Below are 56,983 nucleotides of genomic sequence, written 5' to 3' on the forward strand. Positions count from 1 at the left end.
GCGGACCGCAAGACGGTGCGGTACCGGTCCTGTCGTCCGCCGGACACGGCGTTGCGCGAGCGTCTGCGGGAACTGGCGACCGAGCGGCGGCGGTTCGGTTACCGTCGCTTGTTTGTGCTGCTGAGGCGCGAGGGCGAGGCATCGGGCAAGAACCGCATCTACCGCCTGTATCGCGAGGAAGGGCTGACGGTGCGCAAGCGCCGGTCGCGCCGACGAGCGATCGGCACGCGGGCGCCGATCCTGATGGAGCACCGCGCCAACGCGCGCTGGTCGCTGGACTTCGTGCACGACCAGTTCACGGGCGGTCGTCGGTTCCGCATCCTGAATGTGGTCGACGACGTCACCCGCGAGTGCCTGGCGGCGATCCCGGACACCTCGATATCGGGGCGGCGGGTGGCGCGGGAACTGACGACGCTGATCGCGCGCCGAGGGCGGCCGGCGATGATCGTCAGCGACAACGGGACGGAGTTCACCTCGACCGCCATCCTGGCCTGGTCACAGGATCACGCCGTCGCTTGGCATTACATCGCGCCGGGCAAGCCGACGCAGAACGGCTTCGTCGAATCCTTCAACGGCCGGATGCGGGATGAACTGCTGAACGAGAGCCTGTTCTTCGACCTTGGCCACGCCCGCCAGAAGCTGGCGGCATGGACGGACGACTACAACCACAGCCGTCCGCACTCCTCGATCGGCTACCTCACCCCTGCGGCCTATGCCGCGAGCCTGACCGCAACAGGCCGACCCGCTGCGCGACTTGAAAGCTGCGCGGGACGGCCTGTTGCTCACACCGCGCTGAGAAGCGTAACAAACGCCAGGACTCAGGTCGCCGCTGGATGAAAACTCAGGGGCAGGTCACTCCCTCAATGGCGCGAGCCATCATGAAGAGGAGGAAGGGCAAAGTTCCAAACGGCAGAGGAAGAAGTCGAATCCTGTTGGCGCATCTCAAGCGAATCCTAAAGCTGGATCGTCTGCGGCTACGAGGTCCGAATGGCGCACGCGACGAGTTCCACCGCGCAACGACAGCTCAGAACCTTCGCAGGATGGCCAAGCTCATCCCGGTGCCAGGGCTGAAGGCAGCCTGACAGAAGCCGACGACCCGATTTCAATCCGTCCAGACATCACCGTCAATCGCCATCGCCCGACCGCGACTTCCTCAACGGTCTCGGCGCAAGGCAGACTGGCTGGAGCCGCCCAAGGTCAACGGGACCGACGAGCCTTCTTCTGCTTGCTTGGCTTGTCTTGCAGGTAAGGGGAGAGATCGACACCGGGGAAGGAGAGGTGGTCGATAACTGCAGATTCCTCGGGCTCGGGTTTGGGGCTTCCATAGTAGCCCTGAGCCCCTTGGATCTTATGTCCCATCAGTCTGTCTTTCGTTCTGTCCGGCACTGCTGCACGGGTGCAGGCCGCAGAAAAACAATGGCGGAAGCTGTAGAAGGTGTAATCCGGACCCCGGATCTTCAATTTGTGGATACCGCGGTTCAGACGCTTTCCAACAGCACCCGAGTAGTAGCCCCACTGGTCAGCCTCCAGGTTCTGAAACAGCCTTCCGCCTCCTTTGCGACGGAGTTCTACGAAGTCCAGAAATCCGATTCGGATAAGCTCGTCGTGGATTGGGACCAGCCTGCGAGCTGCTGCCGACTTCAGCTTGAGGCGCTTTGGTCGGAGTCGGCTCTCTGTTTCAGTCAGTAGGTCCAGGTGGAAGCGCTGGTTATGCAGACGCACGTGTTCAGCGGTGAGCTGGCAAAGTTCGTTCAGTCGCGCGCCCGTATAGAGGGCAAGGACTGGGAGCCAGTACATCTCAGATGCCGGAGAAAACCGGGCGAACAGCTGAAAGATAAGGTTGATCTGCTCAACATTGAAGGGGAGGCGTGACTCGTCGTCTCTCTCATAACGATTGGCTTCACGCGTCCGCCTGGAAACAATGCCTCTTGCAGGATTTATTTCTATCATGCCGCGATTCTTGAAGAACTCGAACATGGTCTTCACAGGGCTCAAGTAGGCGTCATCGACCGTCCCGGGTTTGATGACATTGACCGCTGGCGCGCCCTTCCGCTCGCGGCGTTCATTCTCTGCATCCGCAATTGCCACTGCGGACTTCAGGTCTGTCATGGCTCCGTGCTTTTGCAGAGCATGGGCTGGTGTCCGATCCAGGAGATCCCGAAACCCTTCAACATCGCCCGCGCTGTAGTCCCGCAACGGCTTGTCGCCCACCGTCAGGTAGAAGAGCTTCAACTTCGTCGGATAGACGGTGGCGTGCTTCGAGCCAGGGCCAAGATCGGCAGTTTTCCATTCCAAAAAGTCGTTGACCGCGTCTGACAGCAGCCGACCCGACCATCGTGTCCGATGAGCGTTCTGGATCTGCACAGATAGCCGCTGCTCAAGTTCGACCAGTGTCGCCGGGAAATCCGGGGCAGATGCCTCTTTTTGTCTGAGGAACTCCGGCAGCTTCTGAAGAATCGAGCTGACGATGCTCAGCTCTGCTGTTGCGGGACCGAGCTTCTCCCTGATGAGCCGACCCATGGCATCCACATCGCGCCCGTGGGCAATAAGGCCTTTCAGCTCTGCTGTCCTGACGCATATGTCGGCGATCTCACGCTCTTGTTCGATCACTTCCAGAGCTGTTTGCCGCATCTTACGGTTTAGAACACGCTCTGGATGTTCGGGATCCTCCAGCTGCGCTGCAGCCAGCATCTCCTCCCAGCTCTCCATCTCCACTGCCATCCGTCGCGCCTGAGCCGGATTACAAGTTCTAAGGGAGATGCGAACATCTCCACAACCTTTGCGGAAACGGAGGTTAACGGGGAGGGCGCGTCGAAACCAGAAGACCTCTCCACGCCGCCAGAAATAATCCGCTCCCATGCCTGCTCCTGTGACATCGAGCTGTGACAGCGAGGCGGAGAAAAACGCGATTTTCTGCGCTAACATCAATGACTTAGCGTGGCGGATGGGGTGGGATTCGAACCCACGGTACGGTCTCCCGTACGCCGGTTTTCAAGACCGGTGCCTTAAACCGCTCGGCCACCCATCCGGAGGCAGTCTTTTGGCGCGAAAGGGACGGGAAAAGCAAGGGCCGCGTTTCTGCAACAGCGACGCGGAATCAGCATTTCTGAACAGCTTCGATCGCCGTTAACCATTGCCTTTCAGCCTTCGGTAATCATCCGATTTCCACAGCGAGTCTCTAAAGGGTTTCCAAATCGCCAAAGTTAGGCCAATATCAGGCTAGCTTCTGCATTGGCGCGACGGGGACACACGATTTGACCGATCACCAATTCACGAGGAATCCGGGCCGTTTCGTAGGGCCCGTTGCACTTGCGACGTTGTGTAGTTTGGTTGCAGCCTGCGCTTCGCAGTCCGTGACTCAGAAGACGGCCCAACTCGATGACGGTCTGGGCGTTTCCGCCAGTCCCCGGGTGGTCGAATCCGGTCCAATCCCGAAGGGCGGCGGTCGTTACCAGCTTGGCGGGCCGTACAAGGTTGCCGGCCGCTGGTACAAGCCCAAGGAAGATCCGGACTTCGACAGATCCGGCCTCGCTTCCTGGTACGGATCCGATTTCCATGGTCGCCGCACGGCCAATGGCGAAGTATACGACGTCGGCAGCATCACGGCCGCCAGCCCGACCCTGCCGCTGCCGAGCTATGTGCGAGTTACGAACCTCCAGAACCATCGTTCGTTGCTGGTTCGCGTAAACGACCGCGGCCCGTATCACAGCAACCGGCTGATCGACGTGTCCGAGCGGGCGGCCGATCTGCTCGCTTTCAAGGGTGCCGGCACGGCTTCGGTCCGGGTCCAGTTCGTCAAGAAAGCGCCGCTTGAGGGAAACGACGAGAAGTTCCTGATGGCTTCGCTCCAGACCGATACCGGAACGCCCGCCAAGGCTCCGGCTGTGATGCTGGCCTCTGTCGAGCCGCATAAGCCGGTCCCGGCGGCACGTTCCGAATCTCGCCAGATGGTCGCACAGGCCGACATCGGGGCGGACGCGGACAGCTCTGCGGAGCAGCCGCTGGCCTACGCCTCCACGTCCCGGCTTCCTGCTTCCCGCCCGGTTCTCGTGAAGCCGCACGATTCAAGCTCCGCCCAGCGCGCGACCGTCGCCGTCGCCCATGGTTCCAGGCCGGGGAAATCGCCTGCTCCGGTGCGCCTTGCTTCACTGCAGGGCATGACCGGTTCCGCACCGGTCGAGCAGGCCACCTTCCAGCGGCCGCTCGATGTCTCGAAGTCCGAGGCGCCAGTCTCGAAGGTTGAGTCTCCGGTCCAGGCATCGGCGGGGGCGGAGCGGAACGAGACCGAGGCTAACGACCGCGTTGCCGCCGCTTTCGGCTCGTTCGACTGAACAGGCCCACGTGAGGCCTGCCTCGGCCTCGCAGCCACTTCTTGTTGAGGAGGTGGCACAAATCAGGCGTAACGGTTGATTCTGCGGATCGCGACGGGCAAGGTGACGACTGCTCACCATCCGGAGTCGGTCCTATGTTCCTGATCCGGCGGATCCTTGTTTCGGCCTCGCTCGCCATCCTGTCGCTGGCGACCCTCGACGGCGCAGCCCTTGCGCAGTCTTTCGACACCAAGGCGCCCTATGCCGTCCTGATGGACTACGGCAGCGGCACGATTCTCTTCGACAAGGCCGGCGAAGACCGCATGGCTCCCGCATCCATGGGCAAGCTGATGACGGCCGAGTACGTCTTTCATCAACTTCAGACGCATGCGCTGTCGATGGATGACGAGTTTACCATCTCCGAAAACGCCTGGCGGAAGGGGGGCGCTTCCACCGACGGCTCGACGATGTTCGCAAAGCTGAATTCGCGTGTGGCCGTTCATGATCTCCTGCGCGGGCTGCTGGTCCAGTCCGGCAACGATGCGGCGATCGCCTTCGCGGAAGGGATCGCGGGTTCCGAGATCGCCTTTGCCGACCGGCTGAACCAGCGGGCCAAGGAAATCGGGCTGTCGCATTCGCATTTCGCCAATGCGACGGGGCTGCCGGATTCGGATGAATACGTGACGGCGCACGACCTCGCGCTGCTGGCGCGCCACATCATCCAGACCTATCCCGACTATTATCCGATCTTCGCCGAGCCGCAGTTCACCTGGAACAAGATCACCCAGCGTAATCGCAATCCGCTTTTGTCATTGGGCGTGGGCGCCGACGGACTGAAGACCGGTGCCACCAAGGAGTCCGGCTACGGACTGGTTGGATCGGCTGTCGCCAACAGCCAGCGCCTTATTGTGGTGGTGAACGGGCTGAAGTCGATGAAGGAGCGCGAGGCGGAATCGCGCAACGTTCTGGAATGGGGTTTCCGTTCGTTCCGGCAGATTACCGCCTTCAAGGACGGCGAGACCGTGACCGACGCCAAGGTCTTCGGTGGCGTGACGGGCAGCGTGCCGCTGCAGGCCAAGGGCGCGGTGACGATGCTGATCCAGCGCTCGTCGCAGAGCAGCCTCAAGGCGCAGGCGATCTATCAGGGGCCGCTGAAGGCGCCGGTCGGTGCCGGAGCCAAGGTCGGTGTGCTTCGCGTGACCGACGGAGACAAGGTCATCCAGGAAACGCCGCTCTTTACGACCGAAGCTGTCGCGCAGGGCTCGTTGAAGGACCGGGCGATCAGCGCTCTGGACCAGTTGCTGCTCGGCTGGCTGTGACGTCCGAAGAAGGCCAGCGGGGCCGGTTCATCACGCTGGAAGGCGGGGAGGGCGCGGGAAAATCCACGCAGGCGCAGCTACTCCAGCAATGGCTTGGTTCGCGCGGGGTTCAGGTCGTGCGCACGCGCGAGCCGGGTGGGAGTCCCGATGCGGAGGCGATGCGGCGGCTGCTCCTGGGCGGTCGCGCCGCGCCGTTCGGTCCGGCTGCCGAAGCCCTGCTTTTCGCCGTGGCGCGCGCCGACCATGTGGCCGTGACAATCGCCCCGGCGCTGCGGGCTGGGCAGTGGGTCGTCTGCGACCGTTTCATGGACTCCACCCGCGCCTATCAGGGCAGTTCGCAGGTCTCCGGACAGGAACTCGACCGGCTGGAGCGGATCGCGGTCGGCGATCTCAGGCCGGATCTCACCCTGATTCTCGATCTCCCCGCCAGCGAGGGCCTTCGCCGCGCGGGCGAGCGGCGGCAGCCCGCAGACCGATTCGAGCGGGACAGTCTTACCGTGCACGAGGCACGCCGGGCCGCGTTCCTGGCAATCGCAGCCGCGGAACCGACCCGGTGCGCGGTGATCGACGCCAGTCTCACGCCTGAGGAGGTCGCGCGGGCGATCGTCAGCCAGGTCTCGAGCCGGCTCGGCGCCATGCTGCCGGAGCCCGCCTGAGCCATGGCGAGAGCTCCGAAACAGGCTGAGGACCGGCTGCTGGTCGATGCCATCGAGGGCGTACGGTTGCCGAGGGAGAATCCGCTCCTGTTCGGTCATGGCGCGATGGAGCAAGCGCTGCTGGATGCGTATCGCTCCGGGCGCATGCACCATGCCTGGTTGCTGGCCGGCGACCGGGGAATCGGCAAGGCCACGCTGGCCTTCCGCTTCGCCCGCTTCGCGCTTGCTCATCCCGATGCCCGGGATCCCGCTCTGGCCTCCCTGGGCGATCTCGCCGTTTCCGCCGATCACCCGGTGGCGCGACGCATCGCCAACGGCTCGCATCCGAACCTGCTGCATCTACAGCGCGACTGGGACGACCGCGGCAAGCGCTTCCGCACGGAATTGTCGGTCGATGTAGTCCGCCGCATCGTTCCGTTTCTGGGGACGACCGCAGGCGAGGGCGGTTGGCGCTTCGTGCTGGTGGACCCCGCCGACGACATGAACCGCAGCGCCGCGAACGCGCTTCTGAAGGCACTGGAGGAGCCGCCGCCGCGCACGATCTTCTTCCTGATGGCAGAGACGCCCGGACGGTTGCTGCCGACGATCCTGTCGCGCTGTCGCGTTCTTCGCATGCCATCTCTTGCGGATGGCGCCGTCGAGCGCGTGCTCCGGGACGTCGACCCCGCTTCTTTGCGCTCCGGGCAGGAGCATGAAGTCGCGCTGAAACTCGCGGAGGGAAGTCCGCGCCGCTACATCGAACTGGTGCGCGAGGATGGGCTCGCCCTGCAGCATCTCCTTTCGGAGACGCTGGCCAGCGGGCACCCCAGAATGATGCTGAAGCTCGCCGATCTCGTCGGCCAGACGGGCAGCGGGCTCCTGCCGCGCTTCATGGATCTGTATTCAGGCTATCTTCATCGCCGCATTCGCGGTGAGGCCGAGCCCGGCGCGTCTGTCGATCCGCCGATGCTGCCGATTGTCATCTGGGCGGAGCTATGGGAAAAGGCGGCCCGGTCCGCCGCTGAGGTGGACACCTACAATCTCGACGTCAGGCAGTTCGTCCTTGACGTGCTGGAGACGACGGCGGAGGCGATCCGCCGGCCCGTATCCCACGGCGTCGCCTAAACGGTTCAGGTATTTGCGATGAGCGACACGCCGACTTTCTACATCACGACCGCCATCGCTTATCCCAACGGCGTTCCCCATATCGGCCATGCCTACGAGATGATCGCGACGGACACGATCGCGCGCTTCCAGCGGCTCGACGGCTACGACGTGCGCTTTCTGACGGGCACGGACGAGCACGGCATCAAGATGCTGCAGACTGCTCGTGCGCAGGGCCTGACCGCGCGTGAGCTTGCGGACCGGAACTCGGAGCGTTTCCGTGAGATGGCGCAGGTGCTCGGCGCCTCCAACGACGACTTCATCCGCACCACCGACGAGCGCCACTACGCGGCCAGCCAGGCGATCTGGAAGCGGATGCAGGACGCCGGCGACATCTACAAGGGCGGTTATTCCGGCTGGTATTCGGTTCGGGACGAAGCCTATTACGGGGAGGACGAGACCGAGGTCCGTGCGGACGGTGTACGCTACGGACCTCAGGGAACCCCCGTCGAGTGGGTCGAGGAGGAGAGCTATTTCTTTCGGCTCTCGGACTTTGCCGAGCGACTGCTGAAGCACTACGAGGAGCATCCGGAGTTCATCGGCCCGCAGGAGCGCCGCAACGAGGTGATGAGCTTCGTCAAAGGCGGCCTCAGGGACCTTTCGATCTCGCGAACCACGTTCGACTGGGGCATCCCCGTTCCGGGCGACGAGAAGCATGTGATGTATGTGTGGGTGGATGCGCTCACGAACTACATTACCGCACTCGGCTATCCCGATGAATTATCTGATCTTTGGCGTTATTGGCCTGCCAATCTCCATGTGATCGGCAAGGATATCGTCCGCTTCCACGCGGTCTACTGGCCGGCCTTCCTGATGTCGGCCGGATTGCCGCTTCCGCAGCGTGTCTTCGCGCATGGATTCCTCTTCAATCGCGGGGAGAAGATGTCGAAGTCGGTCGGCAACGTGATCGACCCCTTCGCCATCACCGAGCATTACGGGCTGGACCCGGTCCGCTACTTCCTGCTGCGCGAAGTCGCCTTCGGGCAGGACGGCTCCTATAGCCACGAAGCGATCGCCAACCGCATCAATGCCGATCTCGCTAACGGGATCGGCAATCTCGCGCAGCGCTCGCTGTCGATGATCGCCAAGAACCTCGGCGGTATCGTGCCGGAGCCCGGCGCCTTCACGCCCGAGGACGAGGCGATGCTCGCGTCCACCGATGCGCTTCTCGAGATTGCCCGCGCAGAGATGAAGACGCAGGCGATCCACGCCATGCTGAACGCGATCTGGCAGGTCGTGGCCGAGGCCGACCGCTACTTCGCCGGACAGGCGCCCTGGGCTCTTCGCAAGACCGATCCGGCCCGCATGGCGACCGTCCTCTACGTGACAGCGGAGGTCGTCCGCCAGATCGGCATCCTGATCCAGCCGGTGATGCCGGGCTCCGCCGGCAAGTTGCTCGATCTGCTCGCCGTGCCGGAGGAGAAGCGCGGCTTTGCGGAACTCGGTGCCGCCGGCCGACTTTCGTCCGGAACCGTGCTCCCCGCGCCGCAGGGCGTCTTCCCGCGCTATGTCGAGCCTGAAACGGCGGAGAAGGAAGGCTGATGCTGGTCGACAGCCACTGCCATCTGGATTTCCCGGACTTCGCGACGGAGCTCGACGACGTCGTCCGTCGCGCCGGCTACGCGGGCGTCCGGCGACTGGTCACGATCTCCACGCGCGTTCGCGAGTTCGACAAGATCCGCGCGATCGCCGAGCGGTTTCCGAATGTCTGGTGCTCGGTCGGCACGCATCCTCAGAATGCCCATGAGGAACTCGACATAACCGTCGACGATCTCGTGCGTTTATCCGAACACCCGAAGGTCGTCGCGATCGGGGAGGCGGGGCTCGACTATCATTACGATACGTCGCCGCGAGAAGCTCAGGAGCAGGGCTTCCGGACCCATATCGCGGCTGCCCGCACCACCGGGTTGCCACTAGTGATCCATGCCCGCAGTGCCGACGAGGACATGATCTCGATCCTGCGCGAGGAGACGGCGGCCGGCGCATTCCCGGCCGTGCTGCACTGCTTCTCCTCCGGCCGCGCCCTGGCCGAAGCGGGAATCGCTCTCGGGCTCTATGTTTCGTTTTCCGGCATCCTGACGTTCCGCAACTCGCCCGAGATCCGGGCCATCGCCAAGGACATGCCGTCCGACCGCATCCTGGTCGAGACAGACGCGCCGTTCCTCGCGCCCGTGCCGCATCGTGGCAAGCGGAACGAGCCGGCCTTCACGCGGGAAACCGCGAAGGTGCTGGCGGAAACGCGGGGCGTCTCGCTGGAAGAGATCGCGAGCCAGACGACCGAGAACTTCCTGCGTCTCTTTTCCAAGGTCCCTGCGGAAGAAGCCTGAGCATGTCCCACAGCCTCAAGGTCACCGTTCTAGGTTGCGGCTCGTCTCCGGGCGTGCCGCGCATCGGTGGCGACTGGGGGGCGTGCGATCCGGAAAACCCGAAGAACCGCCGTCGGCGCTGCTCCATTCTCGTGCAGCGCGGGGAGGCGGGTGCCACGACCGACGTTCTGGTCGACACCAGCCCCGACCTGCGTGAGCAATCGATCAGCGCCAGCCTCGCGCGCATCGACGGGGTGCTCTACACGCACCCTCATGCCGACCATATCCACGGGATCGACGATCTCCGTGGCTTCGTTCTCAACATGCGCCAGCGTGTCGATATCCACGCCAACGATCTGACCATGGAACGGCTTGTCGAGGGGTTCGGCTATTGCTTCGAGACGCCGCCGGGAAGCGATTATCCGCCGATCCTGAACGCCCACCGCCTCGTTGCCGGTGAACCGGTCAGCGTGGTGGGGCCAGGGGGGTCGGTCACGGCGCTGCCGATCGAGCAGCAGCATGGCCGCATCAAGTCGCTGGCCTTTCGCTTTGGCCGCTTCGGCTATTCGTCCGACGTGAGCGATCTCGACGAGCGCGCGGCCGCGGAACTGCAGGGGCTCGACGTGTGGATCGTGGATGCGCTCCGCTACAAGCCGCATCCGAGCCACTTTTCCGTGGACGAGGCGCTGAGCTGGGCGGAGCGGCTGAAACCGAAACGCACGATCCTCACGCACATGCATGTGGATCTCGATTACGAGACGCTTCGCCGGAGCCTGCCGGAAGGCGTCGAGCCGGCCTATGACGGCATGAGTTTCGACGTGGAGGTGGACTGAGCGATGGCGAAATCGACGCGCGCGACGCTGGCACTCGACAAGGCGAAGATTGCGTACGAGACGCGCACCTACGAGTACGATCCGAACGTCGAGCGCATCGGGCTGCATGCGGCTGAAAGCATCGGCGCTTCCCCCGAAATCGTGTTGAAGACGCTGATGGCGCAGGTGGACGGCAGGACCGTTTGCGTCGTCGTTCCGTCCGACCGCGAGGTCAGCATGAGGAAGCTCGCGAGCGCCTTTGGCGGCAAGTCGGCGCAGATGATGAAGCCAGCCGATGCGGAGCGGAGCACCGGCTACCATGTCGGCGGGATCAGTCCGTTCGGACAGAAGCGGCAGGTCCCGACGGCCGTCGAGGCGGCGGCGCTCGAACACCCGCATGTCTTCATCAATGGCGGCCAGCGGGGCCTGCAGGTGCAGATCGACCCCGCGAGTGCGGTGGAAGCGCTCAAGGCGGTGGTCGCGGACCTCACCTGATCGCCGGTTCGACAGGAGCCGCTCTATACCGACGGATCTCCCGATCGCACCGCGTCGATCGGACCGGTGGACGGATCAGGCGATCTTCGGCTTGCGCCTGCGCGTGGCCGAAAGAACGAACGCCCCGGCGGCTACGCCGACCACGGCCCACTTCAACGGCAGCGCGTCGGCCGTCTCCTTGCGAATCGCGACGACAGCCACGGTGCCCGGACGCGTCTCATAGCCGATCTGCCCCCTGGATTTCGCCTCGGCGATCTGCTGCGGCGAGACCTCCCATTCCGCGCCTCGCGATTTGTCATAGGCCATGAAGGCGCCACCGACGATAACGGCTGCGACCAGGGCGATGGACAGGCGGGCGGCAAGTTTCATTACGGATACCTTAGACTCTGATGCCGAATGGATAGGGATTGCGAGCGCATCCGTCCACCCATGGAAAACCAACGGCTGGCCGATCATTCGAACCGGGAACCTTGATCCCGCCAGGCCGAAATGCCACGACGGCCCTGTAGCAGCGGCATCATCGGCTTCGACATCAAAGACGGATGAGGCGGTTTACCGGAGCAGATCGGGCGGCAAGCAACCGCTCTGATGAAATTGAAACGGGACGATACATGATACGGCAGTTCGCCTTGGGCCTCATGCTTCTTGGCACATCCACCTTCGTCGCCGGATGCGACGACCAGAACAAGAAAGAGCCTTCCCAGGCATCCGCGAAGATCACATCCAGCCAGGCCGAGATCGAGAAGTACAACGACTACATCGGCGTCGCCAACGATCTGACCCGGGGTTTCCGCGAGGCACTGGATAGCTATCGCGAGCGAATCGTGCCGAAACTCGCGACCGCGAAGCCGCTTAATGAATACTACGTCGAACAAGATAACCGGATCGACAGGCTCGCGAGCGAGCTGAAGGATGCCCTAGCGCTCGCCGCGCCGATTCCGGAGATCGATGCCGCAGCGCAATCTTTCAGGTCGGCGCTGGAACAGCTTTCGCCGATCAGCCACGAACTCTCCAATTACGCCGACTCGAAGGGGTATCTGGCGGACAAGGGCGACAAGGCACGGGCGAGAAACGCGGACTATCTTGCAGCCCTGACGGAGACAGCCCAGCAGGAAGCGGCGTTCATGGACGGGGTGGACAAGCGCGACCGGGTGCTGACGAAACGCCGCTTCGACGAGGCGCCAAAGGACACCGCCGCGTATTTCCGCGCGGGACTCATCTTCTACTCGAAGACTGCGATGGACGATGCGGCCAGGCTCTTCGGCGAGCCATCGTCGGAGGAACTCCGAAACACGTTCGAGACGGATATCAATCAGGTCAACGACGCAGCCAACAACTGGAATGCGAAGATGAAGGCCAGCGCCAACTGTAGCGGCATGATGAGCTCGATCAACTCGTTCCTGGCCCAAGGACGCACCGTGATAGAGAAGCTGCGCAATGGCAGCTACGAAGCGGAAGAGAAGCGCAAGAGCCCGCTGCCGGCGTCGCTTCGGCTGGGCACGCTGCAGGCCGGGGCGAAGGACCTCAATCAGCAGTTCAACAACATGATCAACAGCTTCAACAGGCCTTCCTGCTGAAATTCAGCGCGACGCCGACCGGAAGGCAGGCGTCGCGGAGCTAACGGAAAACGCCCCAAATGCCGGGCCGCAAGACAATCTGGTTCCATAATATATGTTATGCGAATGGCGGGTACCGGATAGGTCCCGAGGGATGCCCTCCCTCTCTCGGTTTGGAATTCCGGCTCGGCCATGGCAAGAGAGATCGACACCACGGAGCGCCAACGATGAATTCCAGCCGCGACATCAGCGATCTCATTGCGATCATGGCGAGGCTTCGGGATCCGCAATCCGGCTGCCCGTGGGACCTGAAGCAGGATTTCACATCCATCGCTCCCTATGCCATCGAGGAAGCGTATGAGGTCGTGGATGCGATCGAGCGGCAGGATTTCGACGACCTCTGCGACGAACTCGGCGATCTCCTGTTCCAGGTGGTCTTCCATGCGCGCATGGCAAGCGAGGCAGGACTTTTCGAGTTCGGCGATGTCGTCGAGGCGATCACTACCAAGATGATCCGCCGCCATCCTCACATCTTCGGTGGGCTGACGGCCGACGATGCGGACCACGTGAAGCGACGCTGGGACGAGATCAAGGCAACGGAGAAAGCCGACCGCGCTTCAAGGCGGCAGGATGCGTCGGGTGGAGCCCACCGCGAACCAGGTCTCCTTGATGATGTGCCGGTTGGCATGCCGGCGTTGACGCGGGCCGTGAAGTTGCAGAAGCGCGCCGGCAGCGTCGGCTTCGATTGGAACGATCCGCGCGCCGTTATCGCCAAGATCCGCGAGGAGCTGGACGAGTTCGAGGCCGAACTGCCGGAGAGCGGCAAGCCCTCGGTCGGGCAGCATGCGCGACAGCAGGATGAACTGGGCGATGTGCTTTTCGCCGTCGCGAACCTCGGCCGTCATCTGAAGATCGATCCGGAAGCCTCTCTAAGATCGACAAATTCCAAGTTTCTTCGCCGCTTCGGCTTCATCGAAACAGCGCTGCGGGAGCGAGGCCGCGCGCTTGGCGAGGCACCCTTGGACGAGATGGAAGCCCTCTGGATGGAGGCCAAGGCGGCAGAGGCGGGAAAGGCCTCCTAGCCGCTCGCCGCGTGGTGGCCTCAGGCCAACGCGGCGCCCTGCTGATCATCCGACAGGCCCGAGACCTCGGCGGAGGCTTGCGCCGCCCAGTGCAGGAAACTCTCGATCCGCTTTTCCGAAATCCGGACCTGGAACTCGGCGCTGCCATCATCCGGATCGTCGGTCCGGCCAAGCACTTCCGTGTGCTCGTAGAGCCATGAGCTTCCACCCATGCGGTTCGGTGCAAGGCGAACAGTCATGACGCGGCGGCCGCCGAACAGAATCTCGGTGATGCGGGAGAGCAGGGCGTCGATCCCCTCCCCGGTTACTGACGAAACCGCGACGGCCTTGACGCCGTCGCGCTCGGCGCGAAGTTCCACGGCGTGCAGCTGCTCGGGATCGAGCAGGTCCACCTTGTTCCAGACCTCCAGCATTTCCCGGTTTGCGCCGGGCATGATGCCGAGTTCCGCCAGCACATGCATGACATCGGCCGCCTGCGGCTCGCTTTCCGGCGTAGCGATATCGCGGACATGCAGGATGAGGTCGGCTTCCAGCACCTCTTCCAGCGTGGCGCGGAAGGCCGCAACCAGCGAGGTCGGCAGGTCGGAGATGAATCCCACGGTGTCGGAAAGGATGATCTCCTCGCCATGCGGCAGCTTCACGCGCCGAAGCGTCGGGTCCAGCGTTGCGAAAAGCATGTTCTTGGCGAGGATGCCGGCGCCGGTCAGGCGATTGAACAGTGTCGATTTGCCGGCATTGGTGTAGCCGACGAGCGCCACTGTCGGATGTTCGGAGCGCTTGCGCTGGGCGCGATGGACCGAACGCATGTTGCGCACGCCTTCAAGCAGCTTCTCGATCTGCTTGATGCGGCCCTGGATCTGCCGACGGTCCGCTTCGATCTGGGTCTCGCCGGGACCGCCCAGGAAGCCGAAGCCGCCGCGCTGGCGCTCAAGGTGAGTCCACGACCGCACCAGTCGGCTGCGCTGATAGTTCAGATGCGCGAGCTCAACCTGCAGGCGCCCTTCCCGGGTCTGCGCGCGGTCGCCGAAGATCTCGAGAATAAGGCTGGTGCGATCGACGACCTTGGCCGTCCACGCCTTTTCCAGGTTGCGCTGCTGCACGGGTGTAAGCGGATGATCAACCACGACGAGCGCCGCCTCGTGCGTCTTCACGAGCTCGGCGATTTCCTCGACCTTGCCGGTTCCGAGAAGTGTCGCCGGGAGCGCCTTGCGGACGGGGACGATCAGACGGTCCGCGATGACCAGCCCGATCGCCTCGGCGAGGCCCACAGCTTCCGTCAGTCGGTCGTCCCGGCCCCGGGAAAGGTCCGGCTCTCCGGCATTGTCGGTGTCGTTGCGGTTGGTGACCGGGAGTATCACGATCGCCACCGTCGGCTTCGCCGCGGTGGAGTGAGAGACCGCCCCGTTTGGGGAGCGGTCCATCTGAGCGTTCAGTTCAGTTTCGTCCGATTTCTGCAATCACTCACCCGAAACGTCTTGTTCGGGCTCGAACAGCTGCACCGGATGCGACGGCATCACTGTCGAGATGGCGTGCTTGTAGACGAGCTGGGAATGCCCGTCGCGGCGCAGAAGCAGACAGAAATTGTCGAACCAGGAAACAACGCCCTGGAGTTTCACGCCGTTGACGAGGAAAATCGTGAGGGGGATCTTCGCCTTGCGGACGTGGTTCAGGAACGTGTCCTGAAGATTGTGACTCTTTTCAGCCATTTTAGGATTTCGGCCCGGTCTTAGGTTATTATGAGGAAGCGACACTGCCCGTTTCCACCGGCGCTGTCACCCCCTTCGCACGTCTATGTGGTGTGCGAAAACGTTCAGTCCAGTTCAGCGACTTCGTGGAATGCGGCGCGGAGCCGCATCGCGATCGAGCCGGGTTTACCGTTCGCGACGGGCGAACCGTCGATCTCCACGATCGGCGTGATGATGGTCGTCGCGCCGGTGCTGAAGGCCTCCCGCGCCCGCTTGGCCTCATCGACGGTAAACTTGCGTTCCTCCACGCGAATGCCCTCGCGTTCCGCCACCCTGGTCGCGGTCATGCGGGTGATACCCGGCAGGATACCGGTGCCGTTCGGTCGCGTGACGAGCACGCCGTCCTGCGTCACGATCCAGGCCGTGGTGGAGGCCCCTTCCGTGACGAAACCGTCAGCGTCCACGAGCCACGCCTCTTTGGCGCCGGCTTCCCGGGCCTTGGTCTTGGCGATGGCGTTGGGCAGCAGACCGACGGTCTTGATGTCCACACGCTCCCAGCGATTGTCCGGCATGGTGATGACGGAGATGCCTTCCTCCGCCGTGTGCTCGTTCTTCTCGCGCGAGATGCTGCGCACCGTGGCGACCACCGCCGGACGGATATCGGCGGTCGGGAACGCATGATCGCGGCGCGCGACGCCGCGCGTAATCTGGAGGTAGACGAAGCCCTCGCGGACGCGGTTGCGCACGACCACTTCGTCCAGCACCATGCCGAGCGCCAGGCGCGACATGGGCGGCGTGATGGACAGCTCCCGCAGCGAACGCTCCAGCCGGTCCATATGCAGGCGCCGGTCGACCAGCCTGCCCTTCAGGATCTCGCACACCTCATAGACCCCGTCGGCGAACTGATAGCCGCGATCCTCGATGTGAACCTGGGCCTGGGCGTGCGGCACATAGCGGCCGTTCACGTAGGCAATGCGGGACATGACAGACCTTTCATCGCGCAATCACGCTGCTTTCCTGCGCCTCCGGCAGGGTGGATGCAACGCTCAAACAGAAGCGAGCGAGGCTCGGGGGCAGCCGGACGAGTCCGATCAGACGCCGAGGCTCTTGAGCTTGCGGTGCAAGGCGGAGCGCTCCATGCCGACGAACTCCGCCGTGCGCGAGATATTGCCGCTGAAGCGATTGATCTGCGCCTGCAGGTATTCGCGCTCGAACACCTCGCGCGCCTCGCGAAGCGGCAACGACATGATGTGCGTGGAGCCGTTGGTCGGGCTCGACGGCAGGATCTCACCGATCTCTGACGGCAGCATGTCGGCCGTGATCACCGCCTCGGGATCGCCGCGCGTCAGGATCATCAGCCGCTCGACATTGTTCCGGAGCTGCCGGAGGTTGCCCGGCCAGTCATGCGCCTGCAGCACGGCCATCGCGTCCTCGCCGATCTGGCGTACAGGCAGGCCGGTTGAGGAGGAAAGCTGGCCCATGAAGAGGGCGACGAGGTCAGGGATATCCTCCCGCCGCTCCGCCAGCGCCGGAACGCGCAGCGGCACGACGCTGAGGCGATGGAAAAGGTCCTCGCGGAACCGCCCTTCGGCGATCTCCGTCTCCATGTCGCGGGCCGTGGAGGACAGGATGCGCACATCCACCTTCACGCGGCCGGAGCCGCCGACACGCTCGAAAGTCTGGTCGAGCAGCACGCGCAGGATCTTGTTCTGCGTTTCGCGCGGCATGTCGGCGATCTCGTCGAGATAGAGCGTGCCGCCGTGCGCCTCTTCCAGCGCGCCGACCTTGCGGGCCGATCCGTTCACGGCTTCCGTGCCGAAGAGCTCGATCTCCATGCGCTCCGGCGTGATCGCCGCCGCGTTCAACACCACGAAGGGGCCGGATGCGCGGCTGGAAGCGGCATGGATGGTGCGGGCGACCTGCTCCTTGCCGGAGCCGGAGGCGCCGAAGATCATGATGCGGCTGTTTGTCGGCGCGGTGCGCTCGATCGTCTGCCGCAGCTGGCTCATGACGGTGGACGAGCCGACGAGCCCCTTGGTGTCGCCCGACCGCTGCTTGAGGTCGGCGATCTCGCGCTTCATCTTCGAGGCTTCGAGCGCGCGCTCGGCGACGAGGACCAGGCGGTCCGCCTTGAACGGCTTCTCGATGTAATCGTAGGCCCCGCGCTTGATGGCGGAGACGGCGGTCTCGACATTGCCATGGCCGGAGATCATCACGACCGGCATGTCCGGATGTTGCCGATGGATCTCGTCCAGCAGGGCAAGACCGTCCAGCCGGCTGCCCTGCAGCCAGATGTCGAGGAAAATGAGATTCGGCCGACGGTCGGCGATGACCTTCAGGGCGCTGTCGCTGTCCGATGCGGTTCGTGTCCCGTGACCTTCATCTTCCAGGATGCCGGCGACGATATCGCGGATATCCGCTTCGTCATCGACAACAAGGATATCGGTTGCCATTCCTAGATTTCCTCCGCGGTTCCGGAGCCTGTTCGGCTGGAACCAGCTTGCTCGATCGCGACGCCTTCAACCCCTTCGTGCTCGCCGCCGCTATGTGGAAATGTCAGTCGCACCATGGCACCGGTGCCACCATTGCTTACGGCCCGCGCATCCGTCAGCGCAATAGTGCCGCCCTGCTCTTCCATGATCTTCCGCACGATCGCGAGACCGAGACCGGTGCCTTTCTCGCGTGTCGTCATGTAGGGCTCCAGGAGCCTTTCCCGGTCCTCCACCGGCAGCCCCTTTCCGTCGTCCTCGACCTCGATCAGCGAACCCTCGTCGCTTTCCGAAACGTGGACGGAAATCACCCCGCCTCCGCCCGGCCGGTCGGCCGCCTCGATAGCCTCGGTCGCGTTCTTGACGATGTTCGTCAGCGCCTGCGTCATCAAGCGGCTGTCGATCAGCGCCAGCACCGGCTCCTCCGGCAGGTCAATGTCGAAACGGATGTTCGGGTTGCCGACTTCCTGCAGGAACACGGCTTCCTTCACGACTTCGCGCAGGTCGCGGCTTTCCATGATCGGCTTCGGCATCCGCGCGAAGGACGAGAACTCGTCCACCATGCGCCGGATATCGCCCACCTGCCGCACGATGGTGTCGGTGCACTGGTCGAAGACCCGTCGGTCGTCCTCCGCGATGCGCGGGCCGAACCGGCGGCGAAGGCGCTCGGCCGACAGCTGGATGGGGGTCAGCGGGTTCTTGATCTCGTGCGCGATGCGCCGCGCCACGTCGGCCCAGGCGGAACGGCGCTGCGCGGAAACAAGGTCGGTGATGTCATCGAGCGTGACCACCAGCCCGTCCATGCGGCCGCCCGATCGCTCCTGCGTCACCTGCACGTTGAAGGTGCGGTGGTCGCGCTCCTGCGCCACCTGGATCTGGCCGTGCGTCGTCCCCCTGCCGCGAGCTCGCGCCTCGTCCAGAATGGGTTCGAGTTCCGGGACCACATCGGCGAGCTTCGACTGGACGAGGGCATCTTCCTCCAGCTTCAGCGCATCCAGCGCCGAGCGATTGGCAAGCGTCACGACCATGTTGCTGTCGAGCCCGATCACACCGGCCGAAACGCCCGAAAGAACCGCCTCGGTGAAGCGGCGGCGCTCATCCATCTGCTGGTTTGCCGCGAGCAGGTCGTTGCGGTGCGACTTGAGCTCGCTGGTCATGGTGTTGAAGGTCGCGCCGAGCAGGCCGATGTCGCCGGCCGATGCCTTCACCGGCACATGCACGTCGAGATTGCCCTCCGAAATCTCGTCGGCCGCCGAGATCAGGCGGCGGATCGGCGCGACGAGGCTGTCGGCGAAGCTGATGCCGAGCCAGATCGCGGAAAGCAGCACGACCAGCGCCATGCCGACGAACAGGATCGCGAACGCGATCTGCACGCCGAAGCGGTTGGACTGGAGCTGCTGATATTCCGCGGCGTTCTCCTCCGTCAGGCGGAGATAACGCGTGACGCGGGCATCGATCGGACGCGCGAGATACAGATAGACGTCGTCGAACTTGGTGAGCTTGAGCACGCCGCCGATCAGGTTCGTGGTGCCCGGCGAGATCAGCGAGGGCTGGCCGTCCTCCGCCTCGGTGATCACGTTATCCGGCGGCGGCGGCACCTTGTAGTTGGTGCTCGTCTCGCCTTCCACGATGGTGCTTTTGTCGCGATGGATGAGCTGGATCGCGGACAGGCCGCGAAGCTGCGCCTGGTTGCTGAGATAAGCCGCCACGGCAAGCGAGTTGTTGTCGAGATTGGGCGTGACCCGGTTGAATTCGTTGGCAATGGCGAGGAGGTCGAGCGCGAGAACGCGGCTGTGCTCCTGCACATAGGCCTGCGACACCGTCCGGGACGTTTCGATGATCGCCTGCGTCCGCTCCGAGAACCAGCGGTCCAGCCCCTTGTCGAGTGTGATGGACGCGATCACCGCCATCAGGATCGCCGGCAGGGCCGCGATGATGGAAAACAGCGTCACGATACGGACATGGAGCCGGGCGGCCGCCCTGCCCCGGCGCCGCGCCAGCCAAAGCCCGACCGCCTCGTAGGCCACGACCGCGGTCAGCATCAGCACCACGGCGCCGTCGACCACAGCCGCCGTCTTGATGACGCTGGGCGACGGCTGGATGCGGGTTTCGCCGGTCAGCACCAGGAAGGACACGGTCGAGGTCGCCAGCGCCAGCAGCACCAGCAACAGGCCGACCTGACGCGACAGGCGGCGCCGGTCACGCGAGCCGGATGGCACCGTGCGCCCGAGCCGCTCGCCGGCTTCAGCGACCGTCATTGATCAAACCGCGAAGATGATTCATGCGTACAGGGTGCCTTGCGCGATGCGCCGATGCAACACTCGTGACTTAATTGCCACAATTAAGGCACGAATGAGGCTCCCGTGTGACCGTCAGATCCGGGCGTTCCTGCGCACCACCTGCACATCCAGATCCCGGATCTTCTTGCGAAGCGTGTTGCGGTTGACGCCCAGGAGTTCGGAAGCCTTGATCTGGTTGCCCCGCGTGGCCCCCAGCACCGCGCTGATCAGGGGCATCTCGATCTCGCGCAGGATGCGATGATAAAGTCCCGGCGGCGGAAGGCCTTCGCCGAAGCCGCTGAAATATCGGGTGAGGTAGCGTTCCACTGCGCCGCTCAGATCGTTCGGGTCGGGCACGTTGGAGGGAGCTTCCGCCTCCACGGTCGGCGCGAGCTCGCTTTCGATCAGGGCGGCCGAGATCCGCTCCTGCGGATAGAGCGCGGTGACGCGGCGGACGAGGTTCTCCAGTTCGCGCACGTTCCCGGGCCAGCGATAATGCTGCATCGCCTCGATGGCCCCAGGCTCGATCGTCTTGGCCGGCAGCCCTTCCTTTTCCGTGATCGCCAGAAAATGGCGCACGAGGTCAGGAATATCGTCGGCACGCTCGCGCAATGGCGGCAGCCGGATCGGCACCACGTTGAGGCGGAAGAACAGATCCTCGCGGAACAGCCCCTGCCGGATCAGCACGCGGAGGTCCTTGTTCGTCGCGGCGACGATCCTGACGTCGGTGCGGATCGGCGTGCGGCCGCCGACAGTCGTATATTCGCCCTGCTGCAGGACGCGAAGCAGGCGCGTCTGCGCGTCCATCGGCATGTCGCCGATCTCGTCGAGGAACAGCGTACCGCCTTCCGCCTGCTCGAAACGTCCGGCCGAGCGGGTTTGAGCGCCCGTGAAGGCGCCGCGTTCATGGCCGAAGAGTTCCGATTCGATCAGATCGCGCGGGATCGCCGCCATGTTCACCGCGACGAACGGACCCTTGCGGCGCTTGCCGTAATCGTGAAGCGCACGGGCGACGAGTTCCTTGCCCGTCCCGGATTCGCCGCTGATCATGACGGTGAGGTCCGTCTGCATCAGCCGGGCCAGCATCCGGTAGATGTCCTGCATGGCGGGCGAACGGCCGACGAGCGGGATCGCCTCACCGGTTTCGTCCTCGCGCCCCACGCGCTTCGGGCCACGCGGTTCCGCCCTCGCGCGCCCGACGACGGTGATCAGTTCCTTCAGGTCGAAGGGCTTGGGAAGATAGTCGTAGGCTCCCTTTTCGGAAGCCCGGATGGCGGTCATGAACGTGTTTTGCGCGCTCATCACGATGACCGGGAGGTCCGGACGCGTTCGCTTGATGCGGGGCAGCAGGTCGAAGACGTTCTCGTCCGGCATGACCACGTCCGTGATCACAACGTCGCCCTCTCCCTCCGCCACCCAGCGCCACAACGTGGCGGCGTTGGACGTCAGCCGGACGGAATAGCCCGCGCGTGACAGCGCCTGATTGAGAACCGTACGAATTGCCGCGTCGTCATCGGCGACCAGGATCGTTCCATTGCTCATCAAGAACTCACGTACTCGCGTTCTGCTCGCCCGTATGGGCCGGCATCAGGATGCGGAAGATGGTTCGTCCGGGCTGTGACTCGCACTCGATCACCCCGCCATGGTCGCCGATGATCTTGGCTACCAGAGCGAGCCCCAGACCCGACCCGTTCGTCTTGGACGTCACGAAGGGATCGAAGAGATACGGCATCATCTCCTCCGAGACCCCCGGCCCGTTGTCGATGATGGAGAACTCCAGCGGCAGGCTCACCTTCCGGCGCGTTCCCGCCATGGCAAGCCGGATGCCCGGGCGGAAGGCGGTGCGGAAGATGATCTCCGGATCTTCATGATTCGAAGTCGCTTCCGCCGCGTTCTTCACCAGGTTCAGGAACACCTGCACGAGTTGGTCCCGATTTGCGAAAGCCGGCGGCAGGGAGGGATCGTAATCCTCCACGAAGCGGACGTTCCGCGCAAAGCCGTTGCGGGCGATGGTCTTCACCCGCTCCAGCACGACGTGGATATTGACCGGCTCGCGCTCCACCGGACGCTCGTCGCCGAAGACTTCCATCCGGTCGACGAGACCGACGATCCGATCCGCCTCGTCGCAGATCAGCTGCGTCAGCGCCCGTCCGCTCTCGTCCGCATCGGTCTCTAGCAGTTGGGCCGCGCCCCGGATGCCCGAAAGCGGATTCTTGATCTCATGCGCCAGCATGGAGGCCAGCCCCGTCACCGTCCGGGCGGCGCCGCGATGCGTCAACTGTCGGTCGATCTTTTCCGTGACCGAGCGGGTCAGCAGCATGATCGCGACCGAGTCGGCGGGCTCCGCGACCGGCGACGCATAGACGTCGACGATCTTCTCCGCCCCGAGCCGCGGCGAACTGATGTCGATCCGGTATTCCGTCACGGCGGCCAGGCGCTCGCGGACCTGCTCCAGCAGACCGAAGAGCGGGCTGCCGAACGGGATGAAATAATCCAGCGTGTGCCGCGCCAGCATGGGAGCGCTGGACTGGAAGAAGATCTCCGCCGCCTGGTTGGCCCCCGCGATCCGATCCTCGCCGTCGACGACGATGACGGGATGCGGCAGCGCGTTGAGCACAGCGAGGGCCCCCGTATCGCCCAGCCTGGTTTCCGAAGCGATCATGCCGCGGCGCTTTCCGGAGCCGCGGAGAAGACCTCGCGCAGCGCCCGCTGCACGGCTTCGGCATCGCTGCTGGTCAGGATCATCGTTTTGAGCGCGCCCGACAGGGCCACTTCCGCCCGGTCCAGGTACCAGCCCAGATGCTTGCGCGCGATCCTCGTCCCCGCGAAGCGGCCGTAACAGGCCAGAATCATCTCGTAGTGCTCCAACATATGCTCCAGCAGAGCTTCTCCCCGCGGAGCCTCAGGCACCGCCCGGCCGGCCAGAACGGCCGCGGTCTGCCCCACGATCCATGGCTGCCCGTAGCTGCCTCGACCGATCATCACACCGTCGGCACCGGACCGTTCCAGCATGGCCGGAGCCGCAGACGGATCCGTGAGATCCCCATTGGCGACAACCGGGATGGAGACCGCGTCCTTGACGCGACGGATGGCTTCCCAGTCCGCCCGGCCGTTGTAGAACTGGCAGCGCGTGCGGCCGTGAACGGTGATCATCTGCGCGCCCAGATCTTCCGCCCGGCGAGCGAGTTCCGGGGCATTCAGGGATGTCTCGTCCCAGCCGAGCCGCATCTTCACCGTAACGGGAACCGACGCGGATTGAACAGTTGCATCAATGATATCGCAGGCGAGCTTCACATCGCGCATGAGGTGCGAACCGGCATAGCCGCTGGTCACCTTGCGCGCGGGGCAGCCCATGTTGATGTCGATGATCGCGGCCCCGACATGCTCCGCCACCTTGACGCCGACCCGCATCGCCTCGGGATCGCGACCGGAAAGCTGCACGACGTGCAGATCCAGCCCCTCGCCCTCCGACCGTAGCCGCGCTTCTTCGGAACCGATCGCCGCCGCTTCGCATGCCACCATCTCCGACACGACGACGCCCGCGCCGTAGCGAGCCGCCATGCGCCTGAACGGCAGATCCGAAACGCCTGACATCGGGGCGAGAAATGCCCGGTTCGGCAGCTTCACGCCGCCGATTGCAAGAACGTCGGACTGATGATCGCTGGAGTTGATCAAAACGTTGGCACGCCTTCTTCTGCACACATTCTAACCAGCGGCGTGACAGACGCAAGGGCAGACTAGGTCGATTTCGTATGCTAGGCACTGCGCGGAACGCGGGGTCCCATGCCTGAAAAAACATCTTCCCCTGAAATCGTCGCGCTGATTGTCGCCGCCGGGCGCGGGACGCGCTCCGGGCAGAGCCTGCCCAAGCAATATGTTCCAGTGGCCGGCAAGCCGCTGCTTCGTCGTACCATCGAAGCGCTGCAGGCGGAACAAAGGATTGGCACGATCGCCGTCGTCATCCATCCCGGCGACCGTTCGCTTTACGACGACGCCGTGGTCGGCCTCCGAGGGCTCCTCGATCCGGTTCCCGGCGGCGACACGCGGCAGGAATCCGTGCGGCTCGGACTTCAGGCGCTGAAGGCGGCCTCCCCGGACATCGTGCTCATTCACGACGCGGCGCGACCCTTCGTGGACGCGGCGACCACCGGCCGGGTGATCGACTCCTGCATCGCCGGCGAGGCCGCGATCGCGGCTTTGCCCGTCCACGAGACGCTCAAGCGTTCGGAAGACGGCGTCATCTCCGGCACCGTTTCCCGCGACGCGCTCTTCTCCGCCCAGACCCCTCAGGGCTTCCCCTTTGCCGCGATCCTCGACGCCCATGAGGAAGCCGCCCGGCGGGGCGAAACCTCCCTCACCGACGACGCGGCGGTCGCGGCCGTCGCAGGCCTTCCCGTCCGGATCGTTGCGGGCGATCCCGCAAACCTGAAACTGACAAGCGCCGCCGACTTCCGCGCGGCCGAGACAATGGTGGCCAGCCGCATGCAGATGGAAACCCGGACCGGTCAGGGCTTCGACGTCCACGCTTTCGCCCCCGGCGATTCCGTCATCATCTGCGGTGTCACAGTGCCCCATACCGCTCGTCTGGAGGGGCATTCCGACGCCGATGTCGGACTTCACGCCCTGACGGACGCCATCCTCGGAGCTCTTGCGGACGGCGATATCGGCCAGCACTTCCCGCCATCGGACCCGCAGTGGAAAGGCGCCTCCTCGGACCGCTTCCTGATCCACGCCGGCGATCTCGTTCGCAAGGCCGGCGGCCGCATCATCCATTGCGACGTGACGCTGATCTGCGAAGCGCCGAAGGTCGGGCCGCACTCCGTGAGGATGCGCGAGGCGGTCGCCGGCATGCTGGGGCTCGACGTCCGACGGGTCAGCGTCAAGGCGACAACCAGCGAGAAACTGGGCTTTACCGGCCGCCGCGAGGGTATCGCGTCCCTGGCAACGGCCACGATCGAGCTGCCCGCGCTCCCCTGAACCGGGGATGACCGCATCCCGCGATCACAGGAGATCATCATGACTCTGACCTATGAAGCACTGGTCGAACAGGCGACGGATCTCCTGGCGGAGTGCCGCCGCGCCGGCCTGATGATCGCCACGGCAGAATCCTGCACCGGCGGACTGATCGCTGCGGCGCTGACCGAGGTCGCGGGATCGTCGGACGTTTTCGAGCGCGGCTTTGTCACCTATTCCAACCGGGCCAAAGCGGAAGAGATCGCCGTTCCCGCAGACCTGATCTCGGCTTACGGCGCGGTCAGTGAACCGGTGGCGAGGGCCATGGCGACGGGCACCCTCCTCCACTCCGCCGCCGATCTTTCCGTGGCGGTGACCGGCATTGCCGGCCCGGGCGGTGGCAGCGCCGAAAAGCCGGTGGGCCTCGTGCATCTGGCCGCAGCCCGGCGCGGCGGCGCCGTCATTCACAGCGAACAGCGATTCGGGGACCGAGGGCGCGGCGCCGTGCGGCTGGCTACGGTCGCGGAAGCGTTCAGGCTTCTGCGCGGTCTTCTCTGACCGGGCTTACCGGCCGGCTCAGGACGTGCCGTAGACCTGGTCGGCCCGCGCTTCGAAAGCATGCGTGTAGGCACGGAACACGCGGTCGAACATGGTCCCCATCAGAAGCGCCAGCGCGCGGCTCTTGAACTCGTAGACGATGGAGAAGAGAACCTCCGAGGTGCCGTCTTCCCGGGGCACGAAATTCCAGACATTTTCCAGCGAGCGGAACGGCCCGTCCAGATAATCGGCCCTGATCGTCAGCGCCGACCGATCGACAGTGACCTTGCTGGTGAAGCTCTCGCGCACGAGCTTGTAACCGACCGCCATGTCGGCCACGAGGATCAGCTGGTCGCCGGTCTCCTTTCGGCCGCGCACTTCCAGCCGCTCGCAAAGCGGCAGGAACTCCGGATAGCGCTCGACGTCCGCCACAAGGTCGAACATCTGCTGGGCGGTGTGGCGCACCACCCGTTTCGTTTGGAACTCAGGCATGTGTTGGTTTCAGGCCGCCCGGCTTTCGCGAGCCGCCTTGAGCTTGGCGAAGTCCTCGCCCGCATGATGCGACGAGCGCGTCAGCGGACTGGCCGAAACCAGCAGGAAGCCCTTGGCATAGGCGATCGTCTCATAGGACTTGAACGCGTCAGGCGTGACGAACGACTTCACCGGATGGTGCTTGCGCGTCGGCTGCAGGTACTGCCCCATGGTGAGGAAATCCACCTCGGCGGTCCGCAGATCGTCCATGAGCTGCAGGATCTCGTTCCGCTCCTCGCCCAGTCCGACCATGATGCCGGACTTGGTGAACATGTTGGAATCGAGCTCCTTCACCCGCTGGAGGAGGCGAATGGAATGGAAGTAGCGCGCACCGGGCCGCACCGTCAGATAGAGCGACGGCACAGTCTCCAGATTATGATTGAAGACGTCAGGACGTGCCTCGACCACGATCTCAAGGGCGCCGGGCTTGCGCAGGAAATCGGGCGTCAGCACCTCGATCGTCGTCTTCGGCGAGAGCCGCCGGATGGAGCGGATCACGTTCGCGAAATGCGTGGCGCCCCCGTCGGCCAGATCATCGCGATCCACCGAGGTGATCACGACATGCTCCAGACCCATCTGCGCGACGGCCGTCCCGATATGCTCGGGCTCCGATTCGTCGACGGCGCCGGGCATGCCAGTGCGGACGTTGCAGAAGGCGCAGGCGCGGGTGCAGGTATCACCCAGGATCATGAAGGAGGCGTGCTTCTTCGACCAGCATTCGCCGATGTTCGGGCAGCCCGCCTCCTCGCAGACGGTCACCAGCTTGTTCTCGCGCACGATGCCCTGTGTCTCGCGCCACACCGGTGAACCGGGGGCACGGACGCGGATCCAGTCCGGTTTCTTCAGCACGGGAGTGTCCGGCCGATTCGCCTTTTCGGGATGGCGAGGCCTGGGCTGTTCGCCGGCCGGGGCATCGAGCGTGTTGATCAAGGTGACCAGGAGCCTGCTCCTTATGCGACCGTGCGGCCGCGAATGGCGCGATAGATCAGGATCAGGATGATCGCGCCGACGGTGGCCACCACGAGGCTTCCGAGGAAGCCGGCATAGTGGATATTCAGGAGGCCGGCGAGCCAGCCGCCGATCAACGCACCGATGATACCGATGACGATGTTGGCGAAGATGCCCATGTCGGAGCGGGTCACCTTCTCGGCAATCCAGCCGGCGATCGCGCCGATGATGATAGCCAGGAACCAACCCACGCCCGGCATCCAGAAAGCAGTCCGAATTCGCATTCTCGTCTCCCCAGTCACATGTCTTATACGTGGATGACCCGACCGTAGGCGTCAAGGACACTCTCGTGCATGGTTTCCGACAGTGTCGGATGCGGGAAGACCGTGTTGATGAGTTCTTCTTCGGTGGTCTCCAGGTTCATCGCCACGACGAAGCCCTGAATGAGTTCGGTGACTTCCGCGCCCACGAGATGGGCACCGATGAGCTGGCCGGTCTTCGCATCGAAGATGGTCTTGGCAAGGCCCTCGGGCTCGCCAAGCGCGATCGCCTTGCCGTTACCGATAAAGGGGAACCGGCCGACGCGAATCTCCAGACCGGCCTCCCTGGCCTTCTTTTCAGTCATGCCGACGGAGGCCACCTGCGGGTTGCAATAGGTGCAGCCGGGGATCTTCGCCTTGTCCATGGCATGCGGATGCAGGCCCTTGATCGCTTCGACGCAGATCACGCCCTCATGCTCGGCCTTGTGCGCCAGCATCGGAGGACCGGCGACGTCGCCGATGGCATAGACACCCTCGACGCTCGTGCGGCCGAACGGATCCGCGACGATGACGCCGCGCTCGATCTTCACGCCGATCTCTTCCAGGCCGAGACCATCGACATTGCCGACGACGCCGACCGCGGAGATGACGCGGTCCACCTTCATCTGCTCGACCTTGCCACCCTTGAGCTCGACCGTCGCCGTGACATCGTCGGCGCCCTTGTCGAGCTTGGTGACCTTCGCCTCGGTGTGGATCTTGATGCCGAGCTTCTCCAGCCTCTTGCGCGCAAAGGCGGAGATTTCGTGGTCCTCGACCGGGAGGATCTGCGGCAGGACTTCCACGACAGTCACGTCGGAGCCCATGGCATTGTAGAAGGAAGCGAACTCGATTCCGATGGCGCCGGAGCCCACGACCAGCAGCTTCTTCGGCAGTTCCTGCGGAACCATGGCCTCGAAGTATGTCCAGACCAGCTTCTTGTCCGGCTCCAGGCCGGGCAGCGCGCGCGGCCGCGCGCCAGTCGCGACGATGATGTGGCCCGCCGAATAGGTGCCGCCACCGAGCGCACCCTTCGGCGCGCCTTCCGTCGGGGCGACCTCGATCTGGCCCTTGCCCTTCAGCTTGGCTGAACCCCAGATCACGTCGATCTTGTTCTTCTTCATCAGGAAGCCGACGCCCTGATTGAGCTGCGAGGACACCCCCCGCGACCGCTTCACGACAGCGCCGAGATCAAAGGAAACGTTCTCCGCTGACAGGCCGTAATCCTTGGCATGCTGCATGTAGTGGTAGATCTCTGCGGAGCGCAGCAGGGCCTTGGTTGGAATGCAGCCCCAGTTGAGGCAGATGCCTCCGAGATGCTGCTTTTCCACGATCGCTGTCTTGAGGCCGAGCTGGGCAGATCGGATGGCGGTCACGTATCCGCCGGGACCAGACCCGATCACGATCACATCGTACTTGCCGTCAGCCATGCTTCCTCCCTCTCCATCACTTGGGACGGATTGCGTCTATCTCCCTAGAGATAGCGAAGTCGGACGGGGGATGCCATGTAAGCCGTGCATGGCTCACATGCTTTCAGCAGGGACATGGCTTCCGGTCGACGCACATGTCGCCGGAGCATTGGTCTCGGAGAGTGAAGAACACGGTCTGCAATAAAAGAAAAAAGGCCGCTCGAATGAGCGGCCCATCGGCGGAGCAATTCCTGTCAGAGAGGGCCGCCCGGTCGATAATCATAGTTCGGCTTGATATTGGCATTCACGTAGTTGCCTACCGATTCCGCCGTCTTCAGATCTTCGTACTCTTCCGGAGGGACGTCGAAATAGGTGTAAGCCTTTTGACTCCCACGAAACAGCACGTAGAGTTCGTGTTTGTTCTTGTCATAGCCGATCGCGTCTACAGCAGTGGAATCGACCGGATCCATAAGTTCCGACATTGGAAGTGCTCCCTCACACCCGGAGGAAAATGGCTTTTCGGCGATGCTGAATCAAGCGGTATGACGTTTGTACGCCAGGATGCCGGCCATTCGGGCTAGCCTAGGAGGCGAGCTCAGTCTTAAGGGTGATGTTGGCGTTCAGCACCTTGGAGACGGGGCAGTTCGCCTTCGCCGCATCGGCGAGCTTGTGGAACTCGTCTTCGGATATGCCCGGAATTCGGGCCTGCAGCGTGAGCTCGACGGCCGCGATCTTCCAGCCTGCGCCTTCCTGTTCCATCTTCACGACGGCCTTGGTGTGGAGCTCTTCCGGCTCATATCCCGCACCACCCAGCTGGAACGCCAGCGCCATGCTGAAGCAGCCCGCATGGGCCGCGCCGATCAGTTCCTCGGGATTGGTACCCTTCTCCTCGCCGAAGCGCTTTTTGAACGAATAGTTCGCGCCGGAGAGCGCCCCGCTTTCGGTCGTCAGGGTGCCCTGCCCGTCCTTGCCCGACCCCTTCCACACCGCTTCCGCGCGTTTCACGATTGTCGCCATCATATCAGTCCTTTTTTTGCCGAAGAGATGCCGGGATAACGGAGGAGCGGTCTAAGGGTTCAGCACGGACCCGCTAAACCTTTCGGATGCCCGATGAAGGCAGACGCGAAAGAGATCCAGCGCGTCGAGCGGCTGTGGCCGATTGCCTTCCGCCAGAACCATGCCGCCGGTTTCCATCAGGCATTCCGCGATCATCAGATTGTCCGCGAGGCCGAAATCCTCGACCGCGAGCTTGTCGGCCCCAAAGAGGCGCCCGTCTGTCCGGGTAAGAGGCTGGCCGTGCACATGGGCGGCGACCCGCTCCGGATAGGATCGCGGATCGTTTGAATAACCAAAGACCGGCTTGCCCAGCGCCAGCGCAAACCCGACCTCCCATACCGTGCCGACATCCGCGCTCGGTCCCCTGAACGGGCTCAGGTTGGCGATGACGAGATCGGCGGCGCGGGCGAGTTCCACATTTCGGAGATAGATCCGCCGCGACAGCGGCTGTTCGCCATCGCGATGCTCGGCGTCGAGCGGCGCCAGCGGCTCGAAGCCGAACTGTCGGCAAAGTGCCTGCTTCTTCGCGAAGAAGCCCACGGTGTCGGCCAGGAAGACCTCCGGACCCGCGAGATAGATGCTCGGCCTGGACATGGAGCCGCCCCGAAAAAGAAACGGCGGGCCGAAGCCCGCCGCTTGTTCCTAGACCAGCATCGACATCGGATGCTCGATAAAGCGCTTGAAGGCACGGAGAAATTCCGCCCCGAGCGCGCCATCGACAGCGCGATGGTCGGTGGACAGCGTGACCGACATGATGTTCGCCACGACGATCTGACCGCCCTTCACTACCGCCCGCTCCTCGCCGGCTCCCACCGCCAGGATGGTCGCGTGCGGAGGGTTCACGATGGCGGCGAAGTCCTTCACCCCGTACATGCCGAGATTGGAGACCGCCGTCGTGCCGCCCTGATACTCGTCCGGCTTCAGCTTGCGGTCACGGGCGCGCTTGGCAAGGTCCTTCATCTCGTTGGAGATGGCCGAGAGGGTCTTCGTCTCGGCGTTGCGGACCACCGGCGTGATCAGCCCGTTCGGAATGGAGACGGCGACGCCTACATCCGAACGCTTGTGCTTCAGCATGCCTTCGCCCGTCCACGTGACGTTGGCATCCGGCACGGCCTGGAGGGCCATGGCCAGCGCCTTGATCACCATGTCGTTGACGGAGATCTTGTACGTGGGCTTGTCATCCTTGCCCATCGGCGCGGCCGAGTTCAGCTCGCCGCGCAGCTTCAGCAACTCGCCGATGTCGCAATCCGTCGTCACATAGAAGTGCGGGATGGTCGACTTCGCTTCCGTCAGGCGCCGAGCGATGGTCTTGCGCATGGAGTCATGCGGCACGACCTCGTAAGAGCCTTCGAGGAAGAGCTTGCGGATCTGCTCATCCGACATGCCGACAGCCGGAGCGGCGGCAGGCGGCTGAGTAGCCGGAGCCTGACCCGCCTGCGGCTGGGCGGCAGCACCGGCTTGCGGTGTCGGAGCCTTGCCGGTGCCCTGCTTGACCGCATTGTCCACGTCGTTCTTCACGATGCGGCCGTGCGGTCCCGTTCCCGAGACCTGCGAAAGATCCAGCCCGTTCTCCTTGGCGAGGCGACGGGCCAGCGGCGACGCGAAGACGCGCGCGCCGTTCTGCCCCTGTGCCGGAGCCGACGGAGCGCGACCCTGGCCTTCGCCTTGGGCACTGTTGCCCGCACCAGCGGCAGCCGGCTTCTGGTCATGCACCGCGGCATCGCCCTGCTGGGCCTCACCCTTTTCGGCAACAGCCGGAGCTGGCTCCTTCGATGTATCCGTCGTCGGCTGCGCCTGCTCCGCCTTGCCGCTCCCGGAGGCAGGTGCCTGAACGGCGGAGGCGTCTTCGCCCTCGCCGGCCAGCATCGCGATGATCTCATTCACCGGCACGTCCTGCGCGCCTTCCTGAACGAGGATCTTCGCCATCGTCCCTTCGTCGACGGCTTCCACTTCCATGGTCGCCTTGTCGGTCTCGATTTCGGCGATCACGTCGCCGGAGGAGACCTTGTCGCCCTCCTTGACGTGCCACTTCGCGAGATTGCCCTTCTCCATCGTCGGCGACAGAGCAGGCATCAGAATATTGATCGGCATCTGGACGCTCTCCCCAGAGATCGTGTTTCTCGTGGGCTTCTTACTTGTAGCTCACGGCCTTGACGGCATCGATCACGTCCTTGACGGACGGGAGCGCGAGCTTCTCCAGGTTCGCGGCATAGGGCATCGGAACGTCCTTGCCGGTGACCCGGAGGACCGGAGCGTCGAGCCAGTCGAACGCCTTCTCCATGATCTGCGAGATGATCTCGGCGCCAACGCCGGACTGCGGCCAGCCTTCCTCGACGGTAACGCAGCGACCGGTCTTCTTGACCGAGCGGATGATCGCATCGACGTCCATCGGGCGGATGGTGCGAAGGTCGAGGACCTCAACATCGATGCCCTGAGCCGCCAATTCCTCGGCCGCCTTGAGCGCGTAGCTCATGCCGATGCCGAAGGAGACGATGGTCGCATCCTTGCCCTTGCGCGCGATCTTGGCCTTGCCGATCGGCACGACGAAATCGTCGCCCTTCGGCACCTTGAAGGTGTGGCCGTAGAGAAGCTCGTTCTCCAAGAAGATCACCGGATTGGGATCGCGGATCGCGGCCTTCAGAAGGCCCTTCGCGTCCGCGCCGTCATAGGGCATGACGACCTTGAGACCCGGAACCTGGCTGTACCAAGCCGCATAGTCCTGGCTGTGCTGCGCGCCGACGCGGGCGGCGGCACCGTTCGGCCCGCGGAACACGATCGGACAGCCCATCTGGCCGCCGGCCATGTAGAGCGTCTTGGCGGCGGAGTTGATGATCTGGTCGATCGCCTGCATGGCGAAGTTGAAGGTCATGAACTCGACGATCGGACGCAGACCCGCAAAGGCCGAACCGACCGCCAGGCCGGCGAAGCCCTGCTCGGTAATCGGCGTGTCGATCACCCGGCGTGCGCTGAACTCCTCCAGCAAGCCCTGGCTGACCTTGTAGGCGCCCTGATATTCGGCGACTTCCTCGCCCATGAGGTAGACGCTTTCGTCGCGGCGCATCTCTTCGGCCATGGCGTCGCGGAGAGCCTCGCGAAGCGTGACCTCCACCATCTCCGTGCCTTCGGGAATTTCCGGCTGCTCGTCTTCTTCGGGAATCTGCCTGCCGATGAGGGAAGAAACGGCACCCACAGCGGGGCCTTCCTTCTTGAGCTCGCCCGGCTGCTCGCCCTTCTGCGGCGGCGTTTCGGAACTCGCGACGGACGCTTCCGCCTGAGCACCACTCACACCCGCGCCATCCGCTCCGCCCGTCCGGGCCGGTGCGCTGGCGGCCTGGTCGATCGCGGAAGCATCCTCGCCTTCGCCGAGGATCACGGCGATGGGCGTGTTAACCTTCACGCCCTCGGTGCCTTCCTGGATCAGGATCTTGCCGATGCGGCCCTCGTCGACCGCCTCGACTTCCATCGTTGCCTTGTCCGTCTCGATCTCGGCGATCACGTCGCCCGACGAAACCTCATCGCCTTCCTTGACGACCCATTTGGAAAGTTTGCCCTCTTCCATCGTTGGTGAAAGAGCGGGCATAAGTACTTGCGTCGGCATTCGTTTCCTCCCGCCCTTAAGCTTCGGCGTAGATATCCGTCCAGAGCTCCGCAGGGTCGGGCTCCGGATCATGCTGCGCGAAGTCGGCGGCGTCGTTGACGATCTGGCGGATGTCCTTGTCGATATTCTTCAGCTCGTCCTCGGTGGACCAGCCGTTCTCGATCAGGCGCAGCTTCACCTGCTCGATCGGGTCGTGCTCGGTGCGCATCTTCTGGACTTCGTCCTTGGAGCGGTACTTCGCCGGATCCGACATGGAGTGGCCGCGATAGCGGTAGGTCACCATCTCGAGGATGTACGGACCCTTGCCCGAGCGGCAATGCTCAAGCGCACGGTCGGCCGCGGACTTCACGGCGCGGATGTCCATGCCGTCAACCTGCTCGCCCGGAATGTCGAAGGACAGGCCGCGCTTGTAGAGGTCGACCGTGGCGGAGGCGCGATTGACGCTCGTGCCCATGCCGTACTTGTTGTTCTCGATGATGTAGAGAACCGGCAGGTTCCAGAGCTTCGCCATGTTGAAGCTCTCGTAGACCTGGCCCTGGTTGGTCGCGCCGTCGCCGAAATAGCAGATCGAGACGCTGTCATCGCCATTGTACTTGTTGGCGAATGCCAGGCCCGTGGCGATCGGCACGGAAGCGCCGACGATGCCATGGCCGCCGTAGAACTTCTTCTCCTTGGAGAACATGTGCATGGAGCCGCCCTTGCCGCGCGAATAACCGCTCCGGCGTCCGGTCAGCTCCGCCATGACGCCGCGCGATTCCATGCCGGTGGCCAGCATGTGTCCGTGATCGCGATAGGTCGTCGTGGTCTGGTCGTCGCTCTGCTTCGCCATGGTCACCCCGGTGACCACGGCTTCCTGACCGATATACAGGTGACAGAACCCGCCGATCAGACCCATGCCGTAGAGCTGGCCGGCCTTCTCCTCGAAGCGACGGATCAGCAGCATCTCGCGATAGGCGTGAAGCTCCTGCTCTTTCGAGAACTGCGCGTTATGTCCCTGAAGATTCGTATCGTCGGCGCCACGGCGTTCGCTGGACCCAGTTCGCCGCGCGGCAGATTGGATCTCCGCCATCTCGTTTCCTCCGCACTTGTCTGTGCACGAATATAGTGCGCGAGCTTCGGCGGAAAGATCGAAATTTAGCAAGGCCCTAAGCGAAGGGCAGCCATGCGCTAGCCGGGGGTGAGCAGTTCTCCCGTGGTCGGATTGATCAGAATGATCAAATCCTTGGCATTCACGAATCCGAGCGTGGCCCGGCCGCGTTCATCCAGGAGATCCTTGTCGACGCTGTCGGAGCGCAGCAGCTCGACATGCCGCTCGATATCGGCACGCTGCTTGCTGACGGTATCCAGCTCGCCCTGCAGGTCCGTGACGCGGACCTGCAGCTTGTCCAGCGCGTGGAGGCCGTACTGGCCCTCCACGGCGTTGTAGGCGAAGTAGCCGAGGACGAGCAGCGAGCATGCCGGAACCAGCAGAGGCTTGAGCTTCGACTGTTTGTACTGACGTGTCGCCATCGACTCTCGACCCGGAACGATAGGGGGACGGTACGCAAAACCAATCAACGTCCCCGACCTCGTTTGTAGGGCGGTAACGTAAACAAAGAGTGAGCGGTCGGAAGGCACCGAGAAATTTCGTCCGCGGCTCCGAAGCCGGAATCGAAAAGGCCCGGCAGAGCCGGGCCAGAAAGCTTTGGATAAGTTTTCGGGCGGGCAGAAACGCCCGCCCTTCGCCACGATCTCAGCCGTTGCGGAGAATCGAACGGCCGGCGAACCGGGCGGAGGCGCCGAGTTCTTCCTCAATGCGGATCAGCTGGTTGTACTTGGCGAGCCGGTCGGAGCGGGCGAGCGAGCCGGTCTTGATCTGTCCGCAGTTGGTGGCGACCGCGAGGTCGGCGATGGTCGAATCCTCGGTTTCGCCGGAGCGGTGGGACATCACGGCCTTGTAGCTGTTGCTGTGCGCCATGTTCACGGCGTCCAGCGTCTCCGTCAGGGTGCCGATCTGGTTGACCTTGACCAGGAGCGCATTGGCCATGCCCTCCTTGATGCCGCGCGACAGGCGCTTGGTGTTGGTCACGAAGAGATCGTCCCCGACGAGCTGCACCTTGTCGCCGATCTCGTCGGTCAGCGCCTTCCAGCCTTCCCAGTCGTCCTCGGACATGCCGTCCTCGATGGAGATGATCGGGTAGCGCGAGGCCAGATCGCCGAGATAGCGCGCCATCTCCTCCGGGCCGAGCTTCCGCCCCTCGCCGGCGAGATCGTACTTGCCGTCCCTGAAGAACTCGGTGGAAGCGCAGTCGAGCGCGAGGCACACGTCATCACCCGGATGGTAACCAGCCTTCTCGATCGCGCCGAGAATGTAGCTGATCGCCTCGTCGGTGGAGGAAAGGCCCGGGGCGAAGCCGCCCTCGTCGCCGACGTTGGTGTTGTGGCCGGCGTCCTTCAGCTGCTTCTTCAGCGTGTGGAAGATCTCCGAACCGATCCGCACGGCGTCGGCGATGCTTTCCGCGCCGACCGGCATGATCATGAATTCCTGGAAGTCGATCGGGTTGTCCGCATGCACGCCGCCATTGATGATGTTCATCATGGGAACGGGCAGCACGCGGGCGCTGGTGCCGCCGACATAGCGGTAGAGCGGCAGCATGGATGCGTCCGCCGCGGCCTTGGCGACGGCGAGCGACACGCCGAGGATAGCGTTGGCGCCGAGCCGTCCCTTGTTCTCGGTGCCGTCCAGCCTGATCAGCGCTTCGTCGATATGGATCTGCTCTTCCGCGTCCATGCCGCCGATCGCGTCGAAGATCTCGGTGTTCACCGCATCCACGGCCTTGCTGACGCCCTTGCCGCCATACCGGCTCTTGTCGCCGTCCCGCAACTCGACCGCCTCGTGCGCACCCGTCGAGGCGCCCGACGGGACGGCGGCGCGGCCGAGCGAGCCGTCCTCCAGGATGACGTCGACTTCCACGGTGGGGTTGCCGCGGCTGTCGAAGATCTGCCGTCCGATGATGTCGATGATTGCGGTCATGCGATGAGCTCCTAAGGGTTCGTCGATTGATTAGAACGAGTTTGGCCCGAGCGGAAGGTGCACCGGACGGCGGATTCGCCCAGAACCGCCTTTTCGTACCGGCTTCCCATCCCGATATGTGACGCCGTGTCCCTCGACGGTGCGCGCCGGAGGCGCTAGGGGGGCGGCATGGAAACATTGCAGCTCGGGAAGGCCGTCGAACAGCCTTCCTCCCCGGAAGACGCACAGCTCGACCGCGTGCCGAACCCGCATGTCGATACCGACTACGTCACCCGCTTCACCGCGCCGGAATTCACCTCGCTCTGCCCGGTGACCGGACAGCCCGACTTCGCCCATCTCGTGATCGACTATGTACCCGACCGCTGGCTGGTGGAATCGAAGTCGCTGAAGCTCTTCCTCACATCCTTCCGCAACCACGGCGCGTTTCACGAGGATTGCACGGTGTCCATCGGGCGGCGCCTCGTGTCGCTGCTGGAGCCGCGTTATCTCCGCATCGCCGGCTACTGGTATCCGCGCGGCGGCATTCCGATCGACGTCTTCTGGCAGACCGGCGAAGTACCGAAGGCTATCTGGCTGCCGGACACCGGCGTCGCCCCCTATCGCGGCCGCGGCTGAGCGCACGACCAACGGCAACCTCCGGCCTGCGGGCGCGTTCTCCCCGGAGTTCAGGAGGTTCCGATGAGCACGGAAAACCGCAGGCAGGACGACATCACGCCCGACAAGGACATGGCGCACGCGTCGCAGGAAAACCCGACGCTGGCCAGAGACGGCAAGGCCCGGGAGGTCGGCGCCCATGCCGAGAAGACCCAGGTGACGCGCACCGAGCACCACGAGGAGCATGCCCGGGTCGACATCAGTCCGGACCGCCTTGGAAAAGGCGAATAAAACGAAAAAGCCCGGCAGACGCCGGGCTTTTTTGCTATCGGGCCTTGGCCAACCTGTCGAAGGCCATCAGCTGCGTCAGCAGGTCTTCCATTCGATCCAGCGGCACCATGTTCGGCCCGTCGGACGGCGCGTTGTCGGGGTCCTGATGCGTCTCGATGAACACCGCCGCGACCCCCACAGCCACGGCTGCTCGCGCCAGCACCGGCACGAACGCGCGGTCGCCTCCGGACGAACCGCCCTGCCCGCCCGGTTGCTGCACGGAATGCGTGGCATCGAAGACGATCGGCGCGCCTGTCGCCGCCATGATCGGCAGCGAACGCATGTCGGAGACCAGCGTGTTGTAGCCGAAGGAAGCGCCGCGCTCCGTCAGGAGCACGTTGGGATTGCCGCTGTCCACGACCTTGGCCAGCGAGTACTGCATGTCCCAGGGAGCCAGGAACTGGCCCTTCTTAACGTTCACAACCCGCCCGGTCTTCGCCGCCGCGACCAGCAGGTCGGTCTGGCGGCAGAGGAATGCCGGGATCTGCAGGATGTCCACGACTTCGGCGAGATCCGCGCACTGCTCGCGCTCATGCACGTCGGTGAGGACGGGGAAGCCGAATTCCTTGCGCAGATCGGCGAAAACCGGGAGCGCGCTTTCCAGCCCCAGGCCCCGACGGCCGGAGAGACTTGTGCGGTTCGCCTTGTCGAAGCTCGTCTTGTAGACGAGCCCGATGCCCACCCGGCCACAGATTTCCTTCAGCCGGCCCGCCATCTCGAAGGCATGCTCCCGGCTTTCCATCTGGCAGGGACCGGCGATGAGGGTGAGCGGCAGATCGTTTCCGAAGGAAACGTTGCCGGCCGTGACGGTGGTGTTTGCAGCAGCCATGTGGACCTCAGACCAGCCGGCTTTGTTCCACCGCCGCGGCGATGAACGACGCGAAAAGCGGATGCGGTTCGAACGGCCGGGACTTCAGCTCCGGATGGTACTGGACGCCGATGAACCAGGGATGGTTCGGCAGTTCCACCGTTTCCGGCAGCAGACCGTCGGGCGACATGCCGGAGAACGAAAGCCCGGCACTTTCCAGCCGATCCTTGTAGTCCCGGTTCACCTCGTAGCGATGGCGGTGCCGCTCGCTGATCTCGCTGGAGCCGTAGATGCGGGCGATATGGCTGTCCTTGCGCAGGCTCGCCTCGAAGGCGCCCAGTCGCATGGTGCCGCCGAGATCGCCCTCCGCGATGCGCTGCTCCAGCTCGTTGCCCTTGAGCCACTCCGTCATCAGGCCGACGACGGGCTCCTCGGTCGGGCCGAATTCAGTGGAACTCGCCTTCTCGATACCGGCCATGTTGCGGGCCGCCTCGATGACGGCCATCTGCATGCCGAAGCAGATGCCGAAGTATGGAACGTTGCGCTTGCGGGCGAAGGTGACGGCCGCGATCTTGCCTTCCGTGCCGCGCTCGCCGAAGCCGCCGGGCACCAGGATGCCGTTGACGCGCTCGAGATAGGGCGCCGGGTCTTCCTGCTCGAAGATCTCGCTCTCGATCCACTCGAGATTGACCTTCACCTTGTTGGCGATGCCGCCGTGCTGCAGCGCCTCGATCAGCGACTTGTAGGCGTCCTTCAGCCCCGTGTACTTGCCGACGACGGCGATGGTGACCTCGCCCTCGGGGTTGCGCACGGTGTGGACGATGTCGCTCCAGCGCTTGAGATCCGGACGGGACTCTTCCGGCTCGCCGAACGCTGCCAGCACTTCCCGGTCGAGCCCCGCTTCGTAATAGGCGATCGGCACGTCGTAGATCGACGCCACGTCGAGCGCGGGAATCACGGCGCTGTCGCGCACGTTGCAGAACAGCGCCAGCTTGCGGCGATCGCTTTCCGGGATTTCGCGATCGCAGCGCACGAGAAGCACGTCGGGCTGGATGCCGATGGAGCGAAGCTCCTTGACGGAGTGCTGCGTCGGCTTGGTCTTCAGCTCGCCGGCCGCCGCGATGTAGGGCATCAGCGTCAGATGGATATAGACGCAGCTGTGCCTGGGAAGCTCGCGGCCAAGCTGCCGGATCGCCTCGAAGAACGGCAGCGCCTCGATGTCGCCGACAGTGCCGCCGATCTCCACCAGGACGAAATCGTAGCCCTCGTTGCCGTCGAGCACGAAGGTCTTGATCGCGTCGGTCACGTGCGGAATCACCTGCACGGTGCCGCCGAGATAATCGCCCCGGCGCTCCTTGGCGATGATGTCCTGATAGATCTTGCCGGACGTGATGTTGTCGTTCCGGTTGGCCGAGCGACCTGTGAAGCGCTCGTAATGCCCAAGATCCAGATCCGTCTCAGCGCCGTCGTCGGTCACGAAGACCTCGCCGTGCTGATAGGGGCTCATCGTCCCCGGATCGACGTTCAGATACGGGTCGAGTTTACGAAGGCGGACCTTGTAGCCGCGGGCCTGCAGGAGCGCGCCGAGCGCAGCCGATGCAAGACCTTTTCCCAAAGAGGAGACCACGCCGCCGGTGATGAAGATGTACCGCGCCATGGGATTTAAGACTTAGCTCTGATCATCGAATTCGGGAAGCCCAAAAAGAGACCGGGCGGAAATTCCGCCCGGTTCGTTGTTATTGCGGGTTTGCGGGGGCCGGATTGGCCGGTGCGGGCGCTGGCGCCGGGTTCGGCGCCTCGGGCCCGGCGGTCGAGGGAACCTGCGCGGGCTGCGGAGCCGGGGTCGACGCCGGCGTCTGCACGTTGGCGTCGGTTCCGGCGGCGGGCACTTCGGGCGCCGGCGGGGAAGCCGCGTTCACGTCGGCCGGAGCCGGAACGGTCGGAGCCTGTGCCTGCGGAGTTGCCGGCGTGGAGCTCGGCGGTGTCTGCGGACCCGTACCGCCGCTGGCACCCTGCGACTGACCCTTCAGCGCATCCAGAACGCTGGAAGCGTTGCTGGGCGTGCCCGTAGGCAGCTGCGGCGTGCCGGCCGCCGGCCGGTTTGCCGGCGCGGCCGGCTGCTGGATGCCGATCCGGCTCAGGATATCGGACGAGCCGTTCTCGATGCGCGCCAGCAGCGTCAGGCCGATGGAGGTCACGAAGAACACCGTGGCCAGGATCGCCGTCGAGCGCGTCAGCACGTTGCCGGCGCCACGCCGCGACATGAATCCGCCAGACCCGCCGCCGACGCCGAGCGCCCCGCCCTCGGAGCGCTGCAGCAGCACAAGGCCGATCATGGCCAGAATCACCATCAGGTGAATGACGATCAAAACCGTAGTCATTCCTGTCTCTTTCTAGAGTGCGCGCGCCTTCTACACGACACTGCGCGCACTTTGAAGGCTGGCAACGTTTGCTGCAGCCGCAATCACCGCCAGAAAGCTCTCCGCCTTCAGGCTCGCACCACCGACGAGGCCGCCATCCACATCCGGAATGGCAAGGATCCCATCGGCATTCTTCAGGTTCAGCGACCCGCCATACAGCACGCGCACCAACCGGCCCGATTCGCCAAAGCGATCGATCAGGCCGCGGCGGATATGGGCATGCATCGTCGCGATGTCATCCTCCATCGGCGTGCGCCCGGTGCCGATCGCCCAGGCGGGTTCGTAGCCGACCACGACATGCGACGGCGAGCCGTCGGGAACCGACACGCGCAGCGAGTACATCACCGTCTCGACCGGATAGCCGGATTCGCGCTCGTGCTCGCTCTCGCCGATACAGATGATCGGTATGATGTTCGCCCGACGCGCGGCCTCGGCCTTCAGCCGGACCATGTCGTGGTCCTCGCTGCTGTCGATTCGCCGTTCGGAATGGCCGACCAGCACTGCCGAGGCCCCGGCATCGGCCAGCATCTCCGCCGAGACCTCGCCCGTATGGGAGCCCCGGGGATCGAAATGGCAGTTCTGGCCGCAGAACTTCAGGTCGGAGCCGCGACAACGCGCAGCGGCGCGCTCCAGAAGCGTCATGGGAGGGCAGAGCATCACCTCCACCCGATCGGAAAATTCCGCGATCCCTTCCGCGATTTTCCCGATTTCATCGAGATCGCTGGAAAGACCGTTCATCTTCCAATTGCCGATGATGAGCTTTCGCATTACTCCCCAGTGCGCTTGCTTGATGCCGAGCCAATCCAGTTGGCAGTGCGCGGGTCGGCTTCTATGGTTTCTCGGTCCGGACGCGGTTTGCGCCGGACCTCAATGTTGGCGAAGGGTTTTCCATGCTCGATCGACTGCGTCAAGGAGCTAGCGGCTGGGTCGCCAAAGGTCTCCTTGCGATTCTGATGGCGAGCTTCCTCTTCTGGGGCGTTTCGAACCAGTTCCGGGGCTACGGATCGGACACGTTGGCCAAGGTCGGCTCCGAGACGGTGACGGTTCCCGCGTTCGACCGCACGCTCCGGAACCGGATGGAGCAGATGGGACAGCAGACGGGCCGTCCGCTGACGCAGGAGCAGGCCCGCATGATGGGCTTGCCCCAGCAGGTGCTCAGCCAGATGGTCACGCAGGCGGCGCTTTATGGCCAGGCCCGGCGGATGCACATCGGCATCTCCGATGACAAGCTCGCCCAGCAGATCGGCTCCGACCCTTCCTTCAAGGGCATGGACGGCCAGTTCGATCGCACCCGATTCCAGCTTCTCCTCAGGAACGCGGGCCTCCGCCAGGTGGATTACGTGCAGGACATGCGCGAGAACGCCGTTCGTCGGCAGTTGGCGCTCGGTGTCGCCGGCGGCATCCAGGCGCCGCAGCCGATGGTGGACGCGCTTTATCGTTACCAGAACGAGGAGCGCACCGTTTCCTACGTCGTCGTTGACGGTTCCGCGATCGAAGCGGTCGGCGAACCCGACGAGAAGGCGCTCGCCGACTATTTCGACAAGAACAAAGACCAGTTCCAGGCGCCTGAATACCGCAAGCTCGGCGTGCTCGTGCTGGACCCGGAGAAGATCGCGGCCGCCCAGACGGTGACCGATGCCGACATCGCGCAGGCCTACCAGTCGCGGAAAGACCAGTTCGCCACGCCTGAGCGGCGCGACATCGAACAGATCGGTTTCAAATCGGCCAAGGACGCACAGGATGCGCAGGCAAAGCTGAACGCCGGCACCAGCTTCGACGATCTCGCGAAATCCCTAAACCTATCGCCGGACGCCATCGACCTCGGCCTGAAGACCAAGGCTGAAGTCATCGATTCCGTCGTAGCCGATGCCGCGTTCGCCGCTCAGCAAGGCGCGGTCCTGCCGGTCCTTGACGGCAAGCTCGGCCCCTCGATCATCCGCGTGAAGCAGGTCGAGGCATCCCGGGTGACGCCTCAGGAAGCGGTGGCCCCGCAACTGCGCACCGAAATCGCCAACCAGCGGGCTCGCGATGCGGTGTCCGGCATCTACGACAAGGTGCAGGACGAACTGGCCGCCGGGACCACGCTGCAGGAAACGGCATCCAAGCTGAAGGTCGAATATCGCGCGGTCGACGGCGTGGACAGCGACGGCAAGGCACCGGACGGCAAGCCGGTGGACCTTCCCGCCGGTCCGCAAGTGCTCTCCGCCGCCTTCCAGAGCGAGCAAGGGGCCGAGAACGACCCCATCCGCTTCGGCCAGGGTGGCTTCGTCTTCTATAGCGTGCTCGGCATCACGCCGGCGCGCGACCGCACGCTGGACGAAGCGCGGGCGCGAGTCGTTTCCGCCTGGAAGAACCACGAGACGGAAAACCGGATCGCGGCCAAGGCGAACGATCTCTTCGGTCGCCTGAAGGATGGGACGCCGCTGCAGACGATCGCCACCGAACTCGGCAAGTCGGTAAGCGTGGCGGAGCATGTGAAGCGCAACGGCTCGGCCGGCGATCTCGGCTCCAACGCCGTTGCCCAGGCTTTTGCGGGAACGCAGGGCTCGGTCGCCGATGCCGAGGCGGACACGCCGCCGAACCGCATTCTCCTTCAGGTCGACCTCATCACCGCGCCCGCTTTCTTCGCGGAATCGGGCGACGCCAAGATGATCCAGAGCCGGCTCGACGACATGATGCAGTCCGACATCCTGCAGGCCTATGGCTCGCCCTTCATGCAGCCGGGCCGCGTGTCGATCAATCAGGAGGCCTTCGCCCGCGTGTCGGGGCAGAACTCCGGTAATAGCGACACTCAGTTCTAAGGGTTTCAAGATGCAGATCGAGCCGGCGTTCGAAACGGCCAGGGCGGCCTTCTCCAATGGCGAGCCGCAGCTGGTCTGGACCCGGCTGGTCGCGGACCTAGAGACGCCCGTTTCGGCTTTCCTGAAGCTCTCGGCCGGGCGGCGGAATTCGTTCCTGCTGGAAAGCGTCGAGGGCGGCGCCGTCCGTGGCCGCTATTCGATGATTGGGCTCGATCCAGACCTGATCTTCAGGAACGACGGCGCGGATGCCTCCATCGCGCGCGCGCCTCAGCTGGATCGGTTCGAACCCTGCGGCAAGCCTCCCCTTGCGGCGCTCCGCGACCTGCTGGCTGAGAGCCGAATCGACACGCCCTCGTCGCTGCCGCCCATGGCGGCCGGCGTCTTCGGATATCTCGGCTACGACACCGTTCGCCTGATGGAGGACCTGCCCCCCGCCAAGGCGACCGGTCTCGGCCTGCCCGACGCGATCCTGGTGCGGCCCGAAATCGTCGTCATCTTCGATTCCGTGAAGGACGAGATGGTGATCGTCTCGCCGCTTCGGCCCCAGCCGGGGATGGACGCCCGTTCCGCCTACAATCGCGCCGTGGATCGGCTGAGCGCGGTGGTCGACCGGCTGGACGAGCGGCTCGATCGCAGCAGCACGGAGACGGAGTTCGCGACGGAGCCCACGGATGTCGTTTCCAATACGACGCCGGAGCGCTTCGCGGAGATGATCGCGGCGGCGAAGGAATACATCGCCGCCGGGGATATCTTCCAGGTCGTACTGTCCCAGCGTTTCGAGGCGCCCTTCCCGCTTCCGGCCTTCTCGCTTTACCGGGCACTTCGCCGCACCAATCCGTCGCCCTTCCTGTATTTCCTGGATTACGACGACTTCGCCATCGTCGGCTCCAGCCCGGAAATCCTGGTTCGGGCGCGCGATGGAGAGGTGAATGTCCGCCCGATCGCCGGAACGCGGCCGCGTGGCGCGACGCCGGAGGAAGACAAGCGCCTCGGCGAGGAACTTCTGGCCGATCCCAAGGAGCTTTCCGAGCACCTGATGCTGCTGGATCTCGGCCGCAACGATGTCGGCCGGGTGGCGAAGCTCGGCACCGTGAAGGTAACGGACAAGTTCTTCCTGGAGCACTACAGCCAGGTGATGCACATCGTTTCGAACGTCACCGGTCAGATCCGGCCGGATTGCGATTCCCTGGACGCCTTGGCCGCCGGTTTTCCGGCCGGCACCGTTTCCGGCGCGCCGAAGGTCCGGGCGATGCAAATCATCGATGAGTTGGAGGCCGACAAGCGCGGCCCCTATGCCGGCTGTGTCGGCTACTTCACCGCCGACGGGCAGATGGATACCTGCATCGTTCTGCGCACCGCTATCGTTAAGGACGGCAGGATCTACGCGCAGGCAGGCGCGGGGATCGTCGCCGATTCCGTCGCGGCCTCCGAGCAGGCCGAATGCGTCAACAAGGCGAAGGCGCTTTTCCGCGCCGCCGAGGAAGCTCGGCGCTTCGCCAGCCAGGCCGCTCGCGGCCAGTAATCCGCATGGACCGGTCCCGTTCTTGCAGGGCAGGTTCTGGCGTTTGAGCGGCACCAGCCGCGTGACAGAGGCCGGGCAGCCGCTGCCGCCCGGCCGCAGATCAGAGAAGGTAAGTCATGTCTGCCGAGGTTTCTTCGCGTTATCGCCCCGGTCGTTTGCTGAATGAAGGCAAGACCAAGCAGATCCACGAAGTCGAAGGCGATGTCTCCCGCGTGATTCTCGTTTCGAAGGACGACATCACAGCCGGCGATGGCGCCAAGCACGACGTGATGGCGGGAAAGGCCGCCTTCGCCAACCAGACGGCGTGCAACAACTTTCGTCTGCTGAAAGCCGCCGGCATCCCGGTCGCCTTCGACGAGCAGAGCGGGCCCACTTCCTTCGTCTCGCCAAAATGCTCCATGCTGCCCTACGAGGTCGTGGCGCGGCGTGAGGCTCACGGTTCGTACCTGAAGCGCAGCCCGCACCTTTCCAAGGGCCAGCTCTTTTCCAAGCTCCTGGTCGAGTTCTTCCTGAAGACGAAGGATCGCCGCTGGAAGGAGCATTCGCTGATCGCCGACGATCCGCTGATGATTTACGACGGCGAGAAGATCGACCTCTTCGATCCCGCCAAGCCGATCTACACGCAGACGCCGTTCCTGACGCTTCGCCCCGATGAGGTGTTCGAGCATCAGGGCGAGCAGGACCTCTTCCCCGATATGGCGAAGATGGCCAGCCGCATTTTCCTGACGCTGGAAAAGGCGTGGCAGCTGGAAGGTGGCCGGCTTGTGGACTTCAAGGTCGAGTTCGGCCTGACCCCTGACGGCAAGCTGCTGCTGGCCGACGTCGTTGACAACGATTCGTGGCGGGTGATCCGCGACGGCGGCTACATCGACAAGCAGGTCTACCGCGAAGGCGGCGCCCTGGACGAGGTGACCGAGAACTACCGCCGCGTGGCCGACATCACCGGTGGCTTCCGCCTGCCGGAGCAGCAGATCATCATCTGGACGGGCTCCACGACCGACGACACCAGTCCGATCGAGAAGGCCATCGCGGCGATCTCGCCGGTCAAGGTCACGAAGATCGTCTGCTCGGCCCACAAGGAGCCGGTGAAGGCTGTCGGGCTCCTGCAGAAGGCCGTGCAGGAAACGCCGGATGCCGTGGTGATCGCGCTGATCGGCCGTTCCAACGGTGCCGGCCCGGTGCTCTCGGCTAACACGCATGTGCCGGTCATCACCATCCCGGCGAATGCCAAGGAGTTCCCCGAGGACGTCTGGTCGTCGCTGCGGATGCCGCGCAACGTCCCGGTTCTCGTGGCGCTGGAGCCGGCGAACGCCGCGCAGGCGGCGTTGCAGATGCTCGCCGGGCGCAACCCCAAGGTCTACGCCGACGTGAAGACGGACCTGGAAAGCCGCGCCTTCAACGTGATGGAGCTCTGAGCTCAGGCTTCGGCTCAAAAAGAAAGGGCGCTGCCGCGGCAGCGCCCTTTTTGTTTCCGGGTCCCGGGTTCAGTGCCCGGCGGGTTGCAGCGTCAGCCCTTCGGGCTCGTAGATCACCTGCCGCTCACCGTCTTCCACGCGACCGACTTCCATCGCGCTGTAGCCCGCGGCATTGGCGAGCGACACCGCCCGCTCCGCCTCATGCTCGGGCACGAAAAGGAAGTAGCCGACGCCCCAGTTGAACGTCGTGACGCAATCCTCGATCGACAGACCGTTCTCGCGATAATGCAGGAAGATCTCCGGCACTTCCGGCCAGGAATGGACGCGGTAGGTGTAGCGGCGATCGTCGAACGCGAGCTTGGAGACACCGCTCCCCGTACCCGGCAGGAGGGCGTGGATGTCGACCTCGTTCTCCAGCAGCGTTTCCATGAGGCCGACATAACAGACCGTCGGCACCAGGAGCGCGTCGCCCAGCGTTCGGCCGCTCGGCAGCTTCGTCATGAACTTGTCGGGCAATTCCATCCCGAGCTTGATCGCAAGCGAAGCGCCGTTGGAATGAATGCCGGAGGAAGCGATGCCGATGATCCGGTCGCCGACGCCGAGCTTCTCGCCGGTGATTAGCCGGTCCTTCGGGGCGATGAGACCGGTGACGGCACAGGCCAGCGACGGCGCGCTTTCCACCGGAGGCGTCGCCTTCACCAGGAATTTCAGCGCCGCCGATTCGCCGGCCACCAGCGCCATGCCCGAGGCTTCGCAAGCCTGCAGGATACCAGTTGCGAAGTCGTTGGCGCGGGTCTCGTCGTGGAACCACTCGCTGTCGCCGGCGTCGATCAGGTCCTCGAAGATCACGGGCAGCGCGCCCTGTGCGATGCAGTCGTTGACCGCCATCATCGCCGTGTCGAAGCCGATCGCGTCGTAGTAGCTCCGCCCCTCACCGGAGAAGCGGTACATCCACTCGGCGATCCAGTTCTTGTTGCCGAGCCCCTCGATGGTCTTGCACCAGAGATGCGGTTTCCCGCCCCGGTACTCGTAAACGCCACCGTGGGAATGGAGAACGCTCGTCTCGACGAACACGTCGCGGCGATTCGGAAAGGCGGTCGTCTTCTTCGCGGCGTCGATCATGGCCCGCTTGAAGGGCTCGATCTTGCGGTAATCGACCCCCGCTTCGGCATAGGTCCGCTCAGCCATGTCGTCCTCTTCTCTGAATTCGTGCGCGGGTATCAGGCGCGGTTCTCGTCAAGCCAAGCCCTCATGTTCTGGAAAAGCTGCAGCCACGGAGAGACGCCGAACGCCTTCCATTCCGGCGGCATGTACTCCCAGTGCCACGGCTGGAATGTCCGCTCGGGATGCGGCATCAGCGCGAGATGCCGTCCGTCGCCCGAGCAGAGCGCGGTAATGCCTTCTTCCGAGCCGTTCGGATTGTGCGGGTAGATCTCGGTGGCCTCGCCTTCGGGATCGACGAAGACCAGCGGCACCGATGCCGCCGCCTTGACGGCCGCGTCCGGGAAGACGGCCAGGCCTTCGCCGTGCTCGCTCCAGATCCCTAGGATCGAGCCTTCCATGCCCTTGAGATGCACGGCCGGCGACGGCTGCACCTTGACGCGGGACCAGCGGGATTCGAAGCGGCCGGACTTGTTGCGAATGAAGCGCGGCTGACGGCTATCGGGCACGCCCTTCTCCGGTATCCATCCCAGAAGCGCCATCAACTGGCAGCCGTTACAGGCGCCCAGCGACAGCGTATCGGGTCGGTCGTAGAAGGCGTCGAACATCGACCGCAGCCGGTCGTTGAAGCGGATCGTTCCGGCCCAGCCCTTGCCGCTGTCGAACACGTCCATGAATGCGAAGCCGCCACAGAACATGATCGCCCGGAAGTCGGCGAGGTCCGCTCGCCCCTGCAGGAGGTCGTCCATCGCGATGTCCCACGGCTCCATTCCTGCGGCATGGCAGGCGGCCGCCATTTCGCGGTCCGCATTGGTGCCTTCCTCGCGCAGGATCGCGACCTTCGGCTTGTCGCCCCGCGCCATCAGTTCCGGCGCGGTAGGCTTTGGCGTGAAGCTCAGCTCGTAGACGGGCTTTACGTGCCTACCAAGCTCGCGGAACTCGGAACGGGCGCAGTCCGGATCGCTCTGCTCTTCCTCCAGGCGGGCGCTGGTCGCGCTCCATTGCTGGATCAGGCCGTTGGTGGCGGCGGAGAAGATATCCCGTCCGTTTTGCCGGACCGTCACGACCGCTTCTTCGCGGGAAGCGCCAACCGACTGGAAGGGTGCGCCGTGCGCCTCGAAGGCAGCACGGACCGCCGGCTCGTTCTCCGGAGCGTATTCGACGAGGAGGCCTAGCTCTTCGGCGAAGAGTTGCGCCACCGCATCGCCCGGCGGGAGATCGAGGTCGAGGCCGCAATTGCCGGCCATGGCCATTTCGATCGCCGCGGTCACGAGGCCGCCTTCGCTGCGGTCGTGCAGCGCGAGGATCAGGCCTTTCCCGATCAACTCCTGCACGGCGAGGAACGCGCCCTTCAGCGCGACCGGATCGTTCACGTCGGGCGTTTTGTTGCCGAGCTGGCCGAAAGCCTGCGCCAGGCTGGAACCGCCGAGGCGGTTGCGGCCGAAGCCGAGATCCACGAAGCCGAGCCGCGAACGGCCGGGCGCCTTCAGGTCCGGCGTCAGCGTCGTGGTGAAATCCGGCACAGGCGCATAGCCGAGGATCACCAGTTCGCCCGGTGACTTCACCAGCTCGTCCCCGACATTGGCGGACATGGAAAGACTGTCCTTGCCGCCGTCGATGGCGATGCCGAGGGCCAGCATCACGTCGCGCATCGCGACCGCCGCGTCATAGAGGCGAGCGCCCTCGCCCGGCAGCTTGGCCGCCCACATCCAGTTGGCGCGACAGCGGATGTCGTTGATCGACGACACCCGCGCCGAGGCCATGTTGGTCAGCATCTCGCCCACCGCCATCCGTGCGCCGGCGGCCGGGTCGATCAGCATCTTGGTCGGCTGTTCGCCCAGCGCCATGGCCGCGCCGGAGACGTCGAAATGGCTGGATGCGCGGATCGCGACGTTTGAAACCGGCAGGCCCAGCGGCCCGCAGCATTGCTGGCGCGCGACCAGACCCGTCACGCAGCGGTCGGCCTTGTGGACGAGGAAGCCCTTGGAGCCCACCTGCGGCAGCGAGAAGACCTTCTCGATAGCATCGGCGAGATCGAGATCGGCCGGCAGCGCCACCGGCTTCAGGCTGCGCGCCTTCCGCTCGGACCGGAACGTCTTCTGCGGCATGTGCGTCAGCACGCGTTCCAGATCGAGATCGACGGGCCGGGAGCCATCGGCGGAATCCTCGACCACCATGCGTCCGTCGCTGCCGACTTCCCCGAGGATCTCGCAGGGCACGCGCTCGCGCTCGCAGATCGCCTGGAAGAGCCCGAGCGACTCGCGACGGATCAGGAGGCCGAAGCGCTCCTGGTATTCGCCCGACCAGATCTCCAGCACCGACATGGAGCGGTCGCCGACATTGATGTTGCGGATGTCGATGGTGCCGCCGAGCGGCTCGACCAGTTCCGGCACGACATTGCCGGGGCCGCCTGCGCCCTGATCGTGAATGCTGGCGACCGGATTGAGGTCACCCAGTTCGACGCAGGCGCGGATGACGCGGATCGCCCGGTTTTCCATCTCCGGATTGCCGCGCTGCACCGACTTGAAGTCTAGATCCTCGGTATTTTCACCCTGCGCCATAGACGATGCGCCGCCACCGCCGACGCCGATCGGATAGGCCGGGCCGCCCAGGCCGACGATGATCATGCCGGACTCGGGCGGCTGCTTCTCGACGTGACCGGCCTCGATCTCGCCGACGCCGGCACAATAGAGCACCGGCTTGCGGGGCTCCTGCCACTCGCCGTCGACAAGCTGGCCGAAGGATCGGGTGAAACCGAGGAGCGTCGGAATGCCGATCTCGTTGCCATAGGCGGAGACGCCGTTGCTGCCCTCCACGAGGATGTCGCGAGGCGAAGCGTACTTGGAAGGTTTGTCGCGGCCGGTCTCCTCGCCCGCGATCTCGTGACCGTCCAGGAAGAGGTTGCCGACGAAATAGCCGGCGGCGCTGACGCCCGCGATGGAACCCCGGCCGACGGCGCTGAGGTCGCGCAACATGCCGCCGGTGCCGGTCGCGGCGCCCGGGAACGGCGAGACGAAGGTCGGGTGATTATGCGTTTCGGCCGTGCAGACGATCTCGCGCCGACGTTCCGCAAGCTCGAAGGCCGAAGGCTCCCCGGGCGCAGTGGGCTGCAGCGACCTGACGTCATGGCCGCGGATCACACCGCCATTGTCGCGGAAGGCGACGAGCGAATTGTCGATGTCCTGCCGGCGGAGCTCCTTCAGCGGGGCCTGAACGATCTCGAAGAGCGGCTCGGCCTGCGCTTCGCCATCGATCTCCTGAACGCCCTTGAAGTACCAGTGTCGGCTGTGCTCGCTGTTGGACTGGCCGAGCTGGAAAAGCTCGACCTCGGTCGGATTGCGGCGGAAATCCTCGGTGAAGAGACGGAAATAGAAGTCGAGGTCCCAGGCATCCATGCCGAGGCCCATCGTGCGGTTCGCCTCGTCCAGAGCCGCGATCCCGTTTTCCATCAGCGGCACGTCGCGCACCGGCTGCGGCTTGGCCTCGTGCTCGAAGCCATCGACCGGTTCGCGCCACAGGGTTTCGGTCATGCGGTCGACATGCGCCCGGAGATACGCCTCGCGCTCGCCCGCCGCGACCCGGCTGCGGCGTGAGCGTTCGATGCGGGTCACCTGCGGCAGGCCCATGGCCTTGCAGATGGCGACGGCATTGCTGGAAAACGGCGTCTCGATGGTCAGCAGCGGTCCGATCTCGACCCCCTCCTGGCCGATGAGGGTCTCCGTTCCGGCCTTTTCGGGCTCGAAGGTTTCGGTGCAGAGCCATTGCAGCCGGGCGAGTTCGTCGACAGAGAGCGCCGAGTCCGTCTCGATCGTGAAGCACAGCTCCTGCTCGGGGCTGGTTTGGCGATAGAAGCGATAAAGCGCCATGGATTCAGTCTGCCTCAGGCCGTGTTGCTGCGGGCCGGCGATGCCGGATGGTCGTATCGGTCGATCTCGTAGCCGGACGGCACGCGAAGCGATTCCGGGTCGCTGCCGTCCCACGAGATCGCGCCGGACAGGACAAGATTGGTGATCTCGGGCTGCCAGAGATGCTCGAACCGGAGCACGCGCGCGCCCAACGTTTCCACCGTGTCACCCGGTTCAATGGGGACGTGGAAGCGGAAGAACACGGGGCCGCGATCGTATTCGTCGGAGACGAAATGCATGGTCACGGCTGACGCTTCCGCCGCGCCACGACCATGGGCTTCCATCACCGCATGGTGGACATGGTGGCCATAAAGCCCGGCGCCGCCGAATTCCGGCAGTGGACCGGGGTGGATGTTGAAGGTGCGACGCGGATCGAGGCCGCTCACATGCTTCAGCCAGCCGGACAGCGCGAAGAACTCCGCGCCGGTTTCGTCCGAGATTTCATGGTAGCGCTCGTGCACCCAGGGCGATGCGAAGTGCATGAAGCGGATGCCCAGCCGGTCGGCGCGCTCGCGAACGCCCCCGTCGGCATGATTGGACACGACGCCGACGATGTCGGCATCGAGCACGCCCTCGCGAGCGCGAAGCACGAGGTTCTCGAACCCCGAGCCGCCGCCGCTCCTGGAGCCCGAGGCGAAGATGAGGAGTTTCGGCTGGGTCATCCCGTCAGGCGAGCTTCGCCGCGATATCGCGCCGGAACTGCATACCTTCGAAATAGATCTTTTCGCATGCGGTATAGGCCTTTGCCCGAGCATCTTCATGCGTCGCGCCAACGCCGACGACGTTGAGGACACGGCCGCCCGATGTCACCAGTTCGCCCTCGTCACGCGTCCCGGCATGGAAGACGAACGCGCCCTCGTCCGCCGCATCGACACCGCTGATCGGTATGCCGGTCGCGTATTTGCCGGGATACCCACCCGACGCCAGCACCACGCAGACCGCGGCTTCGTCGCTGATCTCCGTCGCCGGCAAGTTCGCAAGGCCGCCGGGAACGATGGCGGCCAGCGTCAGGTCCACGATGTCGGTGCGGAGCAGTGCCAGCGCGATCTGCGTCTCCGGATCGCCGAAGCGGCAGTTGAATTCGATCACCTGCGGTCCGCTCTCCGTCAGCATCAGCCCGGCATAGAGAACGCCGTGATAAGGCATGCCGCGCCGGGCCATCTCGTGAATGACCGGCAGGATGATCTCGGCCTTCACCTTCTCAAGCAGCGCCTGATCCACGTCGGGCAGCGGCGAGTAGGCGCCCATGCCGCCGGTGTTCGGGCCGCGATCGCCGTCCAGCGCGCGTTTGTGGTCGCGAACGGCGGGCAGCAGGATGGCGTTCTCGCCGTCGCAGATCGCCATCACCGAGCATTCGCGCCCGGACAGGCAGCGCTCGATGACCACCGTATCGCCGGCCTCACCGAAAATCTTGTCGGACAGCATCGAGCCGGCGGCTTCAAGCGCCTCCTGCTCGCTGGATGCGACCGTCACGCCCTTGCCGGCGCAGAGACCGTCGGCCTTGACCACGACCGGTGAGCCGAAGGCGCGGATCGCCGCCTCGGCCTCGTCATAGCTGGAAGCCACGACGTGGTCTGCCGTGGGTACGCCGAGGCTGACGCAGATCTCCTTGGCGAAGGCCTTGGATCCTTCAAGCTGCGCGGCTGCGGCGGACGGACCGAACACGCGGATCCCGGCCCCGGTGAAAACGTCGGACACGCCGGCAACCAATGGCGCCTCGGGACCGACCACGACGAGATCGACACCCTCGCGCTGGGCGAGGTTCAGGAGCGCCGGACCGTCGCTGTCGCCCACGGCGCGCCGGTCGGCTGCGGGAATGCCGCCATTGCCGGGGGCGCAGAGGACACGGGCGACACGCGAGCTGGAGCCGAAGGCGCGGTAGAGCGCATGTTCACGCGCTCCGCCACCGATGATCAATACGGTCAGCCCCTCGCTCTGCAACGCGGCTCCCCTTTTCCTGTCTTGAAGCGGAGCCTGCCCCTTACCGCATGTGCGCTTGGGGGCAAGGGCCTAAATGCCGAAACGAATATCTTTTCGCTTGTCGCCGATGTCGATCGGGTACTCGCCATTGAAGCAGGAGGTGCAAAGATCCGCCTCCGGGATACCGATCGCGCGGATCATGCCGTCATAGGAGAGGAAGCTCAGCGACGAGGCGTTGAGATATTCCAGCATTTCCTGATGGTTCATCTCGGCGGCGAGCAGCGTCTTCTGGTTGGGCAGGTCGATGCCGTAGAAATCGGGATACTTCACCGGCGGCGAGCTCACCATGAAATGCACGGCCTTGGCGCCGGTGTCGAAAAGCATGCTGACGATCTGCTGCGAGGTCGTCCCGCGCACGATGGAATCGTCGATCACGACCACGCGCTTGCCTTCGATCACCTCACGCAACGGCGTCAGCTTCGACTTCACGCCCTGCTTGCGCATATGGGGCTCGGGCTCGATGAAGGTCCGGTGGATGTAGCGGTTCTTGACGAGACCCATCTCGAAGGGAATGCCGGACTGCGCGGCATAGCCGATGGCAGCCGGGATCGCCGTTTCCGGCACCGGAATAACGACGTCCGCCTCGACCGGGAATTCCTTGGCGAGTTCGATGCCGCATTTGCGGCGCACGTCGTAGACGGACTGGCCGAGGAGCACGCTGTCGGGGCGGGAGAAATAGACGTACTCGAAGACGTCGAGCTTCTGGTCGCCTTCGGCCACCTGCGTGGATTTCAGGCCGGACTTGCTCGCCACCACCATCTCGCCCGGCCGCACATCGCGCAGGAAGGTCGCTCCGACGGGATGGAAGGCGCAGGTTTCCGACGAGAAGACGTAGCCGCCGTTCAGCTTGCCGATCGCCAGCGGCCGAATGCCGAAACGATCGCGGAAGGCGATCAGCTTGTCCTTGGTCAGGACCAGCACCGAGAAGGCGCCATCCATCAGATGGTAGACCTCCTCGATCGCCGCTTCGACAGGCCGGCCGTTGCGCGAGAGATAGCCGATGGCCTCCGCCATCAGCGCCGAGTCGGACAGGCCGTCGATCTCGACTCCATTGCTGGTCAGCAATTCCTCAAGGCGGCGCGTGCCGGGAATGTTGCCGTTATGGGCAAGCGCGATGGTCTCTTCGTTCACCATCAGCGGCTGGGCGTGCTCCAGCTTGGAGCCGCCCGCCGTGGAATAGCGGTTGTGGCCTATCGCCGCGGTGCCGTGCAGGCTGCGGATATTCTCCTCGGAATAGGCGTGGGAAACCAGGCCCATCTCACGATGCGAATGCAGGACAGATCCGTCGCTGGCCGCGATCCCCGAACTCTCCTGCCCGCGATGTTGCAGTGCATAAAGGCCGAAGAAGGTGATGCGGGCGGCATCGAGCCCGTTTCCGTACACGCCGAAAACCGCGCACTTCTCACCGATGCTTCTCATTGATAATGGTCCTCGCAGTCACGCTCTTCGCGTAACCGATATCGCTCACCGCGTTCGTCCGATAAGGTGCGCCCGATTCCGGGCCGGGCCCGAGCAAACTCATAGCCGGAAGCAGAATATATGCCAAATGAGCGGATGCACAAATTCTTCGCCAGCCTGAGCGACCAGGGTCTCATGCTGACCTATAGCGACGTGCGGCTGCGGACAACCTATTCCGAGGTTCTTCCCCCCGACGCCAACCTCGCCAGCCGTATTTCACGCAATGTCGAGCTCCGGGTGCCGCTGATCAGTTCTCCCATGGACACGGTGACCACGGCATCCATGGCGATCGCCATGGCAGAAGCCGGCGGCATCGGCGTCGTGCATCGCGGGCTGAGCCCCGAGGCGCAGGCCAAGGAGATCGCCCGCGTCAAGAACCACCTGAACGCGCGGATCGAAGCGCCGATCACCGTGCAGCAGGACGAGACGGTGTCGGACGTGCTCACCATGCGCGAGCGCAAGCGCTACCGCTTCCACTCCTTCCCCGTGCTGGACGGCGACGGCAAGGTCGTCGGCCTCGTGACCGGCAGCGATTTCGATTTCTGCCAGAACCTCAACGCCCCCGTGCGCTCCATCATGACGCCGCTGGCGGACCTCACCGTCGGCCAGCCCGGCATGGGCCCGCGCGAGGCGTTCGACCTGATGAACAGGCAGAAGAAGAAGGTGCTGCTGCTGATCGGCGAGAACGCTCGGCTCGCCGGCCTCTATGCCTTCTCCGACATGAAGCGAATCTTCGCGCGGGCCGAGGGCCAGCAGTCGGAGTTCAACGTCGATGCCAAGGGCCAGCTCCGCGTGGCGGCAGCCGTGGGCGTCGGCGAAAAGGCGCTGGAGCGCGCGGCACTGCTTTCGCGGAAGCACTGCGACGTCTTCCACATCGATACGGCGCATGGCGACAGCCGCGGCGTCATCGAGACGCTGAAGACGCTGAAGGCGCAGTATCCCGACGTCGACATCATCGCCGGCAACGTTTCCAGCGGCGACTCCGCCAAGCGTCTCGCGGATGCCGGGGCCGACGGCATTCTCGTCGGCCAGGGTCCCGGGTCCATCTGCACCACGCGCGTGATCGCCGGCATCGGCGTGCCGCAGGTCTCCGCGATCTACGATTGCGTGCGGGCTATCGAAGGCTCGGGCGTGCCGATCGTCGCCGACGGCGGCATCGGCAATTCCGGCGACATGGTCATCGCGCTGGCGGTCGGCGCCTCCACCGTCATGCTGGGCCGTCTTCTCGCCGGCACCGAGGAAGCGCCGGGCGAGACCCGGTTCCTCAACGGCATGCAGGTGAAGGACTATCGCGGCATGGGCTCGCTCGGCGCGATGCGGGAAAGCTCGGCCTCGCGCGAGCGTTACGGCCAGGCAAGCGTGTTGCCGCAGAAGCTTGTGCCGGAAGGCGTGGAAGGCATCGTGCCTTATCGCGGGCCGGTTCGCTCCGTGCTGGACCAGTATCTCGGCGGCATCCGCTCCGGCATGGGCTATATCGGCGCGCGCACCGTTTCCGAGCTCAGCGACCGGGCGGAGATCTTCCGCATCACCAATGCGGGCCTGGCGGAGTCGCATCCGCACGATATCGCCATCACGACGGAAGCTCCGAACTACCAGCGGAGCTAATCGACAACCTGAGCGGCGGCTTTCGGCGGCCGCTCAGACCATCAGGTGACGGCGCACCTCCGGCCGGTCGAGATCGTCCGCCGCGCCGGAGAAAGCCACCTCGCCGCGATCCAGGATCACGACGCTGTCGGCCAGTTCGCGGGCGAAATCGAGATACTGCTCCACCAGCACGATCGCGAGCCCGGCCTGCTCCTTCAGGTAGACGATCGCGCGGCCGATATCCTTGATGATGGAAGGCTGGATTCCCTCCGTCGGTTCGTCCAGGATCAAGAGCTTCGGCCGCGTCACCAGCGCCCGGCCGATGGCAAGCTGCTGCTGCTGGCCGCCGGAGAGATCGCCGCCGCGCCGGCCGAGCATATCCTTCAGCACCGGGAACAGCGTGAACACGTCATCCGGGATTGTCCGGTCGCGCCGCTTGAGAGGTGCGAAGCCTGTTTCGAGATTCTCGCGCACGCTCAAAAGCGGGAAAATCTCGCGACCCTGCGGCACATAGCCGATGCCGGCGCGAGCG

Annotated in this window: 50 protein-coding genes, 1 tRNA gene and 2 pseudogenes (1 of these 53 cut by a window edge); 20 read left to right on the forward strand and 33 right to left on the reverse strand. The window is 64.5% G+C overall.

The genetic code is table 11. The annotated features are described in order from the left end of the window. On the forward strand, positions 1-837 hold an 837-nt coding region (locus BMY25_RS16780; RefSeq protein WP_092498688.1), incomplete at its 5' end, for an IS3 family transposase. Between the two features lie 92 nt (positions 838-929). Then, positions 930-1,082: pseudogene (locus BMY25_RS16785) on the forward strand (IS5/IS1182 family transposase); the annotation flags it as partial. A gap of 115 nt (positions 1,083-1,197) precedes the next feature. On the opposite strand, the gene BMY25_RS16790 reads toward BMY25_RS16785, so the two are convergent. Together BMY25_RS16790 and BMY25_RS16795 are read right to left on the reverse strand one after the other, a co-directional pair. Further along, a complete protein-coding gene (locus tag BMY25_RS16790) occupies positions 1,198-2,925 on the reverse strand; it encodes a DUF6538 domain-containing protein (RefSeq protein ID WP_092498692.1) in 1,728 nt (575 codons plus the stop codon). A 13-nt stretch (positions 2,926-2,938) separates the two neighbouring features. Next, a tRNA-Ser gene (locus BMY25_RS16795) sits at positions 2,939-3,028 on the reverse strand. A 325-nt stretch (positions 3,029-3,353) separates the two neighbouring features. Between BMY25_RS16795 and BMY25_RS16800 the strand changes: the two genes are divergently transcribed. The 8 genes from BMY25_RS16800 to ybaK all read left to right on the forward strand — a co-directional run bounded on the left by BMY25_RS16800 (position 3,354) and on the right by ybaK (position 11,041). Continuing rightward, complete coding sequence (locus tag BMY25_RS16800; RefSeq protein WP_238858389.1) at positions 3,354-4,331, forward strand: septal ring lytic transglycosylase RlpA family protein; 978 nt, start codon at positions 3,354-3,356, stop codon at positions 4,329-4,331. A gap of 134 nt (positions 4,332-4,465) precedes the next feature. After that, positions 4,466-5,629: a D-alanyl-D-alanine carboxypeptidase family protein gene (locus tag BMY25_RS16805; protein WP_092498696.1), complete on the forward strand. Its 1,164-nt coding sequence runs from the start codon at positions 4,466-4,468 to the stop codon at positions 5,627-5,629. Further along, entirely contained in the window at positions 5,626-6,285 is a 660-nt protein-coding gene (gene tmk, locus BMY25_RS16810; RefSeq protein WP_092498698.1) for a dTMP kinase, read from the forward strand. Before BMY25_RS16805 ends, tmk begins: the two co-directional genes overlap by 4 nt. Before the next feature lie 3 nt (positions 6,286-6,288). Further along, positions 6,289-7,389: a DNA polymerase III subunit delta' gene (locus BMY25_RS16815; RefSeq protein WP_092498700.1), complete on the forward strand. Its 1,101-nt coding sequence runs from the start codon at positions 6,289-6,291 to the stop codon at positions 7,387-7,389. An 18-nt stretch (positions 7,390-7,407) separates the two neighbouring features. Then, complete coding sequence (metG, locus tag BMY25_RS16820) at positions 7,408-8,970, forward strand: methionine--tRNA ligase (RefSeq protein WP_092498702.1); 1,563 nt, start codon at positions 7,408-7,410, stop codon at positions 8,968-8,970. After that, positions 8,970-9,755, forward strand: a complete 786-nt coding sequence (locus tag BMY25_RS16825; RefSeq protein ID WP_092498704.1) for a TatD family hydrolase — start codon at positions 8,970-8,972, stop codon at positions 9,753-9,755. Before metG ends, BMY25_RS16825 begins: the two co-directional genes overlap by 1 nt. A 2-nt stretch (positions 9,756-9,757) precedes the next feature. Further along, positions 9,758-10,567: an MBL fold metallo-hydrolase gene (locus tag BMY25_RS16830; protein ID WP_092498706.1), complete on the forward strand. Its 810-nt coding sequence runs from the start codon at positions 9,758-9,760 to the stop codon at positions 10,565-10,567. Between the two features lie 3 nt (positions 10,568-10,570). After that, complete coding sequence (ybaK, locus tag BMY25_RS16835; RefSeq protein WP_092498708.1) at positions 10,571-11,041, forward strand: Cys-tRNA(Pro) deacylase; 471 nt, start codon at positions 10,571-10,573, stop codon at positions 11,039-11,041. A gap of 75 nt (positions 11,042-11,116) precedes the next feature. Here the strand turns inward: ybaK and BMY25_RS16840 are convergent, their stop codons facing one another. After that, complete coding sequence (locus tag BMY25_RS16840) at positions 11,117-11,410, reverse strand: hypothetical protein (protein WP_092498710.1); 294 nt, start codon at positions 11,408-11,410, stop codon at positions 11,117-11,119. A gap of 242 nt (positions 11,411-11,652) precedes the next feature. Here BMY25_RS16840 and BMY25_RS16845 point away from each other — a divergent pair, with 242 nt between their 5' ends. Both BMY25_RS16845 and mazG read left to right on the forward strand, forming a co-directional pair. Next, positions 11,653-12,618, forward strand: coding sequence for a DUF3829 domain-containing protein (locus BMY25_RS16845; protein WP_177176913.1), 966 nt, complete (start codon positions 11,653-11,655; stop codon positions 12,616-12,618). 206 nt (positions 12,619-12,824) lie between these two features. Then, positions 12,825-13,679: a nucleoside triphosphate pyrophosphohydrolase gene (gene mazG / locus BMY25_RS16850; RefSeq protein WP_092498714.1), complete on the forward strand. Its 855-nt coding sequence runs from the start codon at positions 12,825-12,827 to the stop codon at positions 13,677-13,679. 20 nt (positions 13,680-13,699) lie between these two features. Here the strand turns inward: mazG and hflX are convergent, their stop codons facing one another. The 8 genes from hflX to dusB form a co-directional block, all read right to left on the reverse strand. Then, complete coding sequence (gene hflX, locus BMY25_RS16855; RefSeq protein ID WP_092498837.1) at positions 13,700-15,100, reverse strand: GTPase HflX; 1,401 nt, start codon at positions 15,098-15,100, stop codon at positions 13,700-13,702. Positions 15,101-15,136: 36 nt separating this feature from the next. After that, positions 15,137-15,385, reverse strand: a complete 249-nt coding sequence (gene hfq, locus BMY25_RS16860) for an RNA chaperone Hfq (protein ID WP_092498716.1) — start codon at positions 15,383-15,385, stop codon at positions 15,137-15,139. A gap of 104 nt (positions 15,386-15,489) precedes the next feature. Further along, positions 15,490-16,347: a D-amino-acid transaminase gene (locus BMY25_RS16865; protein ID WP_092498717.1), complete on the reverse strand. Its 858-nt coding sequence runs from the start codon at positions 16,345-16,347 to the stop codon at positions 15,490-15,492. A 108-nt stretch (positions 16,348-16,455) separates the two neighbouring features. Further along, the gene (gene ntrX, locus BMY25_RS16870) at positions 16,456-17,817 is read right to left on the reverse strand and encodes a nitrogen assimilation response regulator NtrX (protein WP_092498719.1); all 1,362 of its coding nucleotides are present in this window, start codon (positions 17,815-17,817) and stop codon (positions 16,456-16,458) included. A 2-nt stretch (positions 17,818-17,819) separates the two neighbouring features. Then, the gene (locus tag BMY25_RS16875) at positions 17,820-20,111 is read right to left on the reverse strand and encodes a sensor histidine kinase NtrY-like (RefSeq protein WP_092498721.1); all 2,292 of its coding nucleotides are present in this window, start codon (positions 20,109-20,111) and stop codon (positions 17,820-17,822) included. 114 nt (positions 20,112-20,225) lie between these two features. Continuing rightward, entirely contained in the window at positions 20,226-21,674 is a 1,449-nt protein-coding gene (gene ntrC / locus BMY25_RS16880; RefSeq protein ID WP_092498723.1) for a nitrogen regulation protein NR(I), read from the reverse strand. A gap of 7 nt (positions 21,675-21,681) precedes the next feature. Then, positions 21,682-22,794, reverse strand: coding sequence for a two-component system sensor histidine kinase NtrB (locus BMY25_RS16885; RefSeq protein ID WP_092498725.1), 1,113 nt, complete (start codon positions 22,792-22,794; stop codon positions 21,682-21,684). After that, positions 22,791-23,807 carry a tRNA dihydrouridine synthase DusB gene (gene dusB, locus BMY25_RS16890; RefSeq protein WP_428976980.1) on the reverse strand — a complete coding sequence of 339 codons (1,017 nt, stop codon included), beginning with the start codon at positions 23,805-23,807 and terminating at the stop codon, positions 22,791-22,793. Before dusB ends, BMY25_RS16885 begins: the two co-directional genes overlap by 4 nt. A gap of 108 nt (positions 23,808-23,915) precedes the next feature. Between dusB and BMY25_RS16895 the strand changes: the two genes are divergently transcribed. After that, on the forward strand, positions 23,916-25,109 hold the full coding sequence (locus tag BMY25_RS16895) for a bifunctional 2-C-methyl-D-erythritol 4-phosphate cytidylyltransferase/2-C-methyl-D-erythritol 2,4-cyclodiphosphate synthase (protein ID WP_092498727.1): 1,194 nt from the start codon (positions 23,916-23,918) through the stop codon (positions 25,107-25,109). 39 nt (positions 25,110-25,148) lie between these two features. Next, on the forward strand, positions 25,149-25,643 hold the full coding sequence (locus BMY25_RS16900; RefSeq protein WP_092498729.1) for a CinA family protein: 495 nt from the start codon (positions 25,149-25,151) through the stop codon (positions 25,641-25,643). A gap of 18 nt (positions 25,644-25,661) precedes the next feature. On the opposite strand, the gene BMY25_RS16905 is transcribed toward BMY25_RS16900, so the two are convergent. The 12 genes and pseudogenes from BMY25_RS16905 to eno form a co-directional block, all read right to left on the reverse strand. After that, complete coding sequence (locus tag BMY25_RS16905; protein ID WP_092498731.1) at positions 25,662-26,114, reverse strand: type II toxin-antitoxin system RatA family toxin; 453 nt, start codon at positions 26,112-26,114, stop codon at positions 25,662-25,664. 9 nt (positions 26,115-26,123) lie between these two features. Continuing rightward, a complete protein-coding gene (lipA, locus tag BMY25_RS16910) occupies positions 26,124-27,092 on the reverse strand; it encodes a lipoyl synthase (protein WP_092498841.1) in 969 nt (322 codons plus the stop codon). 11 nt (positions 27,093-27,103) lie between these two features. Beyond that, positions 27,104-27,385, reverse strand: a complete 282-nt coding sequence (locus tag BMY25_RS16915; protein WP_238858390.1) for a GlsB/YeaQ/YmgE family stress response membrane protein — start codon at positions 27,383-27,385, stop codon at positions 27,104-27,106. Positions 27,386-27,408: 23 nt separating this feature from the next. Further along, positions 27,409-28,827, reverse strand: a complete 1,419-nt coding sequence (gene lpdA / locus BMY25_RS16920) for a dihydrolipoyl dehydrogenase (protein WP_092498733.1) — start codon at positions 28,825-28,827, stop codon at positions 27,409-27,411. Between the two features lie 233 nt (positions 28,828-29,060). Then, positions 29,061-29,288 carry a KTSC domain-containing protein gene (locus BMY25_RS16925; RefSeq protein WP_092498735.1) on the reverse strand — a complete coding sequence of 76 codons (228 nt, stop codon included), beginning with the start codon at positions 29,286-29,288 and terminating at the stop codon, positions 29,061-29,063. 100 nt (positions 29,289-29,388) lie between these two features. Next, positions 29,389-29,814, reverse strand: coding sequence for an OsmC family protein (locus BMY25_RS16930; RefSeq protein ID WP_092498845.1), 426 nt, complete (start codon positions 29,812-29,814; stop codon positions 29,389-29,391). Positions 29,815-29,874: 60 nt separating this feature from the next. Further along, complete coding sequence (locus BMY25_RS16935) at positions 29,875-30,456, reverse strand: nucleoside 2-deoxyribosyltransferase (protein ID WP_092498737.1); 582 nt, start codon at positions 30,454-30,456, stop codon at positions 29,875-29,877. A gap of 48 nt (positions 30,457-30,504) precedes the next feature. Continuing rightward, the gene (locus BMY25_RS16940) at positions 30,505-31,953 is read right to left on the reverse strand and encodes a pyruvate dehydrogenase complex dihydrolipoamide acetyltransferase (protein ID WP_092498739.1); all 1,449 of its coding nucleotides are present in this window, start codon (positions 31,951-31,953) and stop codon (positions 30,505-30,507) included. A gap of 40 nt (positions 31,954-31,993) precedes the next feature. After that, a complete protein-coding gene (locus BMY25_RS16945; RefSeq protein ID WP_092498741.1) occupies positions 31,994-33,460 on the reverse strand; it encodes a pyruvate dehydrogenase complex E1 component subunit beta in 1,467 nt (488 codons plus the stop codon). 16 nt (positions 33,461-33,476) lie between these two features. After that, positions 33,477-34,424: pseudogene (gene pdhA, locus BMY25_RS16950) on the reverse strand (pyruvate dehydrogenase (acetyl-transferring) E1 component subunit alpha); the annotation flags it as partial. Between the two features lie 203 nt (positions 34,425-34,627). Further along, complete coding sequence (locus BMY25_RS16955) at positions 34,628-34,969, reverse strand: FtsB family cell division protein (RefSeq protein WP_092498745.1); 342 nt, start codon at positions 34,967-34,969, stop codon at positions 34,628-34,630. A 223-nt stretch (positions 34,970-35,192) separates the two neighbouring features. Beyond that, positions 35,193-36,473, reverse strand: coding sequence for a phosphopyruvate hydratase (gene eno / locus BMY25_RS16960; protein ID WP_092498747.1), 1,281 nt, complete (start codon positions 36,471-36,473; stop codon positions 35,193-35,195). A gap of 168 nt (positions 36,474-36,641) precedes the next feature. Here eno and queF point away from each other — a divergent pair, with 168 nt between their 5' ends. Both queF and BMY25_RS16970 read left to right on the forward strand, forming a co-directional pair. Beyond that, positions 36,642-37,088 carry a preQ(1) synthase gene (queF, locus tag BMY25_RS16965; protein WP_092498749.1) on the forward strand — a complete coding sequence of 149 codons (447 nt, stop codon included), beginning with the start codon at positions 36,642-36,644 and terminating at the stop codon, positions 37,086-37,088. Positions 37,089-37,151: 63 nt separating this feature from the next. Next, entirely contained in the window at positions 37,152-37,358 is a 207-nt protein-coding gene (locus BMY25_RS16970; protein WP_092498751.1) for a hypothetical protein, read from the forward strand. Positions 37,359-37,392: 34 nt separating this feature from the next. Here the strand turns inward: BMY25_RS16970 and kdsA are convergent, their stop codons facing one another. The 4 genes from kdsA to tpiA all read right to left on the reverse strand — a co-directional run bounded on the left by kdsA (position 37,393) and on the right by tpiA (position 41,393). After that, the gene (gene kdsA / locus BMY25_RS16975) at positions 37,393-38,226 is read right to left on the reverse strand and encodes a 3-deoxy-8-phosphooctulonate synthase (protein WP_092498753.1); all 834 of its coding nucleotides are present in this window, start codon (positions 38,224-38,226) and stop codon (positions 37,393-37,395) included. Positions 38,227-38,233: 7 nt separating this feature from the next. Continuing rightward, positions 38,234-39,862, reverse strand: coding sequence for a CTP synthase (gene pyrG, locus BMY25_RS16980; protein WP_092498755.1), 1,629 nt, complete (start codon positions 39,860-39,862; stop codon positions 38,234-38,236). 79 nt (positions 39,863-39,941) lie between these two features. Beyond that, positions 39,942-40,586 carry a preprotein translocase subunit SecG gene (gene secG, locus BMY25_RS16985; RefSeq protein ID WP_092498757.1) on the reverse strand — a complete coding sequence of 215 codons (645 nt, stop codon included), beginning with the start codon at positions 40,584-40,586 and terminating at the stop codon, positions 39,942-39,944. Positions 40,587-40,616: 30 nt separating this feature from the next. Further along, a complete protein-coding gene (gene tpiA, locus BMY25_RS16990) occupies positions 40,617-41,393 on the reverse strand; it encodes a triose-phosphate isomerase (protein ID WP_092498759.1) in 777 nt (258 codons plus the stop codon). A gap of 122 nt (positions 41,394-41,515) precedes the next feature. On the opposite strand from tpiA, the gene BMY25_RS16995 reads away from it, so the two are divergent. The 3 genes from BMY25_RS16995 to BMY25_RS17005 all read left to right on the forward strand — a co-directional run bounded on the left by BMY25_RS16995 (position 41,516) and on the right by BMY25_RS17005 (position 46,363). Further along, positions 41,516-43,426, forward strand: a complete 1,911-nt coding sequence (locus BMY25_RS16995) for a SurA N-terminal domain-containing protein (RefSeq protein ID WP_092498761.1) — start codon at positions 41,516-41,518, stop codon at positions 43,424-43,426. Between the two features lie 10 nt (positions 43,427-43,436). Then, positions 43,437-44,948, forward strand: a complete 1,512-nt coding sequence (trpE, locus tag BMY25_RS17000; RefSeq protein ID WP_092498763.1) for an anthranilate synthase component I — start codon at positions 43,437-43,439, stop codon at positions 44,946-44,948. Positions 44,949-45,064: 116 nt separating this feature from the next. Then, on the forward strand, positions 45,065-46,363 hold the full coding sequence (locus tag BMY25_RS17005; protein ID WP_092498765.1) for a phosphoribosylaminoimidazolesuccinocarboxamide synthase: 1,299 nt from the start codon (positions 45,065-45,067) through the stop codon (positions 46,361-46,363). A 69-nt stretch (positions 46,364-46,432) separates the two neighbouring features. Here BMY25_RS17005 and BMY25_RS17010 read toward each other — a convergent pair whose 3' ends face one another. The 5 genes from BMY25_RS17010 to purF all read right to left on the reverse strand — a co-directional run bounded on the left by BMY25_RS17010 (position 46,433) and on the right by purF (position 54,828). Beyond that, positions 46,433-47,551 carry an AIR synthase-related protein gene (locus BMY25_RS17010; RefSeq protein ID WP_092498767.1) on the reverse strand — a complete coding sequence of 373 codons (1,119 nt, stop codon included), beginning with the start codon at positions 47,549-47,551 and terminating at the stop codon, positions 46,433-46,435. 32 nt (positions 47,552-47,583) lie between these two features. After that, positions 47,584-51,390, reverse strand: coding sequence for a phosphoribosylformylglycinamidine synthase (gene purL / locus BMY25_RS17015; protein WP_092498769.1), 3,807 nt, complete (start codon positions 51,388-51,390; stop codon positions 47,584-47,586). A gap of 14 nt (positions 51,391-51,404) precedes the next feature. Next, positions 51,405-52,091, reverse strand: coding sequence for a formyltransferase family protein (locus tag BMY25_RS17020; protein WP_177176914.1), 687 nt, complete (start codon positions 52,089-52,091; stop codon positions 51,405-51,407). A gap of 4 nt (positions 52,092-52,095) precedes the next feature. Beyond that, positions 52,096-53,370, reverse strand: coding sequence for a phosphoribosylamine--glycine ligase (purD, locus tag BMY25_RS17025; protein WP_238858391.1), 1,275 nt, complete (start codon positions 53,368-53,370; stop codon positions 52,096-52,098). A gap of 69 nt (positions 53,371-53,439) precedes the next feature. Further along, the gene (gene purF, locus BMY25_RS17030) at positions 53,440-54,828 is read right to left on the reverse strand and encodes an amidophosphoribosyltransferase (RefSeq protein WP_238858392.1); all 1,389 of its coding nucleotides are present in this window, start codon (positions 54,826-54,828) and stop codon (positions 53,440-53,442) included. A gap of 120 nt (positions 54,829-54,948) precedes the next feature. Between purF and guaB the strand changes: the two genes are divergently transcribed. Continuing rightward, positions 54,949-56,472: an IMP dehydrogenase gene (gene guaB / locus BMY25_RS17035; RefSeq protein ID WP_238858393.1), complete on the forward strand. Its 1,524-nt coding sequence runs from the start codon at positions 54,949-54,951 to the stop codon at positions 56,470-56,472. A gap of 33 nt (positions 56,473-56,505) precedes the next feature. Here the strand turns inward: guaB and urtE are convergent, their stop codons facing one another. Next, a protein-coding gene (gene urtE, locus BMY25_RS17040; RefSeq protein ID WP_092498775.1) for an urea ABC transporter ATP-binding subunit UrtE crosses the window boundary here: on the reverse strand, positions 56,506-56,983 show its 3' portion. Its footprint extends 218 nt past the window's final position; 478 of the gene's 696 nt are visible here — the last part of the coding sequence; its start codon lies beyond the right edge, outside the window; it ends in the stop codon at positions 56,506-56,508.

Source organism: Faunimonas pinastri, assembly GCF_900110915.1.
Taxonomy (GTDB): domain Bacteria; phylum Pseudomonadota; class Alphaproteobacteria; order Rhizobiales; family Afifellaceae; genus Faunimonas; species Faunimonas pinastri.

Excerpts from the sequence above, each read along its gene's own strand:
- BMY25_RS16790 (WP_092498692.1), bottom strand. The coding sequence starts at position 2,925 with ATGTTAGCGCAGAAAATCGCGTTTTTCTCCGCCTCGCTGTCACAGCTC.
- BMY25_RS16805 (WP_092498696.1), top strand. The coding sequence starts at position 4,466 with ATGTTCCTGATCCGGCGGATCCTTGTTTCGGCCTCGCTCGCCATCCTG.
- BMY25_RS16815 (WP_092498700.1), top strand. The coding sequence starts at position 6,289 with ATGGCGAGAGCTCCGAAACAGGCTGAGGACCGGCTGCTGGTCGATGCC.
- metG (WP_092498702.1), top strand. The coding sequence starts at position 7,408 with ATGAGCGACACGCCGACTTTCTACATCACGACCGCCATCGCTTATCCC.
- BMY25_RS16825 (WP_092498704.1), top strand. The coding sequence starts at position 8,970 with ATGCTGGTCGACAGCCACTGCCATCTGGATTTCCCGGACTTCGCGACG.
- BMY25_RS16830 (WP_092498706.1), top strand. The coding sequence starts at position 9,758 with ATGTCCCACAGCCTCAAGGTCACCGTTCTAGGTTGCGGCTCGTCTCCG.
- ybaK (WP_092498708.1), top strand. The coding sequence starts at position 10,571 with ATGGCGAAATCGACGCGCGCGACGCTGGCACTCGACAAGGCGAAGATT.
- BMY25_RS16840 (WP_092498710.1), bottom strand. The coding sequence starts at position 11,410 with ATGAAACTTGCCGCCCGCCTGTCCATCGCCCTGGTCGCAGCCGTTATC.
- BMY25_RS16845 (WP_177176913.1), top strand. The coding sequence starts at position 11,653 with ATGATACGGCAGTTCGCCTTGGGCCTCATGCTTCTTGGCACATCCACC.
- mazG (WP_092498714.1), top strand. The coding sequence starts at position 12,825 with ATGAATTCCAGCCGCGACATCAGCGATCTCATTGCGATCATGGCGAGG.
- hflX (WP_092498837.1), bottom strand. The coding sequence starts at position 15,100 with ATGGACCGCTCCCCAAACGGGGCGGTCTCTCACTCCACCGCGGCGAAG.
- hfq (WP_092498716.1), bottom strand. The coding sequence starts at position 15,385 with ATGGCTGAAAAGAGTCACAATCTTCAGGACACGTTCCTGAACCACGTC.
- BMY25_RS16865 (WP_092498717.1), bottom strand. The coding sequence starts at position 16,347 with ATGTCCCGCATTGCCTACGTGAACGGCCGCTATGTGCCGCACGCCCAG.
- ntrX (WP_092498719.1), bottom strand. The coding sequence starts at position 17,817 with ATGGCAACCGATATCCTTGTTGTCGATGACGAAGCGGATATCCGCGAT.
- BMY25_RS16875 (WP_092498721.1), bottom strand. The coding sequence starts at position 20,111 with ATGACGGTCGCTGAAGCCGGCGAGCGGCTCGGGCGCACGGTGCCATCC.
- ntrC (WP_092498723.1), bottom strand. The coding sequence starts at position 21,674 with ATGAGCAATGGAACGATCCTGGTCGCCGATGACGACGCGGCAATTCGT.
- BMY25_RS16885 (WP_092498725.1), bottom strand. The coding sequence starts at position 22,794 with ATGATCGCTTCGGAAACCAGGCTGGGCGATACGGGGGCCCTCGCTGTG.
- BMY25_RS16895 (WP_092498727.1), top strand. The coding sequence starts at position 23,916 with ATGCCTGAAAAAACATCTTCCCCTGAAATCGTCGCGCTGATTGTCGCC.
- BMY25_RS16900 (WP_092498729.1), top strand. The coding sequence starts at position 25,149 with ATGACTCTGACCTATGAAGCACTGGTCGAACAGGCGACGGATCTCCTG.
- BMY25_RS16905 (WP_092498731.1), bottom strand. The coding sequence starts at position 26,114 with ATGCCTGAGTTCCAAACGAAACGGGTGGTGCGCCACACCGCCCAGCAG.
- BMY25_RS16915 (WP_238858390.1), bottom strand. The coding sequence starts at position 27,385 with ATGCGAATTCGGACTGCTTTCTGGATGCCGGGCGTGGGTTGGTTCCTG.
- lpdA (WP_092498733.1), bottom strand. The coding sequence starts at position 28,827 with ATGGCTGACGGCAAGTACGATGTGATCGTGATCGGGTCTGGTCCCGGC.
- BMY25_RS16925 (WP_092498735.1), bottom strand. The coding sequence starts at position 29,288 with ATGTCGGAACTTATGGATCCGGTCGATTCCACTGCTGTAGACGCGATC.
- BMY25_RS16935 (WP_092498737.1), bottom strand. The coding sequence starts at position 30,456 with ATGTCCAGGCCGAGCATCTATCTCGCGGGTCCGGAGGTCTTCCTGGCC.
- BMY25_RS16940 (WP_092498739.1), bottom strand. The coding sequence starts at position 31,953 with ATGCCGATCAATATTCTGATGCCTGCTCTGTCGCCGACGATGGAGAAG.
- BMY25_RS16945 (WP_092498741.1), bottom strand. The coding sequence starts at position 33,460 with ATGCCGACGCAAGTACTTATGCCCGCTCTTTCACCAACGATGGAAGAG.
- BMY25_RS16955 (WP_092498745.1), bottom strand. The coding sequence starts at position 34,969 with ATGGCGACACGTCAGTACAAACAGTCGAAGCTCAAGCCTCTGCTGGTT.
- eno (WP_092498747.1), bottom strand. The coding sequence starts at position 36,473 with ATGACCGCAATCATCGACATCATCGGACGGCAGATCTTCGACAGCCGC.
- queF (WP_092498749.1), top strand. The coding sequence starts at position 36,642 with ATGGAAACATTGCAGCTCGGGAAGGCCGTCGAACAGCCTTCCTCCCCG.
- BMY25_RS16970 (WP_092498751.1), top strand. The coding sequence starts at position 37,152 with ATGAGCACGGAAAACCGCAGGCAGGACGACATCACGCCCGACAAGGAC.
- kdsA (WP_092498753.1), bottom strand. The coding sequence starts at position 38,226 with ATGGCTGCTGCAAACACCACCGTCACGGCCGGCAACGTTTCCTTCGGA.
- pyrG (WP_092498755.1), bottom strand. The coding sequence starts at position 39,862 with ATGGCGCGGTACATCTTCATCACCGGCGGCGTGGTCTCCTCTTTGGGA.
- secG (WP_092498757.1), bottom strand. The coding sequence starts at position 40,586 with ATGACTACGGTTTTGATCGTCATTCACCTGATGGTGATTCTGGCCATG.
- tpiA (WP_092498759.1), bottom strand. The coding sequence starts at position 41,393 with ATGCGAAAGCTCATCATCGGCAATTGGAAGATGAACGGTCTTTCCAGC.
- BMY25_RS16995 (WP_092498761.1), top strand. The coding sequence starts at position 41,516 with ATGCTCGATCGACTGCGTCAAGGAGCTAGCGGCTGGGTCGCCAAAGGT.
- trpE (WP_092498763.1), top strand. The coding sequence starts at position 43,437 with ATGCAGATCGAGCCGGCGTTCGAAACGGCCAGGGCGGCCTTCTCCAAT.
- BMY25_RS17005 (WP_092498765.1), top strand. The coding sequence starts at position 45,065 with ATGTCTGCCGAGGTTTCTTCGCGTTATCGCCCCGGTCGTTTGCTGAAT.
- BMY25_RS17010 (WP_092498767.1), bottom strand. The coding sequence starts at position 47,551 with ATGGCTGAGCGGACCTATGCCGAAGCGGGGGTCGATTACCGCAAGATC.
- purL (WP_092498769.1), bottom strand. The coding sequence starts at position 51,390 with ATGGCGCTTTATCGCTTCTATCGCCAAACCAGCCCCGAGCAGGAGCTG.
- BMY25_RS17020 (WP_177176914.1), bottom strand. The coding sequence starts at position 52,091 with ATGACCCAGCCGAAACTCCTCATCTTCGCCTCGGGCTCCAGGAGCGGC.
- purF (WP_238858392.1), bottom strand. The coding sequence starts at position 54,828 with ATGAGAAGCATCGGTGAGAAGTGCGCGGTTTTCGGCGTGTACGGAAAC.
- guaB (WP_238858393.1), top strand. The coding sequence starts at position 54,949 with ATGCCAAATGAGCGGATGCACAAATTCTTCGCCAGCCTGAGCGACCAG.